Origin of the sequence: Streptomyces sp. AC558_RSS880 (genome assembly GCF_019049255.1) — a bacterium.
Classification (GTDB): Bacteria; Actinomycetota; Actinomycetes; order Streptomycetales; family Streptomycetaceae; genus Streptomyces.
The window spans coordinates 57,018-112,781 of sequence record NZ_JAGMUJ010000133.1; the positions used below are offsets into that span (position 1 = coordinate 57,018).

The 55,764-nt window shown below is 71.6% G+C and carries 55 protein-coding genes (2 of these 55 running past the window's edge); 24 read left to right on the plus strand and 31 right to left on the minus strand.

What is annotated here, in order from left to right:
- Positions 1 to 1,096, plus strand: the 3' portion of a protein-coding gene (locus tag KUM38_RS31875) for an SAV2148 family HEPN domain-containing protein (RefSeq protein WP_217134717.1). The gene continues 176 nt to the left of window position 1, outside the view; only the last 1,096 of its 1,272 coding nucleotides appear in the window; the start codon falls outside the window, past its left edge; it ends in the stop codon at positions 1,094 to 1,096.
- A gap of 152 nt (positions 1,097 to 1,248) precedes the next feature.
- A complete protein-coding gene (locus tag KUM38_RS31880; RefSeq protein WP_217134595.1) occupies positions 1,249 to 1,971 on the plus strand; it encodes a 3'-5' exonuclease in 723 nt (240 codons plus the stop codon).
- Positions 1,972 to 1,999: 28 nt separating this feature from the next.
- Here KUM38_RS31880 and KUM38_RS31885 read toward each other — a convergent pair whose 3' ends face one another.
- A complete protein-coding gene (locus KUM38_RS31885) occupies positions 2,000 to 2,863 on the minus strand; it encodes an aminoglycoside phosphotransferase family protein (protein WP_217134596.1) in 864 nt (287 codons plus the stop codon).
- A gap of 182 nt (positions 2,864 to 3,045) precedes the next feature.
- On the opposite strand from KUM38_RS31885, the gene KUM38_RS31890 reads away from it, so the two are divergent.
- The 4 genes from KUM38_RS31890 (at position 3,046) to KUM38_RS31905 (ending at position 7,459) form a co-directional block, all read left to right on the plus strand.
- Positions 3,046 to 3,984, plus strand: a complete 939-nt coding sequence (locus tag KUM38_RS31890; RefSeq protein WP_217134599.1) for a carbohydrate ABC transporter permease — start codon at positions 3,046 to 3,048, stop codon at positions 3,982 to 3,984.
- Positions 3,981 to 4,814, plus strand: a complete 834-nt coding sequence (locus KUM38_RS31895) for a carbohydrate ABC transporter permease (RefSeq protein WP_217134601.1) — start codon at positions 3,981 to 3,983, stop codon at positions 4,812 to 4,814. Before KUM38_RS31890 ends, KUM38_RS31895 begins: the two co-directional genes overlap by 4 nt.
- The gene (locus tag KUM38_RS31900) at positions 4,814 to 6,094 is read left to right on the plus strand and encodes an ABC transporter substrate-binding protein (RefSeq protein ID WP_217134603.1); all 1,281 of its coding nucleotides are present in this window, start codon (positions 4,814 to 4,816) and stop codon (positions 6,092 to 6,094) included. The genes KUM38_RS31895 and KUM38_RS31900 overlap by 1 nt, the downstream gene beginning before the upstream one ends.
- Before the next feature lie 174 nt (positions 6,095 to 6,268).
- Positions 6,269 to 7,459, plus strand: coding sequence for a glycosyltransferase (locus tag KUM38_RS31905; protein WP_217134604.1), 1,191 nt, complete (start codon positions 6,269 to 6,271; stop codon positions 7,457 to 7,459).
- A gap of 144 nt (positions 7,460 to 7,603) precedes the next feature.
- Here KUM38_RS31905 and KUM38_RS31910 read toward each other — a convergent pair whose 3' ends face one another.
- Positions 7,604 to 9,859 (minus strand): MMPL family transporter, encoded by a 2,256-nt coding sequence (locus KUM38_RS31910; protein ID WP_217134606.1) that lies wholly within the window; start codon positions 9,857 to 9,859, stop codon positions 7,604 to 7,606.
- A 266-nt stretch (positions 9,860 to 10,125) separates the two neighbouring features.
- Here KUM38_RS31910 and KUM38_RS31915 point away from each other — a divergent pair, with 266 nt between their 5' ends.
- The gene (locus tag KUM38_RS31915; protein WP_217134608.1) at positions 10,126 to 10,674 is read left to right on the plus strand and encodes a DUF1697 domain-containing protein; all 549 of its coding nucleotides are present in this window, start codon (positions 10,126 to 10,128) and stop codon (positions 10,672 to 10,674) included.
- A 2-nt stretch (positions 10,675 to 10,676) separates the two neighbouring features.
- Here KUM38_RS31915 and KUM38_RS31920 read toward each other — a convergent pair whose 3' ends face one another.
- From KUM38_RS31920 to KUM38_RS31990, 15 genes are all read right to left on the minus strand, one after another.
- The gene (locus tag KUM38_RS31920; protein WP_217134610.1) at positions 10,677 to 11,414 is read right to left on the minus strand and encodes a sirohydrochlorin chelatase; all 738 of its coding nucleotides are present in this window, start codon (positions 11,412 to 11,414) and stop codon (positions 10,677 to 10,679) included.
- 8 nt (positions 11,415 to 11,422) lie between these two features.
- Complete coding sequence (locus tag KUM38_RS31925) at positions 11,423 to 12,319, minus strand: ABC transporter permease (protein WP_217134612.1); 897 nt, start codon at positions 12,317 to 12,319, stop codon at positions 11,423 to 11,425.
- Entirely contained in the window at positions 12,306 to 13,094 is a 789-nt protein-coding gene (locus tag KUM38_RS31930; protein ID WP_217134614.1) for an ABC transporter ATP-binding protein, read from the minus strand. Before KUM38_RS31930 ends, KUM38_RS31925 begins: the two co-directional genes overlap by 14 nt.
- A 36-nt stretch (positions 13,095 to 13,130) precedes the next feature.
- On the minus strand, positions 13,131 to 14,234 hold the full coding sequence (locus KUM38_RS31935) for an aliphatic sulfonate ABC transporter substrate-binding protein (RefSeq protein ID WP_217134616.1): 1,104 nt from the start codon (positions 14,232 to 14,234) through the stop codon (positions 13,131 to 13,133).
- Between the two features lie 230 nt (positions 14,235 to 14,464).
- Positions 14,465 to 15,799 carry a sulfate adenylyltransferase subunit 1 gene (locus KUM38_RS31945; RefSeq protein WP_217134621.1) on the minus strand — a complete coding sequence of 445 codons (1,335 nt, stop codon included), beginning with the start codon at positions 15,797 to 15,799 and terminating at the stop codon, positions 14,465 to 14,467.
- 2 nt (positions 15,800 to 15,801) lie between these two features.
- Positions 15,802 to 16,737, minus strand: a complete 936-nt coding sequence (gene cysD / locus KUM38_RS31950) for a sulfate adenylyltransferase subunit CysD (RefSeq protein WP_217134623.1) — start codon at positions 16,735 to 16,737, stop codon at positions 15,802 to 15,804.
- Positions 16,734 to 17,270, minus strand: coding sequence for an adenylyl-sulfate kinase (gene cysC, locus KUM38_RS31955; RefSeq protein WP_217134625.1), 537 nt, complete (start codon positions 17,268 to 17,270; stop codon positions 16,734 to 16,736). The genes cysD and cysC overlap by 4 nt, the downstream gene beginning before the upstream one ends.
- Positions 17,271 to 17,313: 43 nt before the next feature.
- On the minus strand, positions 17,314 to 18,024 hold the full coding sequence (locus tag KUM38_RS31960) for a phosphoadenylyl-sulfate reductase (protein WP_217134626.1): 711 nt from the start codon (positions 18,022 to 18,024) through the stop codon (positions 17,314 to 17,316).
- Entirely contained in the window at positions 18,021 to 18,200 is a 180-nt protein-coding gene (locus KUM38_RS31965; RefSeq protein WP_217134628.1) for a hypothetical protein, read from the minus strand. The genes KUM38_RS31960 and KUM38_RS31965 overlap by 4 nt, the downstream gene beginning before the upstream one ends.
- Positions 18,197 to 19,915 (minus strand): nitrite/sulfite reductase, encoded by a 1,719-nt coding sequence (locus KUM38_RS31970; protein ID WP_217134629.1) that lies wholly within the window; start codon positions 19,913 to 19,915, stop codon positions 18,197 to 18,199. The genes KUM38_RS31965 and KUM38_RS31970 overlap by 4 nt, the downstream gene beginning before the upstream one ends.
- A gap of 129 nt (positions 19,916 to 20,044) precedes the next feature.
- Positions 20,045 to 20,128 carry a putative leader peptide gene (locus KUM38_RS43800; protein ID WP_310887545.1) on the minus strand — a complete coding sequence of 28 codons (84 nt, stop codon included), beginning with the start codon at positions 20,126 to 20,128 and terminating at the stop codon, positions 20,045 to 20,047.
- 127 nt (positions 20,129 to 20,255) lie between these two features.
- Complete coding sequence (locus tag KUM38_RS31975) at positions 20,256 to 20,828, minus strand: GNAT family N-acetyltransferase (RefSeq protein WP_217134631.1); 573 nt, start codon at positions 20,826 to 20,828, stop codon at positions 20,256 to 20,258.
- 63 nt (positions 20,829 to 20,891) lie between these two features.
- Positions 20,892 to 22,163 (minus strand): hypothetical protein, encoded by a 1,272-nt coding sequence (locus KUM38_RS31980; RefSeq protein WP_217134633.1) that lies wholly within the window; start codon positions 22,161 to 22,163, stop codon positions 20,892 to 20,894.
- 199 nt (positions 22,164 to 22,362) lie between these two features.
- Positions 22,363 to 23,637 (minus strand): helix-turn-helix domain-containing protein, encoded by a 1,275-nt coding sequence (locus KUM38_RS31985; RefSeq protein WP_217134719.1) that lies wholly within the window; start codon positions 23,635 to 23,637, stop codon positions 22,363 to 22,365.
- 257 nt (positions 23,638 to 23,894) lie between these two features.
- On the minus strand, positions 23,895 to 25,529 hold the full coding sequence (locus KUM38_RS31990; RefSeq protein WP_217134635.1) for an acyl-CoA dehydrogenase family protein: 1,635 nt from the start codon (positions 25,527 to 25,529) through the stop codon (positions 23,895 to 23,897).
- 90 nt (positions 25,530 to 25,619) lie between these two features.
- On the opposite strand from KUM38_RS31990, the gene KUM38_RS31995 reads away from it, so the two are divergent.
- A complete protein-coding gene (locus KUM38_RS31995) occupies positions 25,620 to 26,765 on the plus strand; it encodes a YihY/virulence factor BrkB family protein (protein WP_217134637.1) in 1,146 nt (381 codons plus the stop codon).
- A 164-nt stretch (positions 26,766 to 26,929) separates the two neighbouring features.
- On the opposite strand, the gene KUM38_RS32000 is transcribed toward KUM38_RS31995, so the two are convergent.
- A complete protein-coding gene (locus KUM38_RS32000; RefSeq protein WP_217134638.1) occupies positions 26,930 to 27,772 on the minus strand; it encodes an NmrA family NAD(P)-binding protein in 843 nt (280 codons plus the stop codon).
- An 81-nt stretch (positions 27,773 to 27,853) separates the two neighbouring features.
- On the opposite strand from KUM38_RS32000, the gene KUM38_RS32005 reads away from it, so the two are divergent.
- A complete protein-coding gene (locus KUM38_RS32005; protein ID WP_217134640.1) occupies positions 27,854 to 28,789 on the plus strand; it encodes an AraC family transcriptional regulator in 936 nt (311 codons plus the stop codon).
- A gap of 9 nt (positions 28,790 to 28,798) precedes the next feature.
- Positions 28,799 to 29,488: a helix-turn-helix transcriptional regulator gene (locus tag KUM38_RS32010; protein WP_217134641.1), complete on the plus strand. Its 690-nt coding sequence runs from the start codon at positions 28,799 to 28,801 to the stop codon at positions 29,486 to 29,488.
- On the opposite strand, the gene KUM38_RS32015 is transcribed toward KUM38_RS32010, so the two are convergent.
- On the minus strand, positions 29,468 to 29,872 hold the full coding sequence (locus KUM38_RS32015; RefSeq protein ID WP_217134642.1) for a VOC family protein: 405 nt from the start codon (positions 29,870 to 29,872) through the stop codon (positions 29,468 to 29,470). The two genes, KUM38_RS32010 and KUM38_RS32015, sit on opposite strands and share 21 nt — an antisense overlap.
- A gap of 24 nt (positions 29,873 to 29,896) precedes the next feature.
- Positions 29,897 to 31,012, minus strand: coding sequence for an NADAR family protein (locus KUM38_RS32020; protein WP_217134643.1), 1,116 nt, complete (start codon positions 31,010 to 31,012; stop codon positions 29,897 to 29,899).
- Between the two features lie 72 nt (positions 31,013 to 31,084).
- On the opposite strand from KUM38_RS32020, the gene KUM38_RS32025 reads away from it, so the two are divergent.
- Positions 31,085 to 31,807 carry a ThuA domain-containing protein gene (locus KUM38_RS32025; protein ID WP_254398068.1) on the plus strand — a complete coding sequence of 241 codons (723 nt, stop codon included), beginning with the start codon at positions 31,085 to 31,087 and terminating at the stop codon, positions 31,805 to 31,807.
- Here the strand turns inward: KUM38_RS32025 and KUM38_RS32030 are convergent.
- Both KUM38_RS32030 and KUM38_RS32035 read right to left on the minus strand, forming a co-directional pair.
- Positions 31,782 to 33,008: an MFS transporter gene (locus tag KUM38_RS32030; protein WP_217134644.1), complete on the minus strand. Its 1,227-nt coding sequence runs from the start codon at positions 33,006 to 33,008 to the stop codon at positions 31,782 to 31,784. The genes KUM38_RS32025 and KUM38_RS32030 overlap by 26 nt on opposite strands.
- A 309-nt stretch (positions 33,009 to 33,317) precedes the next feature.
- Positions 33,318 to 34,388, minus strand: coding sequence for a LacI family DNA-binding transcriptional regulator (locus tag KUM38_RS32035; RefSeq protein ID WP_217134646.1), 1,071 nt, complete (start codon positions 34,386 to 34,388; stop codon positions 33,318 to 33,320).
- A 174-nt stretch (positions 34,389 to 34,562) separates the two neighbouring features.
- On the opposite strand from KUM38_RS32035, the gene KUM38_RS32040 reads away from it, so the two are divergent.
- Positions 34,563 to 36,110 (plus strand): carboxylesterase/lipase family protein, encoded by a 1,548-nt coding sequence (locus tag KUM38_RS32040; protein WP_217134648.1) that lies wholly within the window; start codon positions 34,563 to 34,565, stop codon positions 36,108 to 36,110.
- A gap of 228 nt (positions 36,111 to 36,338) precedes the next feature.
- On the opposite strand, the gene bla is transcribed toward KUM38_RS32040, so the two are convergent.
- The 3 genes from bla to KUM38_RS32055 form a co-directional block, all read right to left on the minus strand.
- Positions 36,339 to 37,289 (minus strand): class A beta-lactamase, encoded by a 951-nt coding sequence (gene bla, locus KUM38_RS32045; protein WP_217134650.1) that lies wholly within the window; start codon positions 37,287 to 37,289, stop codon positions 36,339 to 36,341.
- A 189-nt stretch (positions 37,290 to 37,478) separates the two neighbouring features.
- Entirely contained in the window at positions 37,479 to 38,504 is a 1,026-nt protein-coding gene (locus KUM38_RS32050) for an MBL fold metallo-hydrolase (RefSeq protein ID WP_374227111.1), read from the minus strand.
- Between the two features lie 95 nt (positions 38,505 to 38,599).
- Positions 38,600 to 39,541 carry a serine hydrolase gene (locus KUM38_RS32055; RefSeq protein WP_217134655.1) on the minus strand — a complete coding sequence of 314 codons (942 nt, stop codon included), beginning with the start codon at positions 39,539 to 39,541 and terminating at the stop codon, positions 38,600 to 38,602.
- Between the two features lie 114 nt (positions 39,542 to 39,655).
- Between KUM38_RS32055 and KUM38_RS32060 the strand changes: the two genes are divergently transcribed.
- Complete coding sequence (locus KUM38_RS32060; RefSeq protein ID WP_217134657.1) at positions 39,656 to 40,624, plus strand: LysR family transcriptional regulator; 969 nt, start codon at positions 39,656 to 39,658, stop codon at positions 40,622 to 40,624.
- A 23-nt stretch (positions 40,625 to 40,647) separates the two neighbouring features.
- Here the strand turns inward: KUM38_RS32060 and KUM38_RS32065 are convergent, their stop codons facing one another.
- Positions 40,648 to 41,475 carry an MOSC domain-containing protein gene (locus KUM38_RS32065; protein ID WP_217134659.1) on the minus strand — a complete coding sequence of 276 codons (828 nt, stop codon included), beginning with the start codon at positions 41,473 to 41,475 and terminating at the stop codon, positions 40,648 to 40,650.
- A 128-nt stretch (positions 41,476 to 41,603) separates the two neighbouring features.
- Here KUM38_RS32065 and KUM38_RS32070 point away from each other — a divergent pair, with 128 nt between their 5' ends.
- From KUM38_RS32070 to KUM38_RS32090, 5 genes are all read left to right on the plus strand, one after another.
- Positions 41,604 to 44,204 carry an RHS repeat-associated core domain-containing protein gene (locus tag KUM38_RS32070; RefSeq protein ID WP_217134661.1) on the plus strand — a complete coding sequence of 867 codons (2,601 nt, stop codon included), beginning with the start codon at positions 41,604 to 41,606 and terminating at the stop codon, positions 44,202 to 44,204.
- 13 nt (positions 44,205 to 44,217) lie between these two features.
- Positions 44,218 to 44,703: a hypothetical protein gene (locus KUM38_RS32075; RefSeq protein WP_217134663.1), complete on the plus strand. Its 486-nt coding sequence runs from the start codon at positions 44,218 to 44,220 to the stop codon at positions 44,701 to 44,703.
- 325 nt (positions 44,704 to 45,028) lie between these two features.
- Positions 45,029 to 45,754, plus strand: coding sequence for a hypothetical protein (locus KUM38_RS32080; RefSeq protein WP_217134722.1), 726 nt, complete (start codon positions 45,029 to 45,031; stop codon positions 45,752 to 45,754).
- Between the two features lie 190 nt (positions 45,755 to 45,944).
- The gene (locus KUM38_RS32085; protein ID WP_217134665.1) at positions 45,945 to 46,415 is read left to right on the plus strand and encodes an SMI1/KNR4 family protein; all 471 of its coding nucleotides are present in this window, start codon (positions 45,945 to 45,947) and stop codon (positions 46,413 to 46,415) included.
- A gap of 2 nt (positions 46,416 to 46,417) precedes the next feature.
- Positions 46,418 to 47,020: an SMI1/KNR4 family protein gene (locus tag KUM38_RS32090; protein WP_217134667.1), complete on the plus strand. Its 603-nt coding sequence runs from the start codon at positions 46,418 to 46,420 to the stop codon at positions 47,018 to 47,020.
- 35 nt (positions 47,021 to 47,055) lie between these two features.
- Here the strand turns inward: KUM38_RS32090 and KUM38_RS32095 are convergent, their stop codons facing one another.
- A complete protein-coding gene (locus KUM38_RS32095) occupies positions 47,056 to 47,259 on the minus strand; it encodes a DUF397 domain-containing protein (protein WP_217134669.1) in 204 nt (67 codons plus the stop codon).
- Positions 47,256 to 48,074 (minus strand): helix-turn-helix transcriptional regulator, encoded by an 819-nt coding sequence (locus KUM38_RS32100; RefSeq protein WP_254398069.1) that lies wholly within the window; start codon positions 48,072 to 48,074, stop codon positions 47,256 to 47,258. Before KUM38_RS32100 ends, KUM38_RS32095 begins: the two co-directional genes overlap by 4 nt.
- Before the next feature lie 112 nt (positions 48,075 to 48,186).
- On the opposite strand from KUM38_RS32100, the gene KUM38_RS32105 reads away from it, so the two are divergent.
- Entirely contained in the window at positions 48,187 to 48,690 is a 504-nt protein-coding gene (locus tag KUM38_RS32105; protein ID WP_308409106.1) for an ATP-binding protein, read from the plus strand.
- Here the strand turns inward: KUM38_RS32105 and mmuM are convergent.
- The 3 genes from mmuM to KUM38_RS32120 form a co-directional block, all read right to left on the minus strand.
- Positions 48,575 to 49,486 (minus strand): homocysteine S-methyltransferase, encoded by a 912-nt coding sequence (gene mmuM, locus KUM38_RS32110; protein ID WP_217134673.1) that lies wholly within the window; start codon positions 49,484 to 49,486, stop codon positions 48,575 to 48,577. The genes KUM38_RS32105 and mmuM overlap by 116 nt on opposite strands.
- Positions 49,487 to 49,689: 203 nt before the next feature.
- A complete protein-coding gene (locus KUM38_RS32115) occupies positions 49,690 to 50,346 on the minus strand; it encodes a hypothetical protein (RefSeq protein WP_217134675.1) in 657 nt (218 codons plus the stop codon).
- Entirely contained in the window at positions 50,343 to 51,164 is an 822-nt protein-coding gene (locus tag KUM38_RS32120) for an ABC transporter ATP-binding protein (RefSeq protein ID WP_217134677.1), read from the minus strand. Before KUM38_RS32120 ends, KUM38_RS32115 begins: the two co-directional genes overlap by 4 nt.
- 380 nt (positions 51,165 to 51,544) lie before the next feature.
- On the opposite strand from KUM38_RS32120, the gene KUM38_RS32125 reads away from it, so the two are divergent.
- The 5 genes from KUM38_RS32125 to KUM38_RS32145 all read left to right on the plus strand — a co-directional run.
- Positions 51,545 to 52,378, plus strand: coding sequence for a class II glutamine amidotransferase (locus KUM38_RS32125; protein ID WP_217134724.1), 834 nt, complete (start codon positions 51,545 to 51,547; stop codon positions 52,376 to 52,378).
- Between the two features lie 94 nt (positions 52,379 to 52,472).
- Entirely contained in the window at positions 52,473 to 53,021 is a 549-nt protein-coding gene (locus KUM38_RS32130) for an AAA family ATPase (protein WP_217134679.1), read from the plus strand.
- Between the two features lie 132 nt (positions 53,022 to 53,153).
- Complete coding sequence (locus KUM38_RS32135) at positions 53,154 to 54,242, plus strand: family 43 glycosylhydrolase (protein WP_217134681.1); 1,089 nt, start codon at positions 53,154 to 53,156, stop codon at positions 54,240 to 54,242.
- A 1-nt stretch (position 54,243) separates the two neighbouring features.
- Complete coding sequence (locus tag KUM38_RS32140; protein WP_217134683.1) at positions 54,244 to 55,656, plus strand: RICIN domain-containing protein; 1,413 nt, start codon at positions 54,244 to 54,246, stop codon at positions 55,654 to 55,656.
- Positions 55,653 to 55,764, plus strand: partial view of a rhamnogalacturonan acetylesterase gene (locus KUM38_RS32145; RefSeq protein WP_217134685.1) — the start only. It continues 959 nt past the right edge of the window; 112 of the gene's 1,071 nt are visible here — the first part of the coding sequence; the start codon lies at positions 55,653 to 55,655; the stop codon falls past the right edge of the window. The genes KUM38_RS32140 and KUM38_RS32145 overlap by 4 nt, the downstream gene beginning before the upstream one ends.

Below are 55,764 nucleotides of genomic sequence, written 5' to 3' on the forward strand. Positions count from 1 at the left end.
CTGGCGCGAGGTGCGCACCCGCGCCCAGCGGGCCGGCCGCGCCTACATCTGGCTGAACCTCGTCGAGCAGCGGCTGCGCGCGGTCGTGGCCGCCGTCCTGCGCCCCGTCTACGAGCCCGTGCACGGCGACGACTGGGTGGTCGCCGCCGCCGGGCCCACCGGGCAGGAGTGGGTGCAGCGCGCGGTCGCGGTGCGCGAGGTGAGCCGCCGCAAGGGCTATCTGCTCGACCCGGCCGACGACAACGTCCTGTCCTTCCTCACGCTGCCGCAGCTGCGCGAGCTGATGGTGGCGCACTGGCCCTGCTTCGAGCCGTACTTCGACGACCGCCGGGACGTCGAACTCGCCCTGGACGAGCTGGAGGTCACCCGGAACGTCGTCTCCCGCAACCGCGCGCTGTCCGAGGCGGTGCTCAGCCAGGCCGAGCGGGCCTCCGCGCGGCTCCTCGAGATGCTCGGCGCCGGCGGCGACGTGCCGTCCGCGCGCCGGCTGCCCGTCGACGCGGTCGAGGACCTGGTCGGCGACCGGTACGCCGACGTGGTCGCCGTCCACCCCGACCGGGTGCGGCTGCTGCGCCAGTTCCCGGCCGAGGACATCTTCGGCGGGGCCCGCCGGCTCGACGCCCTCGGCATCGGCCTCAACCTGCTGGTGCAGAACTTCTCCGGGCGCCGTCTGGTGCGGCTGGCGGAGTCCGGCTGCCGGGTGCGGCTGCTGTTCCTGAACCCCGCCTCCAGCGCGGTCAAGCGCCGCGAGCGGGAACTCGGACTCAAGCGCGGCGAGCTCGGCCGCAGCGTCGAGATGAACATCCTGCACATGCGCCGGGTCCGGTCCCGGCTGCGCGACCCCGGCGCCTTCGAGATCCAGGTCTACGACGAGACGCCCCGCTGCACCGCCTACCTCGTGGACGGGGACGGCTCGGACGGCGTCGCGGTCGTGCAGAACCACCTGCGCCGGGCCCGGGGCATGGAGGCACCGGTGCTGGTCCTGCGCAACGGGGTCAAGGTGGTCAAGCCGGGCGAAGTCGAGGAAGGCGGACTGTTCCCCACCTACCGTGAGGAGTTCGAGCTGATGTGGGCGGATTCGCGGCCGGTGTCGTGAGCGGGGCGCGGTGAGCCGTCCCGGCCGGTGTCGTGAGCGGGGCGTGGGGAGCCGTCCCGGCCGATAAGCGGAATGCGATCCTCTGATTGTCAGTGGTGCGTGCGAAGGTGGAGACCACTGGGGGAACGCACCACACAGAAGGGGGACGGCCCATGGGCTGGCACCGGGAGCTGCTGATCGGCTTCGACCTGGAGACGACGGGTACCGATCCGCGCGAGGCACGGATCGTCACGGGGGCCGTGATCGAGGTCAGGGCGGGGGAGGCGATGGGCCGCCGGGAGTGGCTGGCCGACCCGGGCGTGCCGATCCCGGAGGACGCGGTGGCCGTGCACGGCATCAGCAACGAGCGGGCGACCGCCGAGGGCAGCCCCGCCGGCCAGGTCGCCGACGCCATCGCCGGCGTCCTCACCGCCCACTGGAAGAAGGGCGTCCCGGTCGTCGCCTACAACGCCGCCTTCGACCTGACCCTGCTCTCCGCCGAACTGAGGCGTCATGGACTGCCGTCCCTGCGCGACCGCCTCGGCGGCGCCGACCCCGCCCCGGTCATCGATCCGTACACCATCGACCGTTCCGTCGACCGCTACCGGCGCGGCAAGCGCAACCTCGAAGCGGTCTGCGCGGAGTACGGCGTCGTCCTCGACTCGGCGCACGACGCGACCGCCGACGCCCTCGCCGCGGCCCGGCTGGCCTGCGCGATAGCCGGCCGCCACCCCAAGGTCGCGGCCCTCGGCCCGGTGGAGCTGCACCGCCGGCAGATCGAGTGGTACGCCGCGTGGGCGGCGGACTTCCAGGACTTCCTGCGCCGCAAGGGCGAGACCGACGCGGTGATCGACGGCACCTGGCCGCTGCGGGAGCCGGCGGGCGAGCGGGTCTGACGCGCCGGGCGGTCCGGAGCCGGAGGAGTCAGAAGGGGTACCAGCGCACGGTCTCGTCCCCGTCCCGCAGCGACGCCACCCGGCGCTCGAACTCGGCCAGCGCCTTGGGGTTGCCCGGCGCGTGCTGGGCGACCCAGGCGCAGCTGGCGGTCTCCCGCGCGCCGCGCAGCACCGAGCAGCCCTCCCAGGCGCGCACGTCCCAGCCGTAGGCGGCGGTGAAGGACGTGTACGCCTCGTCCGGCAGCCCGTAGCGGTCGTGGGAGAGGGCCATGACCACCAGGTCGTGCTCGCGCAGATCGGCCGAGAAGGTCTCCAGGTCGACCAGGACCGGCCCGTCCGGCCCGATGTGCACGTTGCGGGGCAGCGCGTCCCCGTGGACGGGGCCCGGCGGCAGATGGGGCGTCAGCGCCGCCGCGGCCGACGCGAAGCCGTCGCGCCGCTCGCGCAGATACGCCGCGTCCGCGGGGTCGATGGCGTCGCCCGCCAGCCGCAGCCAGCGCTCCACACCGTCCAGCAGCTCGCGGGGCGGCAGTGCGAAGGGGGGAGCGGGCAGTGCGTGGACCAGTCGCAGCAGTTCGGCCAGATCCCGGGGTGCGGCGGGCCGCACCGGGTCCGGCAGCCGGTGCCACACGGTCACCGGGTGCCCGTCGACCAGCAGCGCCTCCGGCTCGGCCGCCCGCACCGCCGGCACGCCCTCCTCCGCCAGCCACCCCGCGACGGCCAGCTCCCGGCGGGCCCGCTCCAGCAGCTCGGCGTCCCGGCCCACCTTGACGGCCAGGTCACCGGCGGCGAACACCGCGTTCTCCCCGAGGGCGAGCAGCCGCGCGTCCGCCGCCGCACCGGGCAGCACTCCCGCCGCCGCGAGTACGTCCCGCGCCCGTGCCTCGTCCATCCGTCCGCCTCCATGTCCGTCCACGCCCGATCACCGGTCTCGTCCGACCACCGGGATCCGGCCATCCGTCGGCCAGTGTCGCATTCGCACAGGTGGCGGCGGTGTGCGCGCTCCCTTGACGAGGCAGAACGCCTTCACGACCATGACCTGGCCCACCCGCGCCGCGCAAAGGGGCTGATTCCGTGACGTCAGTGACCGAGGTGAGGAGACCGGCGCCCCGCGCGCCCGACCCGCGCCGCGGAGCCGGACGGGCCGTCGACCACGGCCCCTGGTTCCTGGTGCTGCCCGCGCTGATCCCGATCCTCGTCCTCAGCGTCGGCCCGCTGCTCTACGGCGTCCTGCTGGCCTTCACCGACGCCCAGTCCGGGCGCACCGAGCCCACGCAGTGGATCGGCACCCTGAACTTCCAGGACCTGCTGCGGGACACCCTGTTCTGGGAGTCGTTCCGCATCGGCCTGGTGTGGGCCGTCGGGGTGACGGTGCCGCAGTTCCTGCTGGCGCTCGGCCTGGCCCTGCTGCTCGACCAGGACCTGAAGCTGCGCTGGCTCGCCCGCGCCCTGGCGATCGTCCCCTGGGCGATGCCCGAGGTCGTCGTCGGCATCATGTGGCGGATCGTCTACAACCCGGACGCCGGCATCCTCAACGAGACACTGCGCGACCTCGGCCTGGGGGACGGCCGGGACTGGCTCAGCGGGCTCGCCACCGCCCTGCCCGCGGTGATCGTCGTCGGCGTGTGGGCCGGAATGCCCCAGACCACGGTCGCGCTGCTCGCCGGGCTCCAGAACACCCCGCGCGAGCTGCACGAGGCGGCGGCGGTGGACGGCGCCGGCGCCTGGCGCCGCTTCCGGACGGTCACCTGGCCCGCCATCCGCCCCATCGCCCTCGCCATCACGGCACTCAACCTGATCTGGAACTTCAACTCCTTCGCCCTGGTCTACGTGCTGACCAACGGCGGCCCCGGCGGACGCACCCGGCTGCCCATGCTCTTCGCCTACGAAGAGGCCTTCCGCTACGGGCAGTTCGGCTACGCGGCGGCGATGGGCTGCGTCATGGTCGCCGCCGTCTCGATCGCGCTGGCCGTCTTCCTCGCCGGCCGGCTCCGGGGAGGCGACGAGACATGAGGACCTCCACCGGCGCCCGCGTCGGCCAGTACGCCGCGCTGCTCGTGTATCTCGTCTTCCTCGCCTTCCCGTTCCTCTGGCTGGTCTCGACGGCGTTCAAGCCGCCGACGGAGCTGGCCAGTCTGCATCCGACCTGGATTCCCCAGGACCCCACCCTCGCCAACTTCCGTCAGGCCTTCGAGGAACAGCCGCTGCTGCGGGCCGCCCTCAACTCCCTGCTCGCCGCGCTCGCCGCGGCCGTCGTCGCCGTCGTCATCGCCACCCCGATGGCCTATGTGATGGCCCGTCACCGCACCGCGCTCGCCCGGGCCGCCACCGGCTGGGTGGTGGTCAGCCAGGCGTTTCCGTTCGTGCTGCTGATCATCCCGCTGTTCCTGGTGCTGAAGAACCTGCGGCTGATCGACTCCGTGCCCGGTCTGGTGCTGGTCTACGTGGTCTGGGCGCTGCCCTTCGCCCTGTGGATGCTCACCGGATACGTCCGCGCCGTACCGGCCGAGCTGGAGGAGGCGGCGGCCGTCGACGGGGCCGGGCGGCTGCGGACCCTGGTGTCGGTGACCGCGCCGCTGCTCGCGCCGGGGATCGTGGCGACCGCGCTGTTCGCCTTCGTCACCGCGTGGAACGAGTTCTTCTTCGCCCTCGTCCTGCTCAAGACCCCGGAGAAACAGACCCTGCCGGTCGTCCTCACCCACTTCATCGGTGCCGAGGGAGTCGCCGACCTCGGCCCGCTGGCGGCCGCCGCGTTCCTCGCGACGCTGCCCTCCCTGGTCGTCTTCGCGATCATCCAGCGGCGGATCACGGGCGGCATGCTCGCCGGGGCGGTGAAGAGCTGATGCGGACCAGAATCCTCGTGGCGGCGCTCGCCGTCGCCCTGCTCCTCGCGGGCTGCTCCTCCGGCGGCACCCGCGACGACGGCCGGATCACCCTGCGCTTCCAGTCCCTGGCCTGGCAGGAGGAGTCCATCGAGGCCAACAAGGAACTCGTCGAGGAGTGGAACGCGGCCCACCCGGACATCCGGGTGGAGTACGTCCAGGGCAGCTGGGACAGCGTCCACGACCAGTTGCTCACCTCCTTCGAGGGCGGCGAGGCCCCCGACATCATCCACGACGCCTCCGACGACCTCGCCGACTTCGCCTACGGCGGCTACCTGGCCGATCTGACGGAGCTGCTGCCCGAGCGGCTGAAGTCCGACATCCCGCCCCGCGGCTGGGAGACCGTCACCTTCGACGACGGCGTCTACGGCGTCCCCTTCCTCCAGGAACCGCGTGTGCTCATCGCCAATGCCACCTGGCTGAAGGAGTCCGGCGTCCGCGTCCCGACGCCCGACGCCCCCTGGAGCTGGGACGAGTTCCGCCAGGTGACGAAGCGGCTCGGCGGCGACGGGAAGTACGGTGTCGCCTGGCCGCTCAAGGAGCCGGTGTCCGCCACGCTCAACCTGTCCCTCTCGGCCGGCGGCCGGCTCTTCCACCGGGGCGACGACGGCAAGGTGACCGTGCGGTTCGAGGGGGGCGACGAGGTCGTCCCGCGCACCGTCCACGAGCAGGTGAACACCGACCGCAGCGCCTCGCCCACCACGCTCGGCAGCGGCGGCTCCGACACCCTGCCCGGTTTCTTCGCCGGCAAGTACGCGATGGTGCCGCTCGGCTTCTCCTACCGCCAGCAGATCGTCCAGCAGGCGCCGGAGGGCTTCGACTGGCAGGTGCTGCCCGCCCCGGCCGGAGCCGGCGGACTCACCCAGGGCGTCAGCCCGCAGACCCTCTCCGTCGCCGAGGACTGCCCGCACAAGAAGGAGGCCGTGGCCTTCCTCGACTTCCTGCTCCGGCCGGAGAACATGGTCCGGCTCGCCCTCGGCGACTGGATGCTGCCCACCGGCAGCCGGGCCCTCGCCGACCCCGCCCTGCACACCGCCGAACACGGCTGGGCCACTGGCACGGCCCTCGCCGCGCACCTGCGCCCGGCCCCCGCCCAGACGGTACGGGGCTACCCCGAATGGAAGGACAAGGTCGCCACCCCGGCGCTCCAGGAGTACTACAGCGGCGCGATCGGTCTCGACGAGCTGCGCGAGCGGCTGGAGGAGGACGGCAACCTGGTCCTGGCCCGCTACCAGCGCTGAGCGCGACCGTTTCCCCGCCGCGCCCCACGTCCGCGTCGGGCGCCGTGGCGCCCCGCCGCTCGACCCCGGCGTGCCCGTCGGCGAAGTGGCACGGGTGCGGTGGCCGCACGAGGAGCTGACGACACGAGATCAAAGGAGTTGCACGAGACGTATCGTCTCGTCTACTGTCGGCGCATGACCAGTCCCGCTCACATCGCCATGTTCTCCATCGCCGCCCACGGCCACGTGAACCCGAGCCTCGAGGTGATCCGCGAGCTCGTGGCGCGCGGCCACCGGGTCACGTACGCGATCCCGCCGCTGTTCGCCGAGAAGGTCGCCGAGACGGGCGCCGAACCCAAGCTGTGGAACAGCACGCTGCCGGGCCCCGACGACGACCCGGAGGACTGGGGCACCACACTGCTGGACAACGTGGAGCCGTTCCTCGCCGACGCCATCCAGGCACTCCCCCAGCTCATCGAGGCGTACGAGGGCGACACCCCCGACCTCGTCCTGCACGACATCACCTCCTACCCGGCGCGCGTGCTCGGCCACCGCTGGGGCGTGCCCGTCATCTCCCTCTCGCCGAACCTCGTCGCCTGGGACGGGTACGAGAAGGAGGTCGCCGAGCCGATGTGGGAGGAGCCGAAGAAGACCGAGCGGGGGCAGGCGTACTACGCCCGCTTCCACGCCTGGCTGGAGGAGAACGGGATCACCCGGCACCCGGACGACTTCGTGGGCCGCCCGGACCGCTCGATCGTCCTGATCCCCAAGGCGCTCCAGCCCCACGCCGACCGGGTCGACGAGAGCGTGTACTCCTTCGTCGGGGCCTGCCAGGGCGACCGCGGCGCAGAAGGCGACTGGCAGCGGCCCGCCGGTGCCGAGAAGGTCGTCCTCGTGTCGCTCGGGTCGTCCTTCACCAAGCAGCCGGCCTTCTACCGGGAGTGCGTCAAGGCGTTCGCGGATCTGCCCGGCTGGCACCTGGTGCTCCAGGTCGGCAAGCACGTCGATCCCGCCGAGCTGGGGGACGTACCGGAGAACGTCGAGGTGCGGTCCTGGGTGCCGCAGCTCGCGATCCTGAAGCAGGCCGACCTGTTCGTCACCCACGCGGGGGCCGGCGGCAGCCAGGAAGGGCTGGCCACGGCCACCCCGATGATCGCCGTACCGCAGGCCGTGGACCAGTTCGGCAACGCGGACATGCTCCAGGGGCTCGGGGTGGCCCGGCACGTTCCGGCCGACGAGGCGAAGGCCGAGGTGCTGAGGGCGGCGGCCCTCGCCCTGGTCGACGACCCGGAGGTCGCCCGGCGGCTGAAGGACGTCCAGGCCGAGATGGCGGAGGAGGGCGGCACGCGCCGGGCGGCCGACCTGATCGAGGCGGAGCTGCCCTAGCCGCGGACGGGGGTGGGTTTCACTCACCCGCGTTTGCGGGGTGCTGCTGCGCCCACCCGTGCCGCCCTGCGGCACGATTGCCCGCAGTTGTGAGAAGGGCCCGGCGGGAAACCGCCGGGCCCTTCTCGCCGCGCGCCTACCGGATCACACCGGCACCCGCTCGCCCTCGTCGTCCCGCGACGTCGGCGGCGCCACCGCCACCGCCTCCGGCGACTCGTCGTGGGTCAGGTCGGGCATCCGGTGCAGCCACTTCGGCAGGTACCAGTTGCGCTCGCCGAGCAGCGTCATCACCGCGGGCAGCAGCACGCCCCGGATGATCGTCGCGTCGATGAGCACCGCCGCCGCGAGGCCGACGCCCATCTGCTTCATGGACTGCATGGACAGCGTTCCGAAGATCCCGAACACGGCGACCATGATGATCGCGGCACTGGTGACCACGCCGGCCGTGGTGACCACGCCGTGCTGGACCGCGTCCCGCGTCGTACGGCCCCGCAGCCGGGCCTCGCGGATCCGGGAGACCACGAACACGTGGTAGTCCGTCGACAGGCCGAACAGGATCACGAAGAGGAACAGCGGCAGCCAGGTGATGATCGCGCCGACGCCCTCCGCGCCCACCAGGGACGCGCCCCAGCCGTGCTGGAAGACCGCCACGAGGATGCCGTACGCGGCGCCCACCGACAGCAGGTTCAGCACGATCGAGGTGATCGCGACCGTCAGCGAGCGGAACGACAGCAGCATCACCAGGAAGGCGAAGACCACCACGAAGGCGAAGACCGGGACCACGGAGCCGACCAGCTGGTCGTTGAAGTCCTTGTTCCCGGCGACCTGCCCGGTGATCGGCGCCTCGACGCCGTCGACCTCACCGAGTGTGGCGGGCCGCACCTCGTCGCGCAGCGTGTCCAGGCTCTCGGCCGCCTTGTCCTGGTCGGAGCCGCCCACCAGCGGGACGTAGACGAACGCGACGTTCTGCTGGTCGTGCAGCTTGATCTCGACCGGGCCGCGCGAGGCACCCGAACTGATCGCCTGCTCACGGAAGTCGGCGAGCGCGGCCTTCACCTCGGGCGCGTTGATGTCGTCCGCCTTGACGACCACCTCGGCCGGCTCGGAGCCGCCGGGGAAGGCGTCGTTGACCCGGTTGTACGTCTGCACGATCGGCAGCGAGTCGCCGAACTCCTGGTCCAGCGTGAGGTTCTGCGTCTTCATCCCGACCGCCGGAGCGGCCACCGCCAGCAGCGCACCGGTCGCCACCACGACCGACAGCACCGGCTTGGCGAGCACCCGCTTCAGTACGGCCGACCAGAACCGGCTGTCACCGCCGCCGCCGGTGCGCCGCCGGCGCAGGAACGGCACGCGGCCCTTCTCGACCCGCTCGCCCAGCAGCGAGAGCAGCGCGGGCAGGACGGTGACGGAGCCGACCATGGCGACCGCCACGACCATCAGCGAGGCCAGGCCCATCGCCTCGAACTCGGCGAGCCCGGTGAACAGCATGCCCGCCATGGCCACACACACCGTGACACCGGAGACGACGATCGCGCGGCCACTGGTCGCGGCGGCGATCCGCAGCGCGGTCTGCGCGTCCCGTCCGGCCGCCCGCTCCTCACGCTCGCGGCGCAGGTAGAACAGGCAGTAGTCGACCCCGACGGCCAGGCCGACCAGCAGCATCACCGAGTTCGCGGTCTCGCTCATCGGCTGCAGATGGCTGACCAGGCCCATCAGACCCATCGTCGCCATGATCGCGGTGATCGCCAGCGCCACCGGCAGCAGCGCCGCCACCAGCGCGCCGAACGCGATCAACAGGATGCCGAGGGCCACCGGCACCGCGGAGTACTCGGCCTTCTTGAAGTCGTCGCCGAACGCGTCGTCGAACGTCTTCATCATGCTGGCGCCGCCGATCTCCTCGATCCGCAGCGACTCGTGGTCCTTCTGGACGTCCTCCACGGCGTTCAGCACCGGCTCGATCCGCTCACCGGCGGTGTCCGAGTCGCCGCGCACGTCGAACTGGACCAGCGCGCTGCGCCCGTCCTTCGAGATGGTGTCGCTCTCGTACGGCGAGATGACGTCCGTGACCTCGCCGGTCTTCTCCACGGCCGTGACGACCGCGGTGACCGCCGACCGGAACTCGGCGTCCGTGGCCTTGAGGCCCTCGTCCTTCGCCTGGACGAGCACGGTCTCACCGGCCGGCTCCTCGATGCCGGCGTCCTCGACGATGCGGGCGGCGGTACTGGTCTCCCCCTTGAGCTGATCGCTGTCGCCGACGTCGACCCGGCCCGCGGCCGAACCGAGTCCCATCGCCAGCACGACGAACAGCACCCAGATGCCGACGGCCGCCCAGCGGTGCCGGGCGCTCCAGCCGCCGGCCCGTGCGGCGAGGCCCCGCACCCGTGATTGTCCGTTCCCCATGACGGGCTCGCTCCCTCGTGTTCGGCAGCGACCCCGTGCCGCCACCTGACCCTTTCGAAGGTATGGGCCGGATAAGCCCGTCTCGTCGTGCTGTCCGGTGAAGCTCGGGAACCCCGGGTCATCCCATCGGTGCCCGTCTCCTCCCCACTGGGGAGGACAGCGGCCCCCTACACGTACCCGGGCGTGCCGGGGCCGATGATCAGGGTTCCGGCACGTCGCCGCGGTCGCGGACACCCCCACCGGGCACGCCGTCCTAGGGTGTGCTCATGGCGACGAGATACGCGGCACTGCTGCGCGGGATCAACGTGGGCGGCAGCAGGAAAGTGCCGATGGCCGACCTGCGCGCCCTCGTGGAGGGCCTCGGTCACGACGGGGTGCGCACCCACCTGCAGAGCGGCCAGGTGGTGTTCACCGCCGCGCACGGCGACGAGGAGTCGCTGGCCGCGGAGCTGTCGGCGGCGATCGAGCGGCACTTCGGCTTCGGCGTGGACGTGATCGTGCGCGACCACGCCTATCTGAGGCGGATCGTCGAGGCCTGCCCGTACCCGGCCGGCGAGCTGGAGCCCAGGCAGCTCCACGTCACGTACTTCTCCGCGCCCGTCACCTCCGAGCGCTTCGCCGAGATCGACCCGGGGGCGTATCGGCCCGAGGAGTTCCGTCTGGGCGACCGCGCACTGTACCTGTACGCCCCGAACGGCCTGGGCCGCTCCACACTCGCCGAGCACCTGGCCAGGCCCCGCATCACCAAGGGCGTCGTCGCCACCAGCCGCAACTGGAACACCGTGGTGAAGCTCGTCGAGCTCACCGGGGACTGAGCTCAGGCGCCGACCGCGGCCAGCGTCGGCACCCGCGCCCCGTCGTACCGCTCCAGCAGCACCCGCGCCACCTCCGGCGCCGGGCCCAGCACGTCCGCGAGGACGTCCGCCCCGGCCGCACCCCGGGCGATCCGGTCCGGGAGGAAGCCGGGGGCCAGGACGTACGGCGCGACGGCGACGCGTGCGCAGCCGAGGGCGCGCAGTTCGCGGACCGCCTGCTCGGTGCGGGGGAGGGATGCGGAGGCGAACGCAGGCCGCACGGCGCACCAACCGGTGTGCCGCCACTCCCGCGCGATTGCTGCGATCACTGCGATCGCCTCCGGGTCGGAGGACCCCGCCGAGGCCAGGACGACCCCGGTCGAGGACTTGTCGGCGGGCGTCAGACCCGCCTCGTACAACCGGCGCTCCAGGGCCGCCAGCAGCAGCGGGGACGGGCCCAGCACCTCGGCCTGGCGGATCCGCAGCCGCGGCGGGGCCTGAGCCAGCACCGCCGGGATGTCCGCCTTGGCGTGGAAGGCACGGGTCAGCAGCAGCGGGAGGGCGACCACATCACGCACGCCCTCCGCGTCCAGGGACTCCAGCACCCCTTGGACGGAGGGGATGTTGAAGTCCAGGAACCCGGTCTCCACCCGCAGACCCGGCCGCAGCGACCGCACCCGCCGCACCAGTTCGTGCACGGTCGCGGCGTGCCGCGGATCGCGGCTGCCGTGGGCGACGACGAGAAGTACCGGACGGCGCATGGTGTCCCTCAGCCCTTCACCAGCAGACCGCGGCTGCGCAGCACCCACCGCTCCAGCGGACTGAAGATCAGCAGGTCGATGGCGATACCGACGGTCAGGATCAGCAGGATGGCCTCGAAGACCATGGCCATGTCGCTGGCGTTGCGGCCGTTCTCCAGGAGCTGGCCGAGGCCCACGCCGAGGTCCGGGAACGACGCGATGATCTCCGCGGCCATCAGCGAACGCCAGGAGAACGCCCAGCCCTGCTTCAGACCCGCCACATAGCCCGGCAGCGCGGCCGGCAGCACGATGTGCCAGGTGCCCTTCAGGCCCGTCGCGCCCAGCGTCCGGCCGGCCCGCAGGAACAGCGGGGGCACCTGGTCGACGCCGGAGACCAGGCCGTTGGCGATCGAGGGGACCGCGCCGAGCAGGATGACGGCGTACATCATCTGGTTGTTCAGCCCCAGCCAGATCACCGCCGGCGGCACCCACGCCACCGACGGCAGCGACTGCAGACCGGACAGGATCGGCCCGATCGCCGCGCGCACGAACTTCACCCGCGCCACCAGCAGCCCCAGCGGGGTGCCGATCAGCAGCGCGAAGAAGAAGCCGAGCAGACCGCGCGAGACACTGGTCCAGATGTAGCCGAGCAACTCGCCCTGGAGCCACGCCTCACGCAGCACGTCCCACACGGCGCCCGGCGAGGGCAGCTTGGTCGGATCGTCGACGATCTCGAACGAGACCAGGGCCTGCCACACCGCCAGCACCAGCGCGACGGCGATGACCGGCGGCAGGATCTTCTCCACGAAGGTCTGCCGCAGCGGCTTGCGTCCGGTCTGCACCGTCTCCAGTGCGTCGAGCCCCGCCTCCAGACCGGCGAGGTCGCCCCCGTCCTTGTCCTTCGCGGTCGTCTCAGTGCTGGCCATGACGGCGGATCTCCCCACGGAGTTCTTCGGTGATCTCGACGGACAATTCCGCCACGGCGGTGTCCTCGATACGGCGCGGATGCGGGATGTCCACCGTCCACTCGCGGGCGATCCGGCCCGGACGGGACGACAGCAGCACCACCCGCTGCGCGAGCCGCACGGCCTCGCGCACGTTGTGCGTGACGAACAGCACGGACAGCCGCGTCTCGCTCCAGATCCGGGTCAGCTCGTCGTGCAGCACGTCCCGCGTGATGGCGTCCAGCGCCGCGAACGGCTCGTCCATCAGCAGCAGCCGGCTGTCCTGGGCGATCGCCCGGGCCAGCGCCACGCGCTGCCGCATACCGCCGGACAGCTCGTGCACCCGCTTGCCGTGGGAGCCCTTCAGCCGGACGAGCTCGAGCAGCTCCTCGGCCCGTTCGCGGCGCTCGTTCTTCTGCACACCCCGCAGCTTCAGGGCGAGTTCGATGTTCTTGCCCGCGGTCAGCCACGGGAAGAGGGCGTGCTCCTGGAACATCAGGGCCGGCCGCCCGTCCGTGCTGATCGTGCCGGCCGTGGGGCGGTCGAGCCCCGCGACCAGGTTGAGCAGTGTGGACTTGCCGCAGCCCGAGGCACCCAGGAGGGTGACGAACTCACCGGGCGCGACATCGAGGGTGATGTCGTCCAGCACGAGCTGCTGTCCGGCGGGGCCCGCGAACGACTTCGAGACGTGCTCGATGCGGGCGGCGTGCGTGGCCGCCCCGATGCCGTCGGCGGCCTTGGCGAGGGTCGTGGCCATGGTCGTCACCTCCTGGGGACTCTTCGTGATCCGGGCTTACTTGGCGCCGAGTCCGGCGTCCTCGACGGCGGACCCGCCGGCGGCCTTCAGGACCTCGTTGAGCAGCGTGAGGTCGTAGATGCCGTCCAGGTCCGGCTCCTCCAGCAGACCCGCCTTGACGGCGTGCTCCGCCTGGGCGTCGAGCGTGGCGGCCAGCGGGTCGTCGGTGAACTCGATCGACTCCCACGCCGGGTCCAGCACCTCGGCGGGCAGCGCCTTGCCGGAGTCGGCCTCCAGCTGCTCGTTGGCGGCGGCCTTCGCCTCCTCCGGGTTGGCGTTGATCCACTTGTTGGTCTCGACGGACGCCCTCAGCACCGCCTCGACGGCCTTCGGGTGCTCCTCCAGGAACTCCTGGCGCACGATGATGTTCGTGATCACGAACTCCTCGTCCGGCCACAGCGTCGCCTCGTCCAGCAGCACCTTGCCGCCCTCGGCGACCAGCTTCGACGCGGTCGGCTCCGGCACCCAGGCGCCGTCGACCGACCCGGCCCTGAACGCGTCCGGGGTGACCTTGTTGTCGCTGCGGACGACCGTGACGTCGCCCTTGCCGCTCTGGGCGTCGACCTTCCAGCCCTGCTCGGCCACCCAGTTGAGGAACGCCACGTCCTGGGTGTTGCCGAGCTGCGGGGTCGCGATCCGCTTGCCCTCGACGTCCTTCAGGGACTTCACCTTGTCCGGGTCCACCACGAGCTTCACCCCGCCGGACGCCGAACCGCCGATGATCCGCAGGTTCTTGCCGCCGGACTTGGTGTAGCCGTTGACGGCGGGGGACGGGCCGATGAACCCGATGTCGAGGGAGCCGGAGTTGAGCGCCTCGATCTCCGACGGCCCCGCGTTGAAGACGGCGTACTTCGCCTCGGTGCCGCCGAGTTCCTTCTGGAACAGGCCCTTCTTGTTGCCCACCAGCGCGGTGCCGTGCGTGAGGTTGCCGAAGTAGCCGATCCTGACGGAGTCGAGACCGTCGATCTTCTTCGCCCCGGCGGCGACCTTCGCGGTGTCGTCGTCCTTGGCCTGGGAGCCGTAGCCGCAGGCTGCCAGGGTGAGCAGCGGGAGCACGGCCATGACCGCGAGGGCACGGCGCAGGGCGGAGGTGGCAGGCACGGGAGGTGTTCCTCTCGTAGGGCCCGGCGGTCACGGTCCTGGTCTCTCAGGCCATGGCCGGGAAGTCGGCGGGTTTTCGTCTGCGGCGGTGGGGGGTGAGGACGCGCGAGCGGTGCGCGTACGTCATCGCGCACATCGGGCCACCCCGCCCTGCCCGCTGCCGAGGGCCCCGCTGCCGACGCGGCCGCCCTCCTTCGCGAACCCGGAGTAGAAGTCGGTGGGGTTCATGCTCAGAAGTCCCACCCGTCGTCCTCGGCCTCGTCCTTGACGGGCTCCGGTGCGGCGAAGGACTCACCGACCATGCCGGCGGTGAGCGTGGTGCCGTCGCTGGGGTCGATGAGGATGAACGAACCGGTGCGCCGCGAGTCCGCGTAGGAGTCGGCGGGCAGCGGCTCGGCGGTACGGATCTTCACCCGGCCGATGTCGTTGGCGGTGAGCTGCCCGGGGTGCGGGTGCAGCGACAGGTCGTCCAGCGTCAGCCGGGACGGGATGTCCTTCACGATCGCCTTGACGGTGCGGGTGCCGTGCTTGAGCAGTACCCGGTGGCCGACGGTCAGCGGCTGGTCGGCGACGTGGCACACGGTGGCCTCGACGTCCTGCGTGGTGGCCGGCGCGTCCTTGCTGGGGACGATCAGGTCACCGCGGGAGATGTCGATGTCGTCGGCCAGCAGCAGCGTCACCGACTGCGGCGTCCAGGCGACGTCGACCGGCTCGCCCAGCAGGTCGATCCCCGTGACCGTCGTCGTCCGCCCGGACGGCAGCACGGTCACCGAGTCGCCCACCCGGAAGGTGCCCGCGGCGATCTGGCCCGCGTAGCCCCGGTAGTCGGGGTGCTCGGCGCTCTGCGGCCGGATCACGTACTGCACGGGCAGCCGGGCGTGGCAGTGCGCCAGGTCGTGGCTGACCGGCACGGTCTCCAGGTGCTCCAGCACCGTCGGGCCGCCGTACCAGTCCATGTGCGCGGACGGCTCCACCACGTTGTCGCCGACCAGCGCCGAGATCGGGATCGCGGTGACCTCGGGGACGCCCAGCTCGGTCGCGTACGCCGTGAACTCCTCGGCGATCGAGGCGAACACGGACTCCCGGTAGTCGACCAGGTCCATCTTGTTCACGGCGAGGACGACGTGCGGCACGCGCAGCAGGGCGGCGATGGCGGCGTGCCGGCGGGTCTGCTCGACGACACCGTTGCGGGCGTCGACCAGGATCACGGTCAGCTCGGCCGTGGAGGCGCCGGTGACCATGTTCCGCGTGTACTGCACATGGCCGGGGGTGTCGGCGAGGATGAACCGGCGCCGGGGCGTGGCGAAGTAGCGGTAGGCCACGTCGATGGTGATGCCCTGTTCCCGCTCGGCCCGCAGGCCGTCGGTGAGCAGCGCCAGGTCGGGCGTCTCCTGGCCGCGGCTGGCCGACGCCCGCTCCACGGCCTCCAGTTGGTCGGTGAGGACCGACTTGGAGTCGTGCAGCAGCCGGCCCACCAGCGTGGACTTGCCGTCGTCGACGGAACCGGCGGTGGCGAACCGCAGCAGCGTGGTGGCCGCGAGCTCCTCGGTCGTGATGGTGCTCATGGTTAGAAGTACCCCTCGCGCTTGCGGTCTTCCATCGCGGCCTCGGAGAGCTTGTCGTCGGCGCGGGTGGCACCGCGCTCGGTGAGCCGGGAGGCGGCGATCTCGGTGATCACCTTCTCGATGGTGTCGGCGTCGGAGTCCACCGCGCCGGTGCAGGACATGTCACCCACGGTCCGGTAGCGCACCAGCCGCTTCTCGACCCTCTCGCCGTCCTTCGGGCCGCCCCACTCACCGGCGGTCAGCCACATGCCGGAGCGCTGGAACACCTCGCGCTCGTGCGCGTAGTAGATCTCCGGCAGCTCGATGTTCTCGCGGGCGATGTACTGCCACACGTCCAGCTCGGTCCAGTTGGACAGCGGGAACACGCGGACGTGCTCACCGGGGGCGTGCCGGCCGTTGTACAGGTTCCACAGCTCGGGGCGCTGGCGGCGCGGGTCCCACTGGGAGAACTCGTCGCGCAGCGAGAACACCCGCTCCTTCGCGCGGGCCTTCTCCTCGTCGCGGCGCCCGCCGCCGAAGACGGCGTCGAACCTCTCGCTCTGGATCTTCTCGGTGAGCGGCACGGTCTGCAGCGGGTTGCGGGTGCCGTCCGGGCGCTCCTTGAGCACCCCGCGGTCGATGTAGTCCTGCACGGAGGCGACGTGCAGCCGCAGCCCGTGCTCGGCGACCGTGCGGTCGCGGTAGTCGAGGACCTCGGGGAAGTTGTGCCCGGTGTCGACGTGCAGCAGCGAGAACGGGACCGGCGCCGGGGTGAACGCCTTCAGCGCCAGGTGCAGCATGAGGATGGAGTCCTTGCCGCCGGAGAACAGGATCACCGGCTTCTCGAACTCGCCCGCCACCTCGCGGAAGATGTGCACCGCCTCGGACTCGAGGGCGTCGAGGTGGGAGAGGGCGTACGGGTTGTCCGTGCCCTCCTCGACGGTGGCGACGGTCGTCATGCCAGTCCCCTTTCGCTGAGCGCGGCGTACACCGACGCCGCGGACTCCTGCACGGTCTGGTTCTGGGACTCGATCCGCAGATCGGGTGTCTCGGGCTCCTCGTACGGGTCGTCCACACCGGTCAGCCCGGTGAGTTCACCCGCGGCCTGCTTGGCGTACAGGCCCTTCACGTCGCGTACGGAGCACACCTCGACCGGGGTCGCCACGTGCACCTCGACGTACGGCGTGCCGTTCGCCTCGTGCCGCTTGCGTACCGCGTCCCGGCTGTCCGCGTACGGCGCGATGACCGGGACGAGCGCGATGACGCCGTTGCGGGCGAGCAGCTCGGCGACGAAGCCGATGCGCTGCACGTTGGTGTGCCGGTCCTCGCGGGTGAAGCCGAGGCCCGCGGAGAGGAACTCGCGGATCTCGTCGCCGTCGAGCACCTCGACCCGGCGGCCCTGCTCGCGCAGCCGGCCCGCCAGCTCGTGGGCGATGGTGGTCTTGCCCGCACTCGGCAGACCCGTGAGCCAGACGGTGGCTCCGGTCGTCACGTGGTTCTCCCTGGATATCGATGGTCCGGTGGTCGTCGTCATGTCAGCCGTGCAGCCCGCACTCGGTCTTGGCGCGGCCCGCCCAGCGGCCGGCGCGTGCGTCCTCGCCCTCCAGCACCCGGCGGGTGCAGGGCGCGCAGCCCACGGAGGCATAGCCGTCCATCAGCAGCGGATTCGTGAGGACGCCGTGCTCGTCGACGTACGCTTGCACGTCTTCCTGTGACCACTTCGCGATGGGGGAGATCTTCACCTTCCGCCGCTTCTCGTCCCAGCCGACGACCGGGGTGTTCGCCCGGGTCGGGGACTCGTCGCGGCGCAGGCCGGTCGCCCAGGCCACATAGCCCCGCAGGCCCTCCTCCAGCGGCTTGACCTTGCGCAGGGCGCAGCACAGGTCGGGGTCGCGGTCGTGCAGCTTCGGGCCGTACTCCGCGTCCTGCTCGGCGACCGTCTGCCGCGGGGTCAGCGTGATGACGTTCACGTCCATCACGGCCTCCACCGCGTCGCGGGTGCCGATGGTCTCCGGGAAGTGGTAGCCGGTGTCGAGGAACACCACGTCGACGCCGGGCAGCGCGCGGGAGGCGAGGTGGGCGACCACCGCGTCCTCCATCGAGGAGGTCACGCAGAACCGCTTGCCGAAGGTCTCGGCGGCCCACCGGAGGATCTCCAGCGCGGAGGCGTCCTCCAGGTCCCGGCCGGCCTGCTCGGCCAGCGCCTTCAACTCCTCGGTGGTGCGCTCTTCCTGAACAGCCGTCATGTCCGGTCCCCTCCCGTGTCGGATCGCTCAAGTCCCCGGGCCAGCAGCCCGAGGAACTTCAGCTGAAAGGCTCGGTTGCACGCGCCGCATTCCCAGGCGCCGTGGCCCTCTTCGGCCGGGCGCAGGTCCTCGTCCCCGCAGTAGGGGCAGTAGAACGGCGCGGCACGCTCGCTCACGACAGGGCCTCCTCCGACGCGCGGCCGACCCAGGTCGCGAACCGCTCGCCGTCCTCGCGCTCCGCCTGGAAGCGCTTGAGGACCCGCTCGATGTAGTCGGGCAGCTCGTCCGCGGTGACCTTCAGACCGCGCACCTTGCGGCCGAAGCCGGCCTCCAGGCCGAGCGCGCCGCCGAGGTGCACCTGGTAGCCCTCGACCTGCCGCCCCTGCTCGTCGAGCATCAGCTGGCCCTTGAGACCGATGTCCGCCACCTGGATGCGGGCGCAGGCGTTCGGGCAGCCGTTGAGGTTGATGGTGATCGGCTCGTCGAAGTCCGGGATGCGGCGCTCGAGTTCGTCGATCAGCGAGGCGCCGCGCGCCTTGGTCTCGACGATGGCGAGCTTGCAGAACTCGATGCCGGTGCAGGCCATGGTGCCGCGCCGGAACGGGGAGGGCCTGGCGCTGAGGTCCAGCGCCTCCAGGGACTCGACGAGGGAGTCGACCCGGTCCTCCTCGACGTCGAGGACGATCATCTTCTGTTCGACGGTGGTACGGACCCGGCCGGAGCCGTGTGCCTCCGCGAGGTCGGCGATCTTCGTGAGGGTGGTGCCGTCGACGCGGCCGACCCGGGGGGCGAAACCGACGTAGAAGCGGCCGTCCTTCTGGCGGTGCACACCGATGTGGTCGCGCCACTGCTGCACCGGCTGCTCGGGCGCGGGACCGTCGATCAGCTTGCGCCCGCCCAGGTACTCGTCCTCCAGCACCTGGCGGAACTTCTCCGGACCCCAGTCGGCGACCAGGAACTTCAGGCGGGCGCGGTTGCGCAGCCGGCGGTAGCCGTAGTCGCGGAAGATCGACAGGACGCCCTCGTAGACGTCGGGGACGTCCTCCAGCGGCACCCAGGTGCCCAGCCGCACACCCAGCTTGGGGTTGGTGGACAGTCCGCCGCCGACCCACAGGTCGAAGCCCGGCCCGTGCTCGGGGTGGCGGACGCCGACGAACGCGACGTCGTTGATCTCGTGCACCACGTCGAGGACGGGCGAGCCGGAGATGGCCGTCTTGAACTTCCGGGGCAGGTTCGAATACGCCTTGTTGCCCAGGACGCGGCGCTTCATCTCCTCCAGCGCCGGGGTGCCGTCGATGATCTCGTCCTCGGCGATGCCGGCGACGGGGGAGGCGATCATCACGCGCGGGGTGTCGCCGCAGGCGGTGACCGTGGACAGGCCGACGGCCTCCAGCCGGTCCCAGATCTCGGGGACGTCCTCGACCCGGATCCAGTGGTACTGGACGTTCTGCCGGTCGGTGATGTCGGCGGTGCCGCGCGCGAACTCCTGCGAGATCTCGCCGATGACCCGCAGCTGCTGGGTGGTCAGTGCCCCGCCGTCGATGCGCACCCGCATCATGAAGTACTCGTCGTCCAGCTCCTCCGGCTCCAGGATCGCGGTCTTGCCGCCGTCGATCCCGGGCCTGCGCTGGGTGTACAGACCCCACCAGCGCATCCGGCCACGCAGGTCGCTGGGGTCGATCGAGTCGAAACCGCGCTTGGAGTAGATCGTCTCAATGCGTGTCCGCACATTGAGACCGTCGTCGTCCTTCTTCACCTGCTCGTTGCCGTTGAGCGGGGTCAGGTGCCCCACGGCCCACTGTCCCTCTCCGCGGTGACGGCTCACCTTGCGGCGGGGAGTCGCGGCGGCAGGATTCTGCGCGGGGGCAGGCTTCTGCGGGGTGGCGGCCATGGTTGATACGTCCTTCGGGACAGGCGGGAATGCGGCTCTGACCTGCGCACGCGTGCGCACGGGTACGAGTGCGCGTCATTGCGCGGGGAGTGCGGCGGAGAAGGGGATGTCGGGCGGTGCTGGGTGCTCTCAGCGCGCCGGACAGATGGCGCTGGACATGCGGCCGAGGTCGACGTGCCGCCGACTCACCAAGGCGATTCCAGTTCCAGGCATGACGGAAGCGTGGCACGGCGATCTGGACACAGTCCAGCTTCGTCCAAAATGTGGACACCCTTGTCTCGGAATGAGAGACAAGGGTGTCCTTGGTCACAAGCGCCGCAGGCGGTCTTGTCCGTGCTGGTCAGGCGGGGTAGGCCCCGGCCCACGGACCCGGCGTCGACGCCTCCGGCTCCTCCTCGACCTTGGTGTCGAACAGGGTGAAGCCGCGGCGCCGGTAGTTGTCCATGGCGTGCTCGCCGTCCTTGCTGCAGGTGTGCAGCCACACCCGTGTGGTCGGCTTCAGCTCCGGCCGGCGGTCCGCCAGGTCCCAGGCGCGGGCGGTGCCGTACGACAGCAGGTGCCCGCCGATGCGCCGCCCCCGGAAGGCGGGCAGCAGCCCGAAGTAGACGATCTCGACGACCCCGTCCCCCTGGGCCTCCAGCTCCACGTACCCGGCCGGCGTCCCCCGGTCGTAGGCGACCCACGTCTCCACCTCGGGCCGGTCCAGGTGCTCCAGCCACCGCGCGTACGTCCAGCCCAGCCGGTCGGTCCAGCGGATGTCCCCGCCGACCGAGGCGTACAGGAAGCGGCTGAACTCGGGGGAGGGCACCTCGGAGCGGACGACCCGCACGTCCCCCTCGGGCACGGCGGCCGGAAGGAGATCGGTGGGCGCGGTCTGCTCCAGGGACCAGGTGGTCACGGAGATGGTCGTCATGCCCGAAAGGGAACCATCCGGCACGAGCTTCTGTCGAACGCCTGATCAGGGTGCGGACAGGTCCTAGTCCAGGGACCGGTCCACGGACGTCAGCGGCAGGGCGAACAGCATTCGGCCGGACTGGGACCACACGTCGCCGCTCTCCTCCCAGTAGGACAGGGATGCCGCCCGGCCGCTCCAGCAGCGGTGCGTCGCGTCCGCGCCGCACCGGACGGGGCGCGCCCCGTCCGTGTCCTGCCGCCACAGTGTGCCGCGCTCGTCCGGCGTCCCGGTCGTCCGGCCCAGGTACCAGCCCGACCGGTACGACAGCACGCCGCGCACACCGGTCAGTTCCGTCTCGTACACCCCGACCGGGTCCGTGTCGAGCAGGCCCGCACGCTCCGGCCCGGTGCTGAACGCGTACCGCCACAGCCGGGTCGGCCCGTCCTCGTCCGCGGGCACCGCCTCGTGCGCGACCAGACTGTCGGGCGCGGTGCTGCGGTCCAGGGAGATGCCGTCCGGCCGGGGCGCGCCGGCCCCGTCCGTCCGGTAGGAGGCGACGGCCGGCAGCACGTACCGCGCTCCCGCCGCCGACCAGCCGCCGGGCACCCGCCCGACCGACGTGCCGTCCACGGTGGCCCGCTGGACCCGTGCCAGGTCGTACACGTACAGCGCGCTGTCGTCCGCCGGACCCGCGGTGACCAGCAGTTTGTCCTGGTACCAGACCATGCCGGACACGGCGGAGCCCAGCCCGCGGTAGTCGCGGCCGCCGTCCACCGGAACGGTCAGCAGGGCCCAGGTGTAGCGGAGGTCGTCCGGGTCGCCGGCGTCCACGAAGGCGACGCGGGCCAGACCGTCCTCGGACGGCGTGCCGGTGCTGCGGCTCCACCCCGAGAGGATCACCCGGTGCTCGCCCCAGCGGCCGTCGTCGTCCGCGTCCCCGGAGGTGGTGACCGCGCCGGACCGCCAGCCGTCGGTGTCGGCGCCCGGCCAGCAGTACGCGCGGGTCGCCGCGGGCTCGACCGGCAGGGCCCGCCGGTCGTCGGCCGTACAGTCCTCCGCGCCGCCCAGGGAGCCGTCGGGATCGGCGAGCACGGAACCGACACCGACCGGCCGGCCCATCCCGTCGGAGAGCCGGTCCAGCGCGTCGCGCGGCACGTGGTGCTCGGTCAGCCGCAGCGGCGCGGTCTCGGCGGACGCGGTGAGCGGCTTCAGCGCCCCGGGGTCGTCGGCGTCGGTGGCCTGGGAGGCGCTGATCATGGTGGCGGCCGCGGTCAGCGCGAGGGCGGTCCCGGCCAGCGCCGCCCGCAGCGCCCTGCCGCGCCTGCGCCGACGGTGTCTGCCGCGATGCTTCATAACGTCCTCCCGAGACGAGCCAACTGCGTCCGGTGTTCCGAGGGTTGACCGTGGAGCAGCTGGGGTGGCCCGTAGCGGGATGCTACGGCAGCCGGCCGGCCGGGGAGCGGAAGACCCTGCAAATATGCGAAACAGCGACCTTCCGAGGCACTCCGGAGCACGTCTGTACGGCCCCGCGCGGTCTTGACGGGCGGGGGAGTCAGTCCTCCCGCACCGGCCGCCGCCGAGGGCCCAGGACCGGGGCCGCCGAGTGGGGGAACAGGCCGTGGGGGTCGTCCGGGAGGACGAGCTCCACCTCGGCGGACTCCGTGAAGCGGTAGGGGCGGTGGTCCAGGAGGGGACCCAGGTAGCGGCGTACGCGGGACATCTCCGCGCGGACCGTCACCGTGCGGGCCGGGTCGCCGAAGACGTCCCGGGCGAGGTCCGCGGCACTGCGCCCCGAGCGGTGCACGGCCAGCAGGTACAGCAACTCGGCGTGCCGGGGGCTCAGTTCCCGGGTCCAGGAGCCCGTTCCGCCGGACACCTCCACCGACCAGCGGCGCGGCCCCCTCAGGTCCAGCACGATCCGGGTCGCGGCACGTGTCACCGGTTCGTCCGCCGCCCGCACCAGCCAGCCCCCGGCCAGCGGCTCCAGCGAGCAGCGGCCCAGCGCCGGCAGCCACCGCATGCCCGCCGACACCGACGTGGGCAGCGCCAGCCGCTCCGTGTACGGCATCCCCGTCACCGCCGCCGTCCACCCCTGCCGGTCCACGACCAGCGCCCGCCCGTCGATCCGGGCCAGCACCGGCGCCGCCACCGCCCGCAGCCGCTCCAGCGACCGCAGGTGCGTCTCCCGCAGCCGCGCCTCGGCGAGCTTGGCCACCGAGTCGACCCACGCCAGCGTGGCCGGGTGCATCGTCTCCAGCGGCCCGCTCACATCCACCACGCCGATCAGCCGCCCGTCGCGGGGATCGGTGATCGGCGCCCCGGCACACGTCCAGGTGGCGTGCGACCGTACGAAGTGCTCGGCGGCGAACACCTGCACGGGGCGCCGCGTCACCGCCGGCGTCCCCACCCCGTTGGTGCCGACGACCTCCTCGCGCCAGTCCGCGCCGACCTCGAAGCCCAGCCCGTCGGCCTTGCGCAGCACCGGCGCGCTGCCCTCCCGCCACAGCACCCGGCCCTCCTCGTCGGCCACCACCATGATGTGGTGGGCGACGTCCGCGACCGACAGCAGCCCCTCCCGCAGCACCGGCAGCACCTGCCGCAGCGTCGACGACTCCCGCCGCCGCTGCACCTCCTCCCAGGACAGCAGCCCACTGCGGAAGTCGTGGTCCGGGTCCACACCACTGCGCAGCATCCGCTCCCAGGACTGCCCGATCACCGGGCGGGGAGCCACGGGCGCACGCTGCCCGGAGAGCGCGGCGGAGCGGACCTCGTCGAGCACCCGCGCCGCACGCGCCGTGTCGACGGCGGCCAGCTGCGTCACGTCCATCGGCGAGAGCGCCACCGGTCGGTCCTCCAGGAAGAAAGCTGTCGGGACTCATACTGCCGTCTGCCCCGGGGTCGAACGCCCGGTACGGCCACGGCGACAACAAGTTGCAACCCCTTGCAACCCTGGTGAAGAGCCCTCGGCTGTCCGAAACTTGAGCGACGCCGTCCCGAGCGGCGTCCACGGCTCGTAAGGGGCCTGTGCGGCGGGGGTGGTGCCGTGTCGGCGCAGCACCACCCCCGCGTCGCGCCCGCCGCCGCTCAGGACACCGGCCGGGCCCGCTCCACCACCGACGCCAGATCCAGCGTGTGCGGCAGCGTCCCGAACGCCGCGCCCCCGTCCCCGCCCAGCCGCGCCGCGCAGAACGCGTCCGCCACCTCCGGCGGCGCGTACCGCACCAGCAGCGACCCCTGGAGCACCAGCGCGAGGCGCTCCGTCAGCCGTCGCGCCCGCCCCTCGACGCCCTCCAGGTCCGCCAGTTCGGTCAGCAGGTCCTTGATCGCGCCGTCCAGCCGGTGATCCGCCCCCCGCGCCTGCCCGACCTCCCGCAGGTACGCGTCCAGCGCCTGCGGCTCCCGGCGCAGCGCCCGCAGCACGTCCAGCGCCTGGACGTTCCCCGCGCCCTCCCAGATGGAGTTCAGCGGCGACTCCCGCACCAGCCGGGGCATCCCCGACTCCTCGACGTACCCGTTGCCGCCCAGGCACTCCGCCGCCTCCACCGCGAGCGGCGCGCACCGCTTGGTCACCCAGTACTTCGCCGCCGGCACCGAGATCCGCAGCAGCGCCCGCTCCTGCTCGCCGCCGTCGTCGTACGCCGCCGCCAGCCGCAGCGCCAGCGTGGTGGCCGCCTCCGACTCCAGCGCCAGATCGGCCAGCACGTTGCGCATCAGCGGCTTGTCGACGAGCTTCCCGCCGAACGCCTCCCGGTACGCGCAGTGGTGCACCGCCTGCGCCACGGCCTGCCGCATCAGCCCCGCCGAACCCAGCACGCAGTCCAGCCGGGTCGCCGCCACCATCCCGATGACGGTGCGCACCCCGGCCCCCTCCTCCCCGACCCGGCGCGCCCACGTCCCGTCGAACTCGACCTCGGCGGAGGCGTTGGACCGGTTGCCCAGCTTGTCCTTGAGCCGCTGGATCAGGAACACGTTGCGCGTGCCGTCCTCCAGCACCCGCGGCACCAGGAAACACGTCAGACCCCCGGGCGCCTGCGCCAGCACCAGGAAGGCGTCCGACATCGGCGCCGAGCAGAACCACTTGTGCCCGGTCAGCTCGTACGCGCCGTCCTCGGCCAGCGGCCGCGCCGCCGTCGTGTTCGCCCGTACGTCGCTGCCGCCCTGCTTCTCCGTCATGCCCATCCCGAACAGGGCACCGGGCTTCCGACCGGGGGGCCGCAGGGCACGGTCGTAGATCGTCGACGTCAGCCGCGGCTCCCACTCCGCCGCCAGGACCGGGTCCGTGCGCAGCGCGGGGACCGCCGCGTGGGTCATCGACAGCGGGCAGCCGTTGCCGGCCTCGACCTGCGTCCACACCACGAACGCCGCCGCCCGCCGCACATGCCCGCCCTGCCGCCCCCAGGCCGCCGTCAGCCCCGCCGAGACGCCCTTGCCGAGCAGCCGGTGCCAGGACGGATGGAAGTCGACCTCGTCGATCCGGTGACCGTAGCGGTCGTGGGTGCGCAGCCGCGGCGGATTCTCGTTGGCCAGCACCCCCCACTCCTGCACCTGCGCGGACCCGGCGGTCCGCCCCAGCCCCGACAGCTCGGAGAGGCCCTCGTCCCGCACGTCCGGCGCCAGATGCCGCTCGACCGCCTCCACCAGCGCCCGGTCGGCGCCGAACGCGTCGTACTGAACCAGCGGGGGAGCCTGGTTGGTCACGCTGTGCGTGGTGCCTGCCATGTCCACGAACGTACCCCGCGCTACGCCGGCCTCACCCGCCGATCCGGCCTGAGGGTGAGTGCGACCTGGTACGACGGATACCTTTAGGTCGTGCAGCCAGCAAGTGAATCCCCCGACGCGCCCTCCGGTCGCCTCCACCGGGCCCGGGCCCTCTACCGGAACGTCTCCAAACGCAGGACCGCCTGGCTGCTGCTGAAGGACACCGTCAACTCGTGCATGGAGTACCGCATCCTGGGCCTGGCGGCCGAGGCGGCGTTCTTCACGCTGCTGTCGGTGCCCCCGCTGCTGCTCAGCATGATCGGCCTCCTCGGCTACGTCGACGCCTGGACCGGCGCCGACACCATCCAGAGCCTGCAGCGCAACCTCCTGGACGCCTCGCGGACGGTGCTGTCCGACCGGGGCGTGAAGGAGATCGCGGAGCCGATCCTGCGGGACGTCACCAAGGGCGGCCGGCCCGACGTGATCTCCCTCGGCTTCCTGATCGCCGTGTGGTCGGGCTCCCGCGCGGTGAACGTCTTCATCGAGACCATCACCGTCATGTACGGCCTCGACGGCGTGCGGGGCATCGTCAAGACCCGGCTGCTGGCCTTCCTGCTGTTCATCGTGGCCCTGCTGATCGGCTCCGTCGCGCTGCCGCTGATGGTGGCGGGACCGGACGCGGTCGTCCGGGTGGTGCCCTGGTCGACGACGCTCGTCCAGGTCCTGTACTGGCCGGTCGTGATCCTGCTCTCCGTCGCCTTCCTGACCACGCTGTACCACGTCTCCGTGCCCGTGCGCTCCCCGTGGATCGAGGACGTGCCCGGCGCGCTGATCGCCCTCGCCATGTGGGTGCTCGGCAGCTTCCTGCTGCGGCTCTACCTCACCAACACCGTCGAGGGCCCCACCATCTACGGCTCCCTCGCCGCCCCCGTCGCCGTCCTGCTGTGGATCGGTGTGGCCGCGTTCGCCGTGCTCGTCGGCGCCGCGGTCAACGCGGCCATCGACCGGGTCTGGCCGGCCGCCGCGACGGCCGCGGCCCGCGAGGCCAACGAGCGGCTGCGGCAGGCGCAGGTCGCCGAGTACGTCGCCCGCACCGCCGCGGCCGGCGAGGCCGACCCCGACATGCCCTCCGAGTTCCCCGAGCGCTGGTCCCGCTTCCTGCCCCCGGAGGACGTCACGGCCCGGCTGCGCACGCAGGTGAAGTCCACGCACCACCACCCCCGAAACGGCGAGGGCCCGACCCACGAAGGCGAGTAAGCGGTTCCTCTCCCTGGGGGCTGCGCCCCCAGACCCCCTTCGGCCCTTCGGGCCTCGTCCTCAAACGCCGGAAGGGCTGACTTCCAGCCCTTCCGGCGTTTGAGGAGCGGGGTCTGGGGCGGAGCCCCAGGGACGGGAAGGGGCGGCGGGGGCGAGGAAACGGCTCACGCCTTCCAGATCCCGGCCGCCGCCTCCTCCCGGACGAAGTCCGAGAAGTCCCGCGCCTCACGCCCCAGCGCCTGCCGCACCCCGTCCTCCACACTCGCGTTGCGCCCGTCGAGCAACGTCCCGAACAACTCCGTGAGGAACGCGGCCTCCTCCGCCGGCACCCCCAACCCCGGCAGCGCCTCGCCGTAGTCCCGCGCGGACACCGCCCGGTACGTCAGCGGCCGCCCCGTCGCCGCCGCGATCTCCGCGACCGCCTCGCCCCAGGTCAGCAGCCGGGGCCCGGTCACCGAGAGCGTCCGTCCCGCGTACCGCTCCCCGCCCGTCACCGCGGCCACCACCACCTCCGCGATGTCCCGCACGTCCACGAACGGCTCCGCCACCTCACCCGCCGGAAACACCAGCTCCCCGCGCCGCAGCTCCTCCACCAGCGGCCCCTCGCTGAAGTTCTGCGCGAACCACGCGGCCCGTACGACCGTCCAGTCCGCGCCCGACGCCCGCAGCGCCTCCTCGGTGGGCAGGGCCTGGTCCTCGCCCCGCGCGGACAGCAGCACCAGCCGCCGTACGCCCAGCCCGACCGCCGTGCCGGCCAGCTCGCCGACCGCCTCGGCGGTACCGGGCGCGCCGACATCGGCGGGGTGGACGAGATAGGCCGCGTCCGCGCCCCGCAGGGCGTCCGCCCACGTCGACCGGTCCGCCCAGTCGAACCCGGTCGCCCGCGACGCCGCCCGCACCGTCAGCCCCGTCGCCCCGGCGGCCCGCGCCACCCGGCTCCCCGTACGCCCCGTCGCGCCCGTGACGACCAGGGTCATGTCCTTCGTGCTCTTCGTGTTCTCCGTCATGCCGTCGAGTCAACTGCCCCGCGCCGCGAGGAACCATCGCCGAACGGCTCGTTCCCATAAGCCCGCGTCTACGCTGACCCCATGGACGCTCTCACCGGCCTGCTCGAGGGCCCGCGCGCCCGGGGCGCGTTCATGATCCGGGCGTGCTTCGACCCGCCGTGGGCGATTCGCGTGGAGGACCGCGCTCCGCTGACGGTGATGCTGCTCGTGCGCGGCGAGGCGTGGATCGTCTCCGACGCCGGGGAGCGGCTGCGCCTGCGCCCCGGCGACCTCGCCGTCGCGCGCGGCCCCGACCCGTACCTCTGCGCCGACGACCCGGCCACGCCCCCGCAGGCGCTGATCCTGCCCGGTGGTGAGTGCCACTACCCCGACGGACGCCCCCTCAACGGCGTCATGGACCTCGGCGTCCGCACCTGGGGCGACCGGCCGGACGGCGGGACGGTGATGCTGATCGGCACCTATCAGATGCGCGGCGAGATCGGCGGCCGGCTCCTCGACGCGCTGCCGCCGCTGCTCTCCCTCACCACCGACGTCTGGGACTGCCCGCTCACCCCCTTCCTCATGGACGAGGTCGTGCGCGACGCCCCCGGCCAGGAGGTCGTCCTGGACCGGCTGCTCGACCTGCTGGTCATCGCCGCGCTGCGGGCCTGGTTCGCCCGCCCGGAGGCGGAGCCGCCCGCCTGGTACCGGGCCCGGGCCGACCCGGTCGTGGGCCCGGTCGTCCGCCTGCTCCAGGACGACCCCGCCCGCCCGTGGACGGTCGCCGAACTCGCCGCGAAGGCCGGTGTCTCCCGCGCCGCCCTCGCCCGCCGCTTCACCGAGCTCGTCGGCGAACCCCCGATGACGTACCTCACCGGCTGGCGCCTCGCCCTCGCCGCGGACCGCCTCCGCGACACCGACGACACCCTCGGCGCGATCGCCCGCCAGGTCGGCTACGGCAGCGCCTTCGCCCTGTCCACGGCCTTCAAACGGGCGTACGGCATCAGCCCGCAGGAGTGGCGGAACCGGGCGGCGTAGCCTGGGGGCGTGTACAGGGAGCGGGCGTCACGGCTGACGGGCGCGGTCGTGTGGACCAACAGGCCGTCCACCGGCGGGGAGGGCCGGGTGCTCCCCGACGGCTGCATGGACCTGCTCTGGCACGAGGGGCGCCTGCTGGTCGCGGGCCCCGACACCCACGCGCACCTCACCGGAGGCCGGCCGGGCACCTGGGCGGGCGTCCGCTTCCGTCCCGGCACCGCGCCCGCGCTGCTGGGCGTACCCGCCCACGAACTGCGCGACCGCCGCGTCGCCCTGTCCGACCTGTGGCCGGCGGCCGACGTCCGCCGGATGACCGCCCGCGTCAACGCGGCGGACGATCCGGCACACGGCCTGGAGGACCTGGCCCTGCGCCGGGCGGCGGAGACGCCCCCGCCCGACCCTCTGCTCGGCCTTCTCGTGGCAGCCCTCGACACGGGCCGCCCGGTCGCCGCGACCGCCGACGAACTGGGCCTGGGCGCCCGCCAGCTGCACCGCCGCTCGCTGGCCGCGTTCGGCTACGGCCCGAAGACCCTGGCCCGCATCCTCCGGATGCGCCGCGCCCTCGCCCTGGCCCGGGCGGGCGTCCCCCTCGCGGAGACGGCCGCCCGGACCGGTTACGCGGACCAGGCCCACCTCTCCCGCGAGGTACGGGGCTTGACGGGCCTGCCGCCGGGCGGGCTACTGACCGCTCACGGGTAGCGGCGCGAACAGGTCCACCCCGTTGCCGTCCGGATCGAGGAGGACGGCGTACCGCTGCCCCCACACCGCGTCCCACGGCTTGAGCTCGGAACGGCTCCCGGCGTCGACCATCTCCGCGAAGAGCGTGTCGACCTCCGCGGGGCTGTCGCACCGCAGCGCCAGGGAGGTCCTGCCCCCGCCCGACGGCGGCTCCCATTCCGTGTGGAAGGACCGGACCACCTCCTCCGTGTCCAGCAACAGCCGCAGTCCGCCCGGCAGTTCGGCCTCCACGTGTCCCTGTTCCTCGGCCCCCTCCGGGAAGGCGAACCCGAGTCGCCGGTAGAAGGCGACGGAGGCGGCCATGTCGGAGACGACCAGCCCGATGGCATCGAATCGTGCACTCATGCGGCCCACCGTAGGGCCGCGCCCCTACGACGGTCTTGAAGGAATCGGACACGCGAGTTCGGACCGGACGAGTTCGAGGAGCCGTCCGGTCCAGTTGCGGCCCCGGCCGCGGTCGTCGCCCCAGAAGGCGGAGTCGGAGTCGCCGTAGACGATCGTCGCGTCGTCGGTGGCCAGCAGGGCGCGGGCCAGTTCCGGATGCCGGGTGAACTTGGCACGCAGCAGCGCCGTCATGACGGCGGTCCGTCGCCGCTCCCAGTCCTCGCTCCGATCGGCGTCGGCGGCCAGGTTCCGGGCGCTGAAGGTGCTGTCCGCGGCGGCGACCGCCTCCCGCAGGGCGGGGTCGGCGACGGAGAGGGCCCAGTAGGCGTGGGTGACGGTGGGGTAGGTGACGCCGTCGACCTCGACGGGCGCCGGGTACTCGTTGCGCAGCGCCTTCGTGCCCGGGTCGTCGGACGGCTTGAGCGGGTAGCTCTCGTACAGGTGGACCGCGGGGGCGACGGCGGTCGCGGGACCGTCGGCCGGAACGCGCGAACGCCCCTTCGCGATCCACTCGGCCCGCTCCTCGAAGTAGGAGAGCGCCCGGTCGTACTCGTCCTGCGTGACCTCCTCGTCGGGCCGGCGGTCGGTGGTCCCGCCGGGGCCGGCCACCAGCACCTGCAACGGCCAGTCCTTGCGGTCCATGTCGCCCAGCGCGTAGTGCCGCCGCGTCTCGGGTATGGCGAAGTACGCGTCGCGTGCCGCGTCCCGGTTCTCCTCGGTGGGGTCGGCCAGGAACACGTCGACCGCCGCCAGACAGCGGGCGGTCGAGTCCGGGCGCCCGTTGAGCTGGTCGATGGTGTCCCGTATCTCGGCGACCAGGACCTCGGGAGTGAGCCAGGTCTGCGGCTCGGCGAACTTCCACCGGGCCAGGTCGAAGGCGGACGCCTCCGCGCCCTCGGGGAGTTCGGTCGCCACCCGGCCGCTGCGCAGCTTCTTCTCGAACTCCTCCAGGGTGACCAGTCCCCAGCAGTCGATGAGCCCGTCCGCGTAGATGAACAGGTCGGTCAGGTGGTAGTCGAAGTTGCGGATGAAGGCGTGCCGCCAGGTCCCGGGGACGCGTACGCCGTCCGCCATGCGGTAGGTGATCCGGTTGCCGATCATCCGCACATTCTGGAGGACCGCGACACCCGCCCGACATCGAGTTTCCGGCGCCCACCGCATAGGCTCCCGCCCATGGCCGCCCCCGCACTCCTCGTGTACACCCGCACCACCGACTACCGGCACGACTCCATCCCCGCCGGTGTCGCCGCCCTGCGCACCCTCGGCGACTTCACCGTCGACGCCACCGAGGACCCGGCCGCCTTCGAGGAACCGCTCGACGACTACGCCGCCGTCGTCTTCCTCTCCACCAGCGGCGAGGTGCTCACCCCGGCCGGGCGGCAGCGGCTCGCCGCGTACGTCGAGGCGGGCGGCGGGTTCGTCGGGGTGCACGCGGCGGCCTGCACGGAGTACGACTGGCCGTACTACGGCGAACTCCTCGGCGCCCGCTTCGACCGGCACCCGGCCTTCCAGCCGGGCCGCGCCGTGATCGAGGACCACGACCACCCGGCGACCCGGCATCTGCCCGCCGTCTGGGAGTTCACGGACGAGTGGTACGACTTCCGCACCAATCCGCGCCCCGCCGCGCGGGTCCTCGTCTCCGCCGACGAGTCGTCGTACGAGGGCGGCGGGATGGGCCCCGACCACCCCCTGGCGTGGTGCCGCGACCAGGGCGCCGGGCGGGTCTTCTACACCGCGCTCGGGCATGCCGCCGAGGCCTACGACGACCCCGCCTTCCGCGCTCACCTGCGCGGCGGGATCGGCTGGGCGGCCGCCCCGCGCCTCCGGGCGCCGTCCCCCGCCCCCCTGGAGACCGGGGCGGGCGAGCGGGTCAGTCCGGGCGGTGGGCCGACGTGACCCGGGCGGCTTCCGCCGGGGCCCCGGTGCCGGACGAGGTGATCACCTCGGAGCGGCGGCCGTCCCGGTTCAGGAGGCCGCCCGTGAGGGCGAGGCCGAGACCGGCCACGGCGAGGGCGGCGCCGACCAGGGCGGGGGAGGTCCAGCCCCAGCCCGCAGAGAGGGCCAGCCCGCCGAGCCAGGCGCCGCCCGCGTTGGCCAGGTTGAAGGCGGAGTGGTTGGAGGCCGCGGCCATCGTCGGGGCGTCCTTCGCCTTGGCCATGAGCAGCATCTGGACGGGCGTGGTGATGAAGGCGCCCAGCGCACCGATGAAGGTGATCGTCACCAGGGCGGACCAGGTGCTGTGGACGGTGAAGGAGAACGTCACCAGCGCCGCCGCGAGCAGGGCGAGCCCCGCGTACAGCGTCGGGCGCAGGGCGCGGTCCGTGAGCGGGCCCGCGACCAGCGTGCCGAGCGTCATGCCGACGCCGTAGAGCGCGAGGACCAGGGTGGTCGAGGAGTCGGAGATGCCCGTCACGTTCGTCAGGATGGGCACCAGGTAGCTGTAGACGGCGAAGAAGCCGCCGAATCCCACCACGGCGACGGCCAGGCCGATCGCGACCTGCCGGTTGCCCATCGCCCGCAGCTCGTGCCGGATGCCGGACTGTCCGCCGCGGGGCTGGTGGGGGACGAAGAGGGCCAGCGCGGCGAGGGCGGCGAGGCCGATGACGGCGATCGCGAGGTAGGCGGACCGCCAGCCCAGCTGCTGGCCGAGGGCCGTGCCGGCCGGGACGCCGACGATGTTCGCGACGGTGAGCCCGAGGAACATCTTCGAGACGGCGCGCGCGGCCCGGTCGGGGGCGACCAGCCGGGAGGCCACGACGGCGCCCACGCCGAACAGCGCCCCGTGCGGCAGCCCCGTCAGGAAACGCGCCCCGAAGAGCAGGCCGAAGGTGGGGGCGAGCGCGGACGCGACGTTGCCGACCACGAACAGCCCGGACAGGAGCAGCAGCAGCCGCTTGTGGGGCACGCGCGCCCCGATGCCCGTCAGTACGGGGGCGCCGACGACGACACCGAGCGCGTAGGCCGAGACGAGGTTGCCGGCGTCCGGCACGGAGACGCCGACCCCGTCGGCGATCTGGGGCAGCAGCCCCATGGTGGCGAACTCGGTCGTGCCGAGGCCGAACGCGACGACGGCCAGGGCGAGCAGAGCCAGTGGCATGGTGCGGGGAAACCTTTCGAAGACAGCGGGCCGGATCGGGGGCGGGGGAAGGACCGAGGTCGTCCCCGGCTCTCGTGGCCGGTCGCGCCGAGCACCATTGCCCCGCGCACCCCGGGACAGGGGAAGCCCATAAGGAGCGGAGCAAGAACGGCGGCCCGCGCATTCCAAGATCGAGCCGCACATCGCCGTGAGCTGTGTCACGCCGTACCGGGCGGGGCGCCGCCCTCCGGCCCGGCCCCCTCCCGGGAGCCGGGTTCCGCCGCCGGCCGCACGGCGGGGCGGGCTCGTACCGGAGCGCGGTGCCGCCCGTCAGCCGTGACCGTTCGGACGGGGCCCGGGAGGTGCCGTGCTGGCGCGTTCCACCAGCCGGGTCGACAGTTCCGTGCGGGTGCTCTCCGGGCGGTGGCCGTCCATCATGCGCAGCAGCAGCCGCAGGGCCGTCGCGGCCATCTCGGACAGGGGCTGGCGGACCGTCGTCAGGGCCGGGGTGAGCCAGCGGGCCTCGGGCAGGTCGTCGTAGCCGACCACGCTCATGTCGTCCGGTACGCGCAGACCCCGCTCGGCCAGGGCCTCGTAGACCCCCAGCGCCATCCGGTCCGCGCAGACGAAGACGGCCGTGGGCGGCTCGGGCAGATCGAGGAGTTCGCGCACGCGGCGGCCGGCCGCGTCCTCACCGGAGCCGGCGTGCCGGACGTACTCGGGGCGGTGCCGTACACCCGCCGCGGCGAGGGCCGAGCGGTAGCCGGCGATCCGCGCGTCGGCGCACAGCGTGTGCCGGTGTCCGGCGACGACCGCGATGCGCTCGTGGCCCAGGGCCAGCAGGTGCTCGGTCGCCGTCACCCCGCCCCGCCAGTTCGCCGCCCCGACCGAGACGACACCCGGCGGCGGTTCGAGCACCGGGTCGATCATCACGAACGGGATGCGGTGCTGCTTGAGCCACGCGTACTGCGGGTCGCTCAGCTCCGCCAGGTGGAACAGCACCCCCGACGATCCCCGCAGGACGAGCTTGTCCAGCCAGCCCCGCTCCGGCCGCTCCGGCCGCTCCGCACGGCTCCGCGTCAGGGCCGCCGAGACGACGAGCTCGAGACCCGCGTCGTCCGCCGCCTCCTCCGCGCCGTGCAGCACCGCGCCCGAGCCGGAGGTCTCCAGCGAGTGGACCACGAGGTCCACCAGACGCGGCGCCCTCCCGCCGTCGAACCGGGGTCTCCTGATGTAACCGAGCCGGTCCAGTGCCTCGGTGACGCGGCGGCGGGTCTCGGGCGCCACGTCCTCGCGGCCGTTGACCACCTTGGACGCGGTCGGCACCGACACCCCCGCCTCACGGGCCACCACCGCCAGCGTCGGCCCGGCCGTCACGCCGGCACTCCCCGCACGGACCACGAGTACCCACCTCTCCGAATAGAAAGCGCTTCCTACTGTAGGTCCGGCACACCGGAGCGGGAAGAACTCTCACGCGTACCCAGGAATACCGAAGGGCGTCGCGGCGCTCTCGTGTCACCGGCGGGCCCGTCCGGTGCGCGACGCGACGCGGCACGGTGAAGGGCTGGTGGGCGAATGACGACAGACCGGGACGACCCCGTGACCAGAACCCCGTACGGAGCCGTGCGCGGCCGCTGGGAGCGGAACGTGGCCGTCTTCCGGGGCATCCCCTACGCGGCACCCCCCTTCGGCCCCCGCCGCTTCCGCCCGCCGGTCCCCCCGGACCGCTGGGACGGCGTACGGGAAGCCGCCGCCTTCGGACCGACGGCCCCCAAGCCCCCGTACTCGGAGGCCTTCGCGCAGTACCTCTCCGACCCGGTCGTCCCCGGCGACGACTGCCTCAACCTCAACGTCTGGACCCCCGACCCCGCCCCCGGCGCCCGCCTCCCCGTCCTCGTATGGCTCCACGGCGGCGCCCTGACCAGGGGCTCCTCGGCCGTTCCCGTCTACGACGGCCACACCTTCGCCCGCGACGGCGTGGTGTTCGTGTCGGTCAACTACCGCCTCGGCGTCGAGGGCTACGGCCTCTTCCCGGACACCCCCGCCAACCCCGGCCTGCGCGACCAGCTCGCCGCGCTCCACTGGGTCCACGAGTCGATCGGGGCCTTCGGCGGCGACCCCGACCGCATCACCCTCGGCGGCCAGTCCGCCGGAGCGATCAGCACGGGCGCGCTCGTCGCCGCCCCGCAGACCCGGGGACTGGTCCGCCGGGCCGTCCTGCAGAGCGGCCCACCCGAGACCACCGACCGCGACAAGGTGCGCCGCATGGTCCGCCGCATGGCGAACCGCCTGAGGATCCCCGCCACCGCCGAAGCCTTCGCCGCCGCCGACCGCGGCCAACTCCTCCGCGTCCAGGCCGACATCGGCCGCCTCAGCAGCCCGATACTCGGCGGCCCCGCCTTCGGTGTCGTCACCGACGGCGACCTGGTCCCGCGCGACCCCCTGGAGGCGCTCACCGACGGCGCGGCCCCCGGTGTGGAGCTGCTGACCGGCTGGACCCGCGACGAGTACCGCCTCTGGCTCGTCCCCGGCGGCCTGGTCGAACGCGTCGACCGCCTCGGCGCGGTCGCCCTCGCCGGCGCGATGGCCCGCTGCCGCTGCGGCAGCGAGGTCCCGCGCGGCTACCGCGCCCTGCGCCCGGACGCCGGCACCGCGGAACTCGTCGGCCAGCTGGTCACCGACCACCTGCTCCGCATCCCCCTGCACCGGCTCGCCGACGGCCGCCGGGACCCCTCGTACGTCTACGAGTTCGCCTGGCCCTCCCGCCGCCCCGGCATGGGCGCCTGCCACGCCCTGGAACTCGGCTTCGTCTTCGACAGCGGCGACGAACCCGCCGCCCGCAAACTCGCGGGTGAGGGCGCACCGCAGGACCTGGCCGACGCGATGCACGGGGCGTGGGTGCGGTTCGTCTCCGACGGCTCGCCGGGCTGGGAGCGCTGGAACCCGCACCACCCGGTGCAGGTGTACGGCGACGGCGACCCGCACGTCGAACACGGCCCCCGGGACCGCGAACTCGCCCTGTGGACCACGGCCGCCGCCGAGGGCCCCGAGCCCGCCACGACCCCTGAACTCCGCTCGGTCGTCCGCCGCCTGCGCCGCAGCGGCGCACTCCGCCGCACCTGACACGGGTGCGCGGCCGGACGGGCCCGCTCGACGGACGGGTCGCACCGGCGGGCCACGAGCGGAGGGCGCGGCCGTGGGCTCCGCCACCGCGGAGGAGGCGCCGCACCCCGGGACGCACGGAGGTGGACGCTCCTCTCCCCGACGTCCCGTCGGCGTGCGTCCCGCGCGGGCCGGGGCGGCGGCCGGGGTCCGCTCCGGCCCCGGACCGTGCCACGGCCCGACGGCCGGTCACAGCTTGCCGAGGGCCTCGGCCAGCGCGGTCGCGGCGGACGCGATCACCTTGTCGTCGTGCCCGACGCCGTCGAGGTTGCGGCGGGTGAACACCGACAGGACGACCGGCGCGTCCGCCCCCGGGGGCCAGGCGATCGCCAGGTCGTTCGCGGTGCCGTGGTTGCTCGCCCCGCCGGTGCCGGTCTTGTCACCGACCGTCCAGCCCCCGGGCAGTCCCGCCTTGATCCGCTTCGTACCGGTGAGGCTCGCCTTCAGCCAGCCGACCAGCCGCGCCCGGTCCCGGGGACGGAGGACGTCACCGGTGGTGAGCTCGGAGAAGGTCCGTGCGGCCGCCGCGGGGGTGGTGGTGTCGCGCGTCTCGCCGGGCGCCCACTCGGTCAGCCGGGGCTCCGGCCGGTCCAGGCGGCTCGTCCGGTCACCGACGGCGCGGAAGAACGCGGTCAGCCCGCGCGGCCCGCCGATCCGCTCCAGGAGCATGTTGCCCGCGAAACCGTCGGACTTGGTGATCCCGGCGCGGCAGAACTGCGCGGGTGTCATCCCGGTGTCGGTGTACTCGGTGGTCTCCGGGGAGTTCCCGGTCAGCCCGGCCATGTCGGCGGGCTTCCAGCGCACCACCTCGTCCATCAGCCCCGGCTCGCCGGTGCGCGCCTTGTCCAGCACCGCCGCACACGCGAACACCTTGAACGAGGAGTTGAACGGGAAGCGCTCGTCGGCCCGGTACCCGACCGCCCGGCCGGTCCCCAGGTCGATGCCCACCGCGCCGATCCGCCCGTCGTAGGACTTCTCGAGTTCCCGCAGCGCCTCGGTCAGGCCGGAGTCGGAGGAGACGTCGTGCCGCGTCCGGGGGGTGGGGCTCGGGGCGCTCGTCCCGTCGGCGGTGCTCGTACCGCCGGTGGCACCCGCGCCGGTGACGCTGGTGGTACCCGCCGCACAGGCGGTGACCGCCAACAGCGCGAAGGCAGCCGGCGCCGCGAGCCGTAAGAGCGAGCGGAGAGGCCGTCCCGTGCTGGGAAGGGGGTCAGGAACCATAGGGGAGTGTCCCTTCTCGATAGGGGATGTTCTGCGTGTCGACCCGGCTGTCGACGACCGTCCGGACCGAACGGTAACGAAGACCCGTTGCCGTTCCGGCATGCCCTCCTACCGGCGTGCGGGCCGCATGTCGCCGTCGTACACGGTGCGGTAGTCCGGGACGACGATCCGGGTGGCCGGGGACGCCTTCCCGACCTGGGCGAGGAAGGCGTCGAGGTCCATCGCCGGGTCGCGGACCGGGGAACCGGTCAGCGGCAGCTCGAAGTTGTCCCAGTGGACGGGGACGACGACACCTGGGGCGTCCAGGGCGTCCAGCAGTCGGGGCACGTAGTGGTGGGTGGTGCTGGTGGCGGTGGGCACGGCGATCATCGCGAGGTCGGGGCGCAGGCCCCGCACCGCCCGCTCGTCGAAGTCGCTGGCCCCCATGAGGAAGGCCGACGGGCCGTGTTCCCCGGCCGTGACCCGGAAGGCCAGGGTGTCACCCTCGGGCAGGTCCGCGATGGTGCGGGGAACCGTCGCGGGCGGGGCGTTCAGCGTGCCCGGGGCGAAGTACGAGCAGTTCTTGTTGCGGCTGTGCAGGCCGGGTACGACCTCGACGGTGATCGTGCCGATGTCCAGCACCTCGCCGCCCTTCACCACGGAGATCTGCTTCGGGTCGACCCCGAGGGCGGTGAGCAGGTGGTACGTGGTCTCGGTGCCGATGACGCGGGCGCCGGTGGTCCTGGCGATGTACGGCACGTCGCCGAGGTGGTCCCAGTGGGAGTGGCTCACCAGCACCAGGTCGGGACGGCCGATGTGCGCGTCCACGACGGCGGGATCCGTCTTCAGCTCCGTCTCCGGGTCGAGACCGCTGCCGAACAGCCCGGTGGGGAAGCGGGTGAGGTAGGGGTCGAAGAGCACGGTGCGGCCGCCCACGTCGATGCGCCAGCCCGTGGTGCCGAGCCAGCGGAACGACACGGAACGGGCGGCTCGGTCACCACCCCGGTCGCGGCCGGCGGTCGTGGACGCCGGGGCTGCGGTGGCCGCCGCGGCCGGGAGCAGCGGGGCCGCCGCACCGAGCGCGGCGCCCCGCAGCACCGTACGGCGGTCGGGCCCGCGGCGGGGGAAGACGTCGGATCTGTCCGAGGTGTGCATGTCCTGGGTCATGGCGTCAGCAGATCAAGGGGTGAAGTCCCCTGTCCAAGACCGGAGTCCGGCACTTCCGATACGTGAACGCATATGTGCCCCGGTCAGCGGCCGCCGCCGCGGAGGAAAGCGGCCGCGATTCCGGCAGCCCGGCCGATCGCCGCATCCACCGTGGCACGGGACGCGGTCAGATCGTGTGTGCGCGCGAACACGGCGATCGCGTAGCACTCGCCGTCCGGGTAGCGGGCGACGCCCGCCTCCATGTGCAGCCCGGGCAGCGTGCCGGTCTTGGCCGCGACCGCGACGTCGTCCGGGAAACCCGACACCAGCCGGTGACGAAAAACCTGCTTGCCCATCAGATCGCGTACGAGCGCACAGGCTTCCGGCGGCCCGGCGGCATCGGTCCACACGAGCCGGAGCAGCCGTGTGATCTCGCGGGGTGTGGCGGCCGTGGTGTGGCGGGGGTCCAGCACCGCCAGCCGTCTCTTCCTCTCGTCCGGCAGGGCCGGGTAGCGCACGGCGAACTCCCTCTCGTCGCGTGCCCCGACCTCCGCGAGCATCGATTCCAGCAGGTCCCGCGGGCCGCCCACGATGCGTGTCCGGTCCAGACCGAGTTCCTTCGCGAGCAGTCTCACGGTGTCCAGGCCGACGCGGTCCAGCAGCAGATCGGCGGCCGAGTTGTCACTGACCGACATCGCGAAGTAGGCCAGATCGCGCAACGACAGCTCGACATCGTCCAGGCAGCCGGCGGTGCCCCAGCCGCCGAGCCGGTCGGCCGAGGTCACCCGCACCCGCTCCCTCGGATCGAGCTGGCCGGCCACGACCTGCCGGGCGAACTCCAGCACCAGCAGCACCTTGAAGATCGAAGCGATGACGACGTCGTCGTCGGCGCCCACGGCGACCTCACGGGCCTCCCGCTCGCCGCCGTTCTCCCCGGCGGCCGGCATGCGCGTAGGGACGGGAACGGCGTGCAACTGCCCCCTCGCGCCCGCCTCGGCGAATACCTGCCGGATCCGGTCCTCGGTCGCTGTTCGCGTACTCGTCACTGCTCGTCCTCGGCCATCGACGTTCCCCCCTCATCGGCTGGCCGGCCGGCCGGTCGACCGCCGGACCGACCGGGCCGTCCCCCTCAAGGCGGCTTCCGCATAGGATCCTTGACCGTGGATCTCTTGCGCCACCTGCGTCTTTTCGTCACCGTAGCCGACGAGCTGCACTTCAGCCGGGCCGCCGAGCGGCTGGGCATGGCCCAGCCGCCGCTCAGCCAGGCGATCCGCCGGCTGGAGAAGGAACTCGGAGCCGAACTCTTCGACCGCTCACAGCGCGCCGTCCGGCTCAGCGCCGCCGGAGCGGCGCTGCTGGAAGAGGCCCATGAACTCCTCGCGCGGGAGAAGAGGCTGCGCACCCTGGCCCGCCGTGCCGCCGACGGCGGCCTCGGCACCCTGCGCGCGGGCGTGCCGCCCGACACCACGGCCGCCGTACTGTCCGCGCTGCTCTCCGCCTGCGCGGAACACGCTCCGGAGCTCTCCGTCGACCTGCAGGAGGTCACCACCGTGGAGCAACTGCGGCTGCTGGCCTCCGGCGGCCTGGACGTCGGACTCGTGCACCACCCCGTCGACGCCACCGAACTACGGCTCGGCCCCGCCATCTCACTGGACCTGGGCGTCGTCCTCCCCCGCACCTCACCCCTGGCCCGGCTGCCGGAAGTGACACTCGGTGACCTCTCCGGCCACGACCTGGTGCTCTTCCCCCGCGCACACGCACCCGGCTGGCACGACCGCATCCTCGACGTGTGCCGTGCCGAAGGCTTCGTCCCCGGCCGCCTCCGCCACGCCTCCAACCCCGAGTTCCTGCTCGCCCTCGTGACGGCAGGGCACGGAGTCGCCTTCGACCAGGGACCGGCGGCCCGCAAGGAACCCCGCGTCGCCTGGTCCCCCCTGGCGGGTCGCCCCCTCACCCTGCGCATCGGCGGCGCCTGGCCCGCCGGCCGCGGAGCCCACCCGGCCGCCCGCCGCTTCGCCGAACTCGCCGCCGAGGTCCTGGCCCGCCACCACACCGCCACCCCACGGCGCGGGAGCACCACGCACCCACCCGACGACACCCCGCGTCCGTGGTCGGTGGTGTACGGCTGAACACCCGCACACCGGCCGGTGTCCTACAACTCGGACTCACCCCACGAGGTGACGTGCGCGGTGTCCCCGACGGACAGCCTGCCGGTGCGGAGCACGGCGTACTTGGTCCCGTAGGCGATGCCGCCTCCGGTGGCGCGGCGGTAGCCGGCGAGGGTGCGCAGCGGCTCCGGGCCGGCCCTCCGTCCCGTGCCCTGGTCGACCAGGGTGACCGCGCAGCGGAGGGCGAGCTTGGCGTAGCCCAGTTCGGTGTCGCCGATGCGGAGGCGGTGGGCGCGATCCTCGGTGTGCGGTTCGTCCCAGCCGTCGACCACGATGTTGGGCCGGAAGCGGTTCATCGGCAGTGGCGGGAGGCCACGTTCGGCCAGTTTGCGGTCGAGTAGGTCGAGGGTGGTGCGGGAGACGACGTGCAGGGCGCAGCTGTCGGCGTAGGCGGAGGTGCCGGGAATCCGGCCGTCGGTCACACGGTCGTGTTCCGGCGGCACGCGCACGAGCCGGCTCGGCGCGCGGAGCACCTCCGAGAACCAGTCGGCTGCCGCGTCACCCTGGTCGATGCCCTGGTGGACGGCCCCGAACAGCTCCACTTTCCGGCGGACGGAGGCCGTGTCCACGCGCAGCTCCAATGCCTCGAACTCCGGTGCGTGGAGGGTGAGTCGCCCGCCGTCGGCGCTGATCGTGGGCCGGATCAGGGCCAGTCGGGGATCCCGGCGCTGGGTCCGTCCCACCCCCTCCTCGCCGACGACCATGAACGTGCGGTCGTGCGCGAGCCCGGCGGGGGTGAGCAGCGCCTCGCCCACCGATGTCCCGGCGCAGCCCTTGACGGGGTAGTACGTCAGCTCGACAACGCTGGCCATGGTGGCGTTTCCGTCCTGTTCTGCCGGTCGGTGACCTGCATCGGTGCTCGGTTCGATGAGTCTTGCAGCATGCTGGGTTTTCTCCCACCGGACCAGTGATCATTTGTCGAAAATATCGGTCATAGATCATGGGGAACACCACCGTCTACACCTTCAACAGCTGGGGCCTGCCCGAATCCACGATCGAACCGGCCACCACCGCGCACCCGAACGCCGTGGACCGCACCTGGACGACCGTCTACGACAAGGCCGGACAGGCCGTCACCGAGCTGCTGCCCGGAGGAGTCGAGCGCGAGCGCACCTATGACGGTCTGGGCCGCCTCACCCACGAGAGCGGCACCGGTGCCGAAGCGGCCACCACCGACCGCACCCTGGGCTACGACCTCGCGGGCCGCCTCACCTCCGTCGGTTCTTCCGAGCCGCTCAACCCGAACACCTACACCTACAACGACCGCGGACAGCTCCTGACCGCGGACGGCCCCGGCGGCGCCGTGAGCTACACCTACGACGCCGACGGCAACATGACCGAGCGGTCGGACGCCAAGAACGCGACCAGCTACGGCTATGACTCGGCAGGCCGGCTGGAGTGGCTCTGGAACCAGATGACCGGCGCGGACATCTGGTACGAGTGGGACGCCGTCGGCCAACCGGTCATGGAGCAGTACGCGATCCAGCCGGAGGGGTCCACCGAGTGGGTGGAATCGGCCCGGCGGAGCTACGGCTACGACAGCCTGGGGCGTCTCACCGACGACATCATCACCACCCCCGACGAGTCGACCGGCATCGCGACCACCACCTACGCCTACGACCTGGACGACCGGCTGACCTGGAAGGGAACCGCCGGCACGGCCGGAGCCGGCGAGCACGTCTACGGGTACGACCAGGCAGGACGCCTGTCGTACTGGACCGGCGGCGACCGGACCACCCACTACGAGTGGGACGCGGCCGGCAACCGGGTCAAGGCCGGATCGGCCACGGCGACGTACGACGAACGCAACCGCCTGCTCGACGACGGCACTTCGACGTACCGCCACACCCCGCGCGGCACGCTCAGCACGGTCGAGACGGGAACCGGCTCCCGAACGCTCACCTTCGACGCCTTCGAACGGAAGGTGACGGACGGGACGTCGACGTACACCTACGACTCACTCGACCGTGTCGCCGGGAACGGCTCCACCACATTCCGCTACGACGGCGGCTCCAACAACCTCCTGGGTGACGGCACCACGGACTACAGCCGCACACCGGGCGGCTCCCTGCTCGCCAGCACCGACGGCACCACCACCCAGTGGTACGTCACCGACCAGCACACCGACCTCGTCGCGGGCCTGTCCGTCGACGGCACCGAGGTCACCGGCTCCACCACCTACGATCCCTTCGGCACGAAGACCGCCACCGAGGGCAGCATGCCCGCCGTCGGCTACCAGTCCGGCTGGACCGACCCCGACAGCGGCGACGTCAACATGGCGGCCCGCTGGTACCAGCCGGGCACGGGTGGTTTCACCTCCCGCGACACCTGGCAGCTCGACGCCAGCCCGTCAGCTCAGGCCAACCGGTACGGCTACGCGAACGCGGATCCGCTGAACGGCACGGACCCGACAGGGCATGCGTGCATTTGCGGTGGCGGTACCCCCACCTTCCGAGTGGGAGGCGGCAGATTCGGGGGCGTCACGGGAAGTGGTCGCGGTTATGGCGTTGCCCCGAAGAACGGGCCTGCGCGCACGAGTAAGCGGGGGCCGACCCGCATGTCCGGCAGCACAAGTCGGCACACCAGCAGCCGAGCCCAGGCCATGAGGAATGCCGCCGGGACATACCGCTTGGCACGGGGGTTCAGGACTACCAGGCCCGCCACATCCACCGGTCGCCCGACCACGTCTCGGGGATGCACCTACAGCTGCTCATCAGCAACCAGGGCGCACCCCAGGGGCCCCATCCGCAGCAGCGGAACCCAGGGCACCGGCACAGTCAAACCCCCCAAGCCGCCCACACCCCAGAACCCCAACCGCGGCAGCAGCCCGAGACCGGCTCCTGTACGGCCGGCCCCGAAGCCGCGGGTCGACGTCGCCCGAGTACAAGAACGGTCCCTTGACCGTGCCCTCGTTGTAGACCAAAGGGTGTTCACTGAGATGGCTTTGGGAACAGTTGTGCGGCTCGATCCGGGTGATTTGAACGCGCTGGATCCGATTGTTGTGCAGCCGTCCACTGCAGCCGAGAGTGGGGATGCCTCTGTCGAGGGGCCTGATAGAAACCGTGGGAATAGGTGCGACACCGGAGCGGGCTTCAACGCCAAGGGCAACATCGTGTACCTGCCGCGCAGGGAGCACGCAGGCGAGTGCGTTGCAACCGGAGCCTTCGCTAACCTCACGAATGCGGACTACACTCCGCCTCCACGGCCAGGGCTGTCCTTCCCGTTGCCCGGTTTGCGGAGTCCTCCAATGGACAATCGGGCGCGTGGTCACCTCATCGGTTTTGCAATGAGTGGCTCGAATAAGGATACTCGGAATTTTGTACCCATGTACCAGACTGCAAATGACAGAATGTATAAGGAGGCAGAAGATATTGTCGTCAAGTCAATCAAGAATGGTGGCCATCAAGTCGTAGAGGTTACTCCCGTCTATGGAGATCAAAATTCTGTAGTGCTGACCAAGATTAGATTCATGTCGTCCGGGACGAAGGATGTGCGCTGTGAATTTGATAACGTCGCCGCTGCCACGTACAAGTGTTGGTGAAGGTGGAGGAAGTATGTCTTCTTTGGAGCAATTGCGCAGTCTTCTGGGGTTGCCTCCTGGGGCGGTCGGCGGGCGGGACTTCAATGCAGTGGAAGCGGGCCTGGGTATAAAGTTGCCGCAGGAGGTGAAAGGGGTGTGTTCCCTGTATGGAGACGTGTTGATCTCTGACTTTATCTTTGTCTTTGGGCCCAAATTCATGACTGAGAAGGGTCTGTGGATGAGTGAGTTTGTTCGGGAGGGGCATCCCGTGATCCCGAAAGCTGTACTTCCTGATTTCGATGGAATGCTCCACTGGGGGCACTCTGTGGAAGGGGATAAATTTTTCTTGGAGAATCGAGGGGGTGGTAAGTGGACGGTTTCAGCTTTCCGGCGAAATTTGGGTGACTGGTATGAATCTGACGAAACGCTAACTGATTGGCTCGTGGGCGTCTTTACGGGGCGTGATGCCAAGGACTGGATGCCTCAATGGCCGACCTCACACTGGTTCGAGGTGGGCTAAGAGTCTGCCAGGGAGCAACATGTGGGCGGGCGGCGCGCTGACCTGCGAATCCAGGTTACAAAACCCATAGGTTAATTTTCGGCAAGCCGGTGGACTTCGTCACGTTTTAGTCGGCAGTCGCGGAGAATCGCCCAGGGTATTCATGCGGGTGAAGGCGTGCTTGACGCGGGCTTCCGGACTTGGCTGTGGGAGCGATTGTGATCTTCCTTGCAGGCTGTGCCTACGGCGATGCGCGATCACGAAACCATGCCCTGATAGCTGCTCTCGGCACTCGTGAGCGTCCCCGGAAGGGCGTGTCGGCACCGTGTCGTACGGTCACGTCGTGATGTCGCGACCTACGGGGCAAGTTGCGGGTCCTTACGATGCTGCTTTCTTGCCACGGCTGCAGATGATCTTCCGGGAGCCCGCAGGGCCGGTGGCGCAGCCTGTGACCAAGTTCGGCGGGCAGCCGGTGTGGCTCGAGGAGCCGGCGTGGCCGGTGGAGCCGCGGACAGGGGAGCCGCTGATGTTCGTGGGCCAATTCCGGGTGCCGGGAGAAGAAGTGCGTCTGGCCTACCTGTTCCTGGACGTGGAGGAGGGCGGTCTGGATCCGAACCGCGGGGATGCGGTCGTGCTAGTCCAGCCTGGTGGAAGGGTCCCTTCCTTCGCGGTGATCGGGCCGCCGCACATCCAGGGGCCCTCACTGTGGCGCTGGAACGAGGACGAGGAGAAGATCCCCGCCGAGTGGCTCGTCGACCTGGCTCCCGTGTCGCCGGAACTGGACGCGGAGGCGGATGATCACGCCGCATGGTCGCGGTACATGCGTCATGAGGGCCCGGAAGCGGACCTGCCGTCCGGGCCGGGCCCTCGAGACTTTCTGGGCGGTGCCCCGGTACTGCCCAACAACTCGGTCAGGGACCTCGATGACGGCTCCTGGCAGTTCCTCTGCCAGTTCACCGATCGGGGCGAGTGCCCGGGCGACCCGTTCTTCATCAACTTCGGTTACGGCAGCGGCTTCGTCTTCCTCAGCCCCGACCACCTCGAGGGCCGGTTCATGTCCGACTGCAGCTGACCCGGCACGGCACTGGCGGGCCGGCCAAGGGCTGTGCCGCATGTCAGGCCGAGGCTGTCGTCCTGGACGGCATGCAAGAGAGGACCAATCTGTAATCGGCCGACCGGTGGATACAACTGTGCGGAAAGGGCGTCCGGTGGGCCTCTCTCGAATTGGTGAATTTCTGGGGCCACCGTTGGTCAACGGTAATGTGAACCGTGACTGGGAGGAAACGGAGCGGCGTTACGGGGCCGTTCTGCCCGCAGACTACAAACAGTTTGTCTCCGCGTACGGGCCCGGATGCATCAACGAGCAGCTCTATATCTTCCACCCGCGTGCGGCACGGGGGGAAGATGGCCTGCGGCTCGAATCCCTGTGGGAGCAGGCTGCGCTGGCCTACGGTGAACTTTCCAGGAGCCACCCGGAGATGTACCCGTATCCGGTTCATCCCGCACCCGGCGGATGTGTTGCCGTTGCGAGGTCGATCTCGGGCAATCATGTGTTCCTCATGCCGCCGTCGGACGGTGTGTCGGAGTGGCGGGTCGTGGTGGAGATGGGCCAGTGGTTCGTGCTGGAACTGAAGTTCACGGAATTCCTCCGGCAGGCGTTGAACGGTGAACTGTTCCTGCCCGTGATCGGGGGCGACCCCTCGTTCGAGCCCCTCGGCTCCGTGGAACTGTGAGCATGACCGGCTATATGGCACGCCTCTTGACGGTGCTGGGCGAGCCGTCCATGCGCTACTGCGATGCGATGGCCTGGAGCCGGTTGGAGCGCGATCTCCGGGTGAGCCTCCCGGAGGAGTACAAGGAGATCGTCGATGGCTATGCGCCCGTGGAGATCAACGGGCACCTGCACCTGATGCACCCGGCGACGAGGCGATGGAACCTCGCGGAGAAGATCCGCAGCACGTCGGAGGCTTGGTCTCAGGTCGAATGGGAAGAGGGCGAACCCGAGGGGGACCCTCGTGAGTCTCTTGGAGTGCCCGAGTTGCGCTTCGGTGATGCGGGCGGGTTGATTCCGATCGCCTCCACCAATCGAGGAGAGACGATCTTCTATGCGCCCAAGGGCAGGCAGGGGGCGGGAACCCTGTTCGTCGAGAACGGGGAAGGCGAGTTCTTCGAGTACTCCATGGGGTTCGCCGAGTGGCTGTGGCGCTGGCTCAACGGCGAGGAGGTCACAGGGCCGGGCGGTTCCGCCTACTACCCCGGCCCCGTGGCGCTCCGGAACCTGCCCATGACTCCGGACGAGAGGCCGGAGACGCGGTACGGACCCGCGCCTGGCGTGTGATGACGGGCTACAGGGCGGCGCCGTTCAGGGGCGCTCTACGCCGTCGCCGCGCTGGTGTCCTTCGACGGTACGGACAGGAAGGCCGCCCAGGCCTTCGGGGTGACGGTGAGGTGGGGGGCGTCCGGGGTCTTGGAGTCGCGGATGTGGATAGCGGTGGGGGCGACGGCGACTTCGAGGCAGTTGCCGCCGTCGCTGCCGCTGTAGCTCGACTTGAACCACCGAAGTGCGGTGCTGCTCATTGGTCTCCTAGAAGACGGTCCAGCAGGTCCCTCGTGTCTTCGGGGTTGAGGGCCTGTGACCGCAGCATCGCACACCTTTGCGTGAGGATCGCTACCTCGTTGGGATCGGCGATCAGTTGGCTACCGCGTTGGGTTTCCGTGTAGGCGAGACGCTGGTGGTCAGGTGTCTCCAGGAGGACGAATGGACCGTCGAGGGCTGCGTGTGTGGTGCGTCCCAAGGGCAGAACCTGCAAGGTGAAGCCTGGCAATTCGGCGAGCTGCCGCAGATGCTGCAACTGGTCGACGTACACCTCCCGCCCGCCCAGGTGGTCTCGCAGGACCGCCTCCCAGACGACGAAGCATGTAATCGGTGGCTCCTTGCGGTGGAAGATGGTTTGCCGCTCAGTGCGTGCGACTACGTGCTGAGCGATTGTGTTCTCGTCGATGACGGGAATGCGGCTGCGGAAGACCGCCCGTGCATACGCCTCCGTTTGGAGGAGACCTGGCAACACCTGGTTCTCGTACGACGAGATCACGAGAGCTTCCCGCTCCCGGTCCAGATACTCCTCCGCCCACAGCGGAATCAGATCCACCTCCGGCATCCTGCTCAGCGCGACCGACAACGCGCCCTTGGTGCAGAGGAGTTCGTCGAGTTGCTCGGCGAGGTCCGGCTTCAGCGGGCGTCTGCCCTGTTCGATCGACGCGATCTGCTGTTCACTGATGACGAACCGCTCGCCGAGTGACCTCTGTGTGTGGCCGGCGGCCTGGCGGTAGAGGGCGAGCAGGGCGCCCACCATCTTCATCGCGGAGGCGTTCCTCCGTGTCGTGGTGCTCATGAGGTCGAACTCCCCACCCGTGCGCGTACGTTCACTGTCGCGCATGCGTACCGTCGAGCCGTACGGGTGCGCGGACTGTTCCATGGTGGGCACGGAGCGTCACCCTCGTCCCGTGAAACAGGAAACTTCACCCCCGTCACCACGTGAGCGTTTCTTCCGCCGTGAGCGTCGGTCCGTGCCCGGCGCGCGGGCGTTCGCGCGCCGGGCGCTCGACGACTGGGGCGTACGCGGACGCGAAGACGACGTCCTGCTGTGCGTCAGCGAACTCGCCACCAACGCCCTGCTGCACGGTGTGCCACCCGGCCGGGGATTCCTCCTGCGCCTCCTGCCGTACGCCGACGGCGTCCGCGTCGAGGTGCACGACAGTGGGGGCGGTGTGCCCGCCGTACCGCAGGGGGAGCCCGACGAGAGCGGGCGCGGGCTGTTGCTCGTGGCCGGGGTGGCGGACACGTGGGGTGTGGGGGAGCGGGACCCCGGGAAGGTCGTGTGGTGCGAGTTCGCTACGGGGTCCGCAGTACCGACGCCACCGACGCGATCGTCTCCGGTCCCACCCGGCAGCACCCTCCGATCAGCTGGGCCCCCGACGCACGCCAGCCCTTCACCTGCCCGGCACTGAACGTCGACCGCCCGGTCCACGCCCGCGCCCCGGCGTCCCACGTCTCGCCGCTGTTGGGGTAGACCACGACCGGTTTGCCGGTGACGCGGGCGGCGAGGGCGACGGCGTGGTCCGCGTCCTCCGGCGTGCAGCAGTTCACGCCGACCGCGATCACCTCGTCCGCCCGCGCCGCCAGCGCGAAGGCCTCCTCCAGCGGCTGGCCGGCGCGGGTGCGGTCGCCGGTCGCCGAGTACGACAGCCAGGCCGGTACGTCCAGGCCGCGCAGCGCACGCAGCAGGGCCTCCGCCTCGTCCGTGTCGGGGATCGTCTCCAGGGCCAGTACATCCGGAGCGGCCCCCGCCAGGACCTCCATGCGCGGGCGGTGGAAGCGCTCCAGCTCCGCCACGCTCAGCCCGTACCGGCCCCGGTACTCCGAGCCGTCCGCGAGCATCGCGCCGTACGGGCCGACCGACGCCGCCACCCACAGCGGGCGCGTCACCCGGGCCCGCCGGGCCGCCGTACGGGCGCACTCCACGCTCAGGGCCAGCAGACCGGCGGCCTCCTCCCGGCCGGTCCCGCGCCGCGCGAAACCCTCGAACGTCGCCTGGTAGCTCGCCGTGATCGCCACGTCCGCGCCCGCCTCGAAATACGCGAGGTGAGCCGCCGTCACCGCCTCCGGGTCCTCGGCGAGCAGCCGGGCCGACCACAGCTCGTCGCTCAGGTCGTGTCCGGCCGACGCGAGCTGGTTGGACATGCCACCGTCGAGTACGACCGTGCCGTCCGCGAGTGCCTCGGCGAGGGCGGGAGGGGTGCGCATACCGACGACGCTAGTCGTTCTGTCCGGGGAGGTCGTGGGCAGGTGAGCCAGGCTCCGGCTGAGGTCCCCCGTCCGATGTGTTCGAGGTCAGCGGTTCGATCTCCGCGGGGCCCCGGTCAGGCGTACGGTGCGTGCCCGTCGGTCGCGGGGTGGGACTCGGCGTCGACGTAGCCCGCACCGGCGGGGGCGCACCGCCATGGGGCTCATGCCTTTCTGCGGGTGATCGCCTGTGTGACGGCCACCGCGGTCGCCAGCAAGCCCGCGGCGACGGTGAGCAGGACGCTCGTGGGCGCCACCGCGGACGCCGAGTCCGGCGCGTTCTGCAGGTGGGTGAGCATGATGTTGACCGGGGAGACGCCTTTGCCCAGCAGAAGGGCCAGCAGGAGCACCAGGGCGAGGACGAGTGCGTAACCCTGGCGCCGGAACACCAGCCGTGAGCAGACCAGGCCGACGGCCATGCCGGTGAAAGCGCAGACGAGTTGGGCCACGGTCCCCAGTACCAGGTCCGCAAGGCCGGGTGCGTGGGTCCCGGACAGCAGTGGCAGCACCAGGCCGGTGGCCGTGAGCAGCAGGCACCACACGGCTGCCGTTCCGGCCGTCGCGAGCAGGACGCGCAGATGGCCGCCGGCGCTGACGGCGACGATCGAGCGGTGCGCCCGGTCCTCAAGACCGACCAGTGCCATGGTCAGCCAGACCGAGCACGGCAGCATGGCCCCGGCCACCGAGGCGTAGGTCGCGGTGAGCGGCCCGCTGTCGCTGCTGGTCAGCACGGTCACCAGGCCGAGGAACAGCAGCAGCGGCGCGAGGTAGCGCTGGGAGAGCAGCAGGACCGTGGACAGGTAGCGGATCAGGGCGATCACAGAGCGGGCCTCTTCACATCGGCCCGGGAAGCGGGTCCGTCGGCGGCCCCGGTCAGGCCGGCCACCGACCACCGGTGCCGCAACGCCGTCAGCAGTACGGCGTCCGAGTGCTCCCGCGCCACCCGCAGGACGACCTCTCCGCCGCGCCGGGAGGTGTCCACCACACCCGGCAACGCGGACCAGTCCACCTCGTCCGGCACGGCACCGTCGGGCGGCACGGTCAGGACCAGCTCGACCGTCGAGGCGCGGCTTCGGGCAGGCCGGCCGCCACGCCGGGTGACCAGGCCGTCGTGGATGACGTAGGTGCCGTCGGCGTGCGTCTCGGTGATCGCCTCGCGGTGGTCGGTGAAGACCACCGCACCGCCCCGCGCGGCCACCTCGTCGATGAACTCGGCGAGGACACCGTGGGCCGAGACGTCGAGACCCGACCAGGGTTCGTCGAGGACCAGCAGGTCGGGCCGGACGAGCAGGGCCTGGGCGAGCGCCACCTTCTGCGCGTTGCCCTTCGAGAGCGTGCGCAGCGACGCGTTCCGCCCGCCCACCAGGGACAGCCGCTCCAGCAGGTGATCGCCTCGGGCACGGGCGGCGGAGGCCGACAGGCCACGGATACGCCCCATGTGCGTGAGATAGGAGATCGCCGAGATGCGGTCGTGGGCGGTGAAGCGGTCCGGTACGTAACCGATGTGCGGTGGCCGGCCCGACACGCTCCCGGTGGTGGGCTGCGACAGTCCGGCGAGGATCCTCAGCAGGGTCGACTTCCCCGAACCGTTGGCGCCCACGACCGCGAGGACGTCGCCGGTCGAGACCTGCAGGTCCACGTCGCGGAGGACCCACCGTCCCCCGCCGTGACGTTTGCCGACCGCCTCACAACGTAACAACTCGACTCCTCGACGTGGCCGGCTCGCGGCTGGTTCCGGTGGTGGCACCACCACCGTCCCCCGGCACAGCTGCCGGGGGGCACCGGTCGCAGCGCGCCCTTCGGCCCCCGTGCCGGGACGCTGAGAGAAAATACAGCCGGACAGGGCGGTGAGTACACGGCGGGGGAGCGGGGCACCCGGCTGGCTGCGGGTGACGAGGCTCGCGCGGGGGCGGCGGGAGGACGGTCCGTAAGACGGCGGCCGAGGTCGTGACCCCAGTACGGCGGTCGCGGCGGGACCCCGATACGACGGTCGCGGTCGTGACCGGGAAGGCGGTGGACATGTGCCGTTGGCTCGCCTATTCGGGCACTCCCATCCTGCTCGACAGCATCCTCTACAAGCCGGTCCACTCACTGATCGACCAGAGCCTGCACTCCAAGATGGGCGTCGAGACGACCAACGGCGACGGGTTCGGCGTGGGCTGGTACGCGCCGCACAAGGACAGCCCCGCCGTCGTCCGGGACATCGGCCCGGCGTGGAGCGACCGCAATCTGCGGGAGATCGCCGAGCACGTCGTCTCGCCGCTCTTCTTCGCCCACATCCGGGCCTCGACCGGCACGGCGGTGCAGCAGACCAACTGCCATCCGTTCCGGCACGGCCGCTGGATGTGGATGCACAACGGGGCGATCGCCGAGTTCCACCTGGTCAGGCGCGACCTCGCCCTCTCCGTCGAGCCCGGCCTGTTCCCGTACGTCGAGGGCTCCACGGACTCGGAGATGATGTTCTACCTGTCGCTGACCCTCGGCCTGGAGGAGGACCCGCCCGGTGCCGTCGCCCGGATGGCCGGCCTGGTGGAACGCGTCGGCCACGAGCACGGCGTGGAGTTCCCGCTGCAGATGACGGTCTCGGTGACCGACGGCGTGCGCCTGTGGGCGTTCCGCTACTCCAGCCAGAAGGAGTCGCGCTCGCTCTTCTACAGCACCCGCGTGGACACGCTGCGCTCCCTCCACCCCGACGTGGCCTTCCTGCACGAGATCTCCGGCGACGCCCGCCTCATCGTCTCCGAACCCCTGGGCGACCTGCCCGGCGCCTGGAACGCCGTCCCCGAGGGCACCTACGGCGTGGTGGGGCCCGAGGGGGACCGGATGGACACCTTCACGCCTCTGGCGGCCTGAGGCTCCCGACGAAGCGGCTGTGGCGAGTCGTCCCTGCCCCGATCGGCTCGATATCGGATCGCGGGGCGTGGCCGCCGGCTGGCACGCTGCCCGCATGGATCAGGCGGAAGTGCTGCTCATCGGAGGACGAGCCGGTGCCGGCAAGACGACCGTGGCGTGGGAGGTCTCGGCGCGGCTGCGTGCCGCGGCCGTCTCCCACGCGATCGTCGAGGGTGACTTCATGGGGCAGGTGCATCCGGCACCGGAGGGGGATCCGCACCGCGCGGAGATCACCGAGAGCAATCTGACCGCCGTCTGGGCCAACTTCGCCCGGCTGGGCTACCGGCGCCTCGTCTACACGAACACCGCGAGTGTGCTGCCCGAGGCGACGGGCATGTTCGAGCGCGCCATGGGGGCCGGAGTGGGGATCGTACGCGTCCTGCTCACCGCGTCGGACGCCACCGCCCGTGAGCGGCTGACGGGCCGGGAACTCGGTTCGGAGCTGGAGCGGGAACTGGAGGGCAGCGCCCGCACGGCACGTCTCCTGGACCGGCGGGCCCCGGCGGGGACGGTGCGGGTGGTGACGGACGGACGGTCCGTCGTGGACATCGCGCGGGAGGTGGTGGCCGCCACCGGCTGGGCCGTCGGGCCGGCACAGCCGTGACCGGTACGTCCCGCCGGACCCGTTGACCTCTCCGTGACACGCCCTTACCTTTTCGACGTTCGTCATCTCAGATGGCGTTCGACATATCGAAACAGCGAATGCATGTCATCTTCCCCACGAGAGGCAGACCGCATGAGCCGCGCCGCCGACCTGCCCGACCTGCCCCCGCCCCCCGCCCGCAGACTCCTGCTGAAGGGTGCCCTCGCCGCGGGCGCCCTGGCCGCCGCCACCCCCGTCGCCGCCCACGCCGCCGCACACCCGAAGGCAGCCCCGTACGTGAACCCGCTCGTCCCCCATCGCGCCGATCCGCACATCACCCGGCACACCGACGGCTTCTACTACTTCACCGCCACCGTCCCCGAGTACGACCGGATCGTCCTGCGCCGCTCCCGTACGCTCAACGGGCTCGGCGGTGCCGCCGAGTCGGTGATCTGGCGGGCGCACCCCACCGGCGACATGGGCGCCCACATCTGGGCGCCGGAGATGCACCGCGTCGCCGGCAAGTGGTACGTCTACTTCGCCGCCGCGCCCGCCGAGGACGTGTGGGCGATCCGCATCTGGGTCCTTGAGAACGCCCACCCCAACCCCTTCAAGGGCACCTGGGTCGAGAAGGGGCAGATCAAGACCGCGTGGGAGACCTTCTCCCTGGACGCCACCACCTTCGCCCACCGCGGCACCCGCTACCTCGCCTGGGCCCAGCACGAACCCGGCATGGACAACAACACCGCCGTCTGGCTCTCCGAGATGGCGAACCCCTGGACCCTGACCGGCCCTCAAGTGCGGCTGTCCACCCCCGAGTACGACTGGGAGCGCATCGGCTTCGCCGTCAACGAGGGGCCGTACGTCCTGCACCGCAACGGCCGGCTGTTCATGACCTACTCGGCCAGCGCCACCGACCACCACTACTGCGTGGGGCTGCTGACCGCCGACGAGGACAGCGACCTCATGGACCCGGCGAGCTGGGCCAAGTCACCCGTCCCCGTCTTCACCAGCAACGACACCACCCGGCAGTACGGGCCCGGCCACAACTGCTTCACCGTCGCCGAGGACGGCCGTACCGACGTCCTCGTCTACCACGCCCGCCAGTACAAGGAGATCACCGGCGACCCGCTGGACGACCCCAACCGCCACACCCGCGTCCAGAAACTCGGCTGGAAGGCGGACGGTACCCCCGACTTCGGCGTCCCCGTGGCCGACACCGCGACGGGGGAGGGGGCGTGACATGAGACGTGCGTACGCCGTACTGCTCGCCCTCTGCCTCGCGCTCGCCGGTGCCCTGGCCACCGCAGGGCCCGCCCAGGCGGCCCCGCAGACGATCGTCAACGGCACGCAGTTCACCGACCGTTCGGGAAGTCCCGTGCACGCCCACGGCGGTGGCGTCCTCAAGGTCGGCGCGTACTACTACTGGTTCGGCGAGCACCGCAACGCCGACAACACCTTCCGCTCCGTGGACGCCTACCGTTCCACCGACCTGAAGAACTGGGAGTTCCGCAACCACGTCCTCACCGAGGACAGCCACCCGGAGCTCGCCACCGCCAACATCGAGCGGCCCAAGGTCATGTACAACGCGTCCACCGGCCAGTTCGTGATGTGGATGCACAAGGAGAACGGCAGCGACTACAGCGAGGCCCGCGCCGCCGTCGCCGTCTCCGGCACCGTGGACGGCGACTACACCTGGCGGGGCAGCTTCCGGCCGCTGGGACAGCACATGTCCCGCGACATCACCGTCTTCACGGACACCGACGGCACCGGCTACATGGTCTCCGCCGCCCGCGAGAACTACGACCTGCACATCTACCGGCTCACCGCCGACCACACCGGCATCGCGAGCCTGGTCGCCAACCCCTGGCCCGGCGGCCACCGCGAGGCGCCGGCCCTGTTCAAGCGGAACGGCGTCTACTTCATGCTGACCTCGGGCGCCACCGGCTGGAGCCCCAACCAGCAGCAGTACGCCACCGCCACCAGCCTCTCCGGCCCCTGGTCCGCGATGCGCAACGTCGGCGATTCGACCGCCTTCGGTTCCCAGACCGCGTACGTCCTGCCGGTGCAGGGCACCTCCGGCACCTCGTACCTGTACCTGGGCGACCGCTGGGGCAACTCCTTCGGCGGGACCGTCAACGACTCCCGGTACGTGTGGCTGCCGTTGACCTTCCCGTCGTCCACGTCGATGTCGATGTCCTGGTCGCCCGAGGTCACCGTCGACACGGCCGCCGGGACGGTCAACGGCACCAGTGCCACCTACCACACGCTGATCGCGCGGCACAGCGGCAGGTGCGCGGACGTGACCGGCCAGTCGCTCTGGCAGGGCGCCCAGATCAAGCAGTACGACTGCAACGGCGGCGGCAACCAGAAGTACTGGTTCAAGTCCGTCGGCGGCGGCTACCACCAGCTGGTGGTCCGCGGCAGCAGCCTGTGCGTGCAGGAGAACGCGAGCACGGTCACACAGGAGAACTGCGACGCCTCCGCCACCGGCCAGCAGTGGTCCGTCACCACCACCGGCTCCTACGTCAACGTCATATCCCGCGCCACCGGCGAGTGCCTGGACGTGAACGGCGCGTCCACCGCCAACTCCGCCGCGATCATCACGTACACCTGCAACGGAGGGACCAACCAGCAGTGGACACGCGGGACATGAGACGGGGCCGCGCGCTCGGCCGGACCGCCGTGACGGCGGCCGTGGCGCTGGGCATCGGCCTGTCGGCCGTACCGGCCCAGGCACAGGCCCAGCAGCACAGGGAGCGTC

Coding starts and splice junctions, on each gene's coding strand:
- KUM38_RS31880 (WP_217134595.1), top strand. CDS start 1,249: ATGGGCTGGCACCGGGAGCTGCTGATCGGCTTCGACCTGGAGACGACG.
- KUM38_RS31885 (WP_217134596.1), bottom strand. CDS start 2,863: ATGGACGAGGCACGGGCGCGGGACGTACTCGCGGCGGCGGGAGTGCTG.
- KUM38_RS31895 (WP_217134601.1), top strand. CDS start 3,981: ATGAGGACCTCCACCGGCGCCCGCGTCGGCCAGTACGCCGCGCTGCTC.
- KUM38_RS31900 (WP_217134603.1), top strand. CDS start 4,814: ATGCGGACCAGAATCCTCGTGGCGGCGCTCGCCGTCGCCCTGCTCCTC.
- KUM38_RS31905 (WP_217134604.1), top strand. CDS start 6,269: ATGACCAGTCCCGCTCACATCGCCATGTTCTCCATCGCCGCCCACGGC.
- KUM38_RS31910 (WP_217134606.1), bottom strand. CDS start 9,859: ATGGGGAACGGACAATCACGGGTGCGGGGCCTCGCCGCACGGGCCGGC.
- KUM38_RS31915 (WP_217134608.1), top strand. CDS start 10,126: ATGGCGACGAGATACGCGGCACTGCTGCGCGGGATCAACGTGGGCGGC.
- KUM38_RS31920 (WP_217134610.1), bottom strand. CDS start 11,414: ATGCGCCGTCCGGTACTTCTCGTCGTCGCCCACGGCAGCCGCGATCCG.
- KUM38_RS31925 (WP_217134612.1), bottom strand. CDS start 12,319: ATGGCCAGCACTGAGACGACCGCGAAGGACAAGGACGGGGGCGACCTC.
- KUM38_RS31930 (WP_217134614.1), bottom strand. CDS start 13,094: ATGGCCACGACCCTCGCCAAGGCCGCCGACGGCATCGGGGCGGCCACG.
- KUM38_RS31945 (WP_217134621.1), bottom strand. CDS start 15,799: ATGAGCACCATCACGACCGAGGAGCTCGCGGCCACCACGCTGCTGCGG.
- cysD (WP_217134623.1), bottom strand. CDS start 16,737: ATGACGACCGTCGCCACCGTCGAGGAGGGCACGGACAACCCGTACGCC.
- KUM38_RS31960 (WP_217134626.1), bottom strand. CDS start 18,024: ATGACGGCTGTTCAGGAAGAGCGCACCACCGAGGAGTTGAAGGCGCTG.
- KUM38_RS31970 (WP_217134629.1), bottom strand. CDS start 19,915: ATGGCCGCCACCCCGCAGAAGCCTGCCCCCGCGCAGAATCCTGCCGCC.
- KUM38_RS43800 (WP_310887545.1), bottom strand. CDS start 20,128: ATGCCTGGAACTGGAATCGCCTTGGTGAGTCGGCGGCACGTCGACCTC.
- KUM38_RS31975 (WP_217134631.1), bottom strand. CDS start 20,828: ATGACGACCATCTCCGTGACCACCTGGTCCCTGGAGCAGACCGCGCCC.
- KUM38_RS31980 (WP_217134633.1), bottom strand. CDS start 22,163: ATGAAGCATCGCGGCAGACACCGTCGGCGCAGGCGCGGCAGGGCGCTG.
- KUM38_RS31985 (WP_217134719.1), bottom strand. CDS start 23,637: ATGGACGTGACGCAGCTGGCCGCCGTCGACACGGCGCGTGCGGCGCGG.
- KUM38_RS31990 (WP_217134635.1), bottom strand. CDS start 25,529: ATGGCAGGCACCACGCACAGCGTGACCAACCAGGCTCCCCCGCTGGTT.
- KUM38_RS32000 (WP_217134638.1), bottom strand. CDS start 27,772: ATGACGGAGAACACGAAGAGCACGAAGGACATGACCCTGGTCGTCACG.
- KUM38_RS32005 (WP_217134640.1), top strand. CDS start 27,854: ATGGACGCTCTCACCGGCCTGCTCGAGGGCCCGCGCGCCCGGGGCGCG.
- KUM38_RS32015 (WP_217134642.1), bottom strand. CDS start 29,872: ATGAGTGCACGATTCGATGCCATCGGGCTGGTCGTCTCCGACATGGCC.
- KUM38_RS32020 (WP_217134643.1), bottom strand. CDS start 31,012: ATGATCGGCAACCGGATCACCTACCGCATGGCGGACGGCGTACGCGTC.
- KUM38_RS32025 (WP_254398068.1), top strand. CDS start 31,085: ATGGCCGCCCCCGCACTCCTCGTGTACACCCGCACCACCGACTACCGG.
- KUM38_RS32030 (WP_217134644.1), bottom strand. CDS start 33,008: ATGCCACTGGCTCTGCTCGCCCTGGCCGTCGTCGCGTTCGGCCTCGGC.
- KUM38_RS32040 (WP_217134648.1), top strand. CDS start 34,563: ATGACGACAGACCGGGACGACCCCGTGACCAGAACCCCGTACGGAGCC.
- KUM38_RS32050 (WP_374227111.1), bottom strand. CDS start 38,504: ATGCACACCTCGGACAGATCCGACGTCTTCCCCCGCCGCGGGCCCGAC.
- KUM38_RS32065 (WP_217134659.1), bottom strand. CDS start 41,475: ATGGCCAGCGTTGTCGAGCTGACGTACTACCCCGTCAAGGGCTGCGCC.
- KUM38_RS32070 (WP_217134661.1), top strand. CDS start 41,604: ATGGGGAACACCACCGTCTACACCTTCAACAGCTGGGGCCTGCCCGAA.
- KUM38_RS32075 (WP_217134663.1), top strand. CDS start 44,218: ATGTCTTCTTTGGAGCAATTGCGCAGTCTTCTGGGGTTGCCTCCTGGG.
- KUM38_RS32080 (WP_217134722.1), top strand. CDS start 45,029: ATGTCGCGACCTACGGGGCAAGTTGCGGGTCCTTACGATGCTGCTTTC.
- KUM38_RS32090 (WP_217134667.1), top strand. CDS start 46,418: ATGACCGGCTATATGGCACGCCTCTTGACGGTGCTGGGCGAGCCGTCC.
- KUM38_RS32095 (WP_217134669.1), bottom strand. CDS start 47,259: ATGAGCAGCACCGCACTTCGGTGGTTCAAGTCGAGCTACAGCGGCAGC.
- KUM38_RS32100 (WP_254398069.1), bottom strand. CDS start 48,074: ATGAGCACCACGACACGGAGGAACGCCTCCGCGATGAAGATGGTGGGC.
- mmuM (WP_217134673.1), bottom strand. CDS start 49,486: ATGCGCACCCCTCCCGCCCTCGCCGAGGCACTCGCGGACGGCACGGTC.
- KUM38_RS32125 (WP_217134724.1), top strand. CDS start 51,545: ATGTGCCGTTGGCTCGCCTATTCGGGCACTCCCATCCTGCTCGACAGC.
- KUM38_RS32130 (WP_217134679.1), top strand. CDS start 52,473: ATGGATCAGGCGGAAGTGCTGCTCATCGGAGGACGAGCCGGTGCCGGC.
- KUM38_RS32135 (WP_217134681.1), top strand. CDS start 53,154: ATGAGCCGCGCCGCCGACCTGCCCGACCTGCCCCCGCCCCCCGCCCGC.
- KUM38_RS32140 (WP_217134683.1), top strand. CDS start 54,244: ATGAGACGTGCGTACGCCGTACTGCTCGCCCTCTGCCTCGCGCTCGCC.